The sequence below is a fragment of the Staphylococcus sp. AtHG25 genome (assembly GCF_003217445.1).
GTDB lineage: Bacteria > Bacillota > Bacilli > Staphylococcales > Staphylococcaceae > Staphylococcus > Staphylococcus haemolyticus.
In genome coordinates, this window is record NZ_QJSN01000001.1 from 288,357 (window position 1) to 335,822 (window position 47,466).

Annotated in this window: 41 protein-coding genes and 6 pseudogenes (1 of these 47 cut by a window edge); 14 read left to right on the plus strand and 33 right to left on the minus strand. The window is 32.6% G+C overall.

The window, feature by feature from the left end; genetic code table 11:
• A protein-coding gene (locus BDW31_RS12675; protein WP_340130463.1) for a LysR family transcriptional regulator substrate-binding protein crosses the window boundary here: on the plus strand, positions 1–83 show its final stretch. The gene continues 193 nt to the left of window position 1, outside the view; 83 of the gene's 276 nt are visible here — the last part of the coding sequence; the start codon falls outside the window, past its left edge; the stop codon is at positions 81–83.
• Here BDW31_RS12675 and BDW31_RS01355 read toward each other — a convergent pair.
• From BDW31_RS01355 to BDW31_RS01425, 16 genes and pseudogenes are all read right to left on the minus strand, one after another.
• A pseudogene (locus BDW31_RS01355) lies at positions 65–154 on the minus strand (NAD(P)-dependent oxidoreductase); the annotation flags it as partial. The gene BDW31_RS12675 and the pseudogene BDW31_RS01355 sit on opposite strands and share 19 nt — an antisense overlap.
• A gap of 126 nt (positions 155–280) precedes the next feature.
• Positions 281–709, minus strand: a complete 429-nt coding sequence (locus BDW31_RS01360; RefSeq protein ID WP_053036211.1) for an Rrf2 family transcriptional regulator — start codon at positions 707–709, stop codon at positions 281–283.
• Between the two features lie 173 nt (positions 710–882).
• The gene (locus tag BDW31_RS01365; protein WP_070632299.1) at positions 883–1,899 is read right to left on the minus strand and encodes a hemolysin family protein; all 1,017 of its coding nucleotides are present in this window, start codon (positions 1,897–1,899) and stop codon (positions 883–885) included.
• A 157-nt stretch (positions 1,900–2,056) separates the two neighbouring features.
• Positions 2,057–2,488, minus strand: coding sequence for a 6-pyruvoyl trahydropterin synthase family protein (locus BDW31_RS01370; protein WP_070632302.1), 432 nt, complete (start codon positions 2,486–2,488; stop codon positions 2,057–2,059).
• Positions 2,489–2,667: 179 nt separating this feature from the next.
• The gene (locus BDW31_RS12680) at positions 2,668–2,946 is read right to left on the minus strand and encodes a hypothetical protein (protein WP_240556530.1); all 279 of its coding nucleotides are present in this window, start codon (positions 2,944–2,946) and stop codon (positions 2,668–2,670) included.
• A 299-nt stretch (positions 2,947–3,245) separates the two neighbouring features.
• Positions 3,246–3,500: a patatin-like phospholipase family protein gene (locus BDW31_RS12915; RefSeq protein WP_341460942.1), complete on the minus strand. Its 255-nt coding sequence runs from the start codon at positions 3,498–3,500 to the stop codon at positions 3,246–3,248.
• 199 nt (positions 3,501–3,699) lie between these two features.
• A complete protein-coding gene (locus BDW31_RS01380) occupies positions 3,700–3,924 on the minus strand; it encodes a hypothetical protein (RefSeq protein ID WP_011274482.1) in 225 nt (74 codons plus the stop codon).
• A 154-nt stretch (positions 3,925–4,078) separates the two neighbouring features.
• On the minus strand, positions 4,079–5,251 hold the full coding sequence (locus BDW31_RS01385; RefSeq protein WP_110708989.1) for a YbfB/YjiJ family MFS transporter: 1,173 nt from the start codon (positions 5,249–5,251) through the stop codon (positions 4,079–4,081).
• 58 nt (positions 5,252–5,309) lie between these two features.
• On the minus strand, positions 5,310–5,945 hold the full coding sequence (locus BDW31_RS01390; RefSeq protein ID WP_037537426.1) for an ABC transporter ATP-binding protein: 636 nt from the start codon (positions 5,943–5,945) through the stop codon (positions 5,310–5,312).
• On the minus strand, positions 5,938–6,705 hold the full coding sequence (locus BDW31_RS01395; protein WP_011274479.1) for an ATP-binding cassette domain-containing protein: 768 nt from the start codon (positions 6,703–6,705) through the stop codon (positions 5,938–5,940). Before BDW31_RS01395 ends, BDW31_RS01390 begins: the two co-directional genes overlap by 8 nt.
• Positions 6,672–7,439 (minus strand): ABC transporter permease, encoded by a 768-nt coding sequence (locus BDW31_RS01400; RefSeq protein WP_070632308.1) that lies wholly within the window; start codon positions 7,437–7,439, stop codon positions 6,672–6,674. The genes BDW31_RS01395 and BDW31_RS01400 overlap by 34 nt, the downstream gene beginning before the upstream one ends.
• Positions 7,439–8,395: an ABC transporter permease gene (locus BDW31_RS01405; RefSeq protein ID WP_070632311.1), complete on the minus strand. Its 957-nt coding sequence runs from the start codon at positions 8,393–8,395 to the stop codon at positions 7,439–7,441. Before BDW31_RS01405 ends, BDW31_RS01400 begins: the two co-directional genes overlap by 1 nt.
• Before the next feature lie 2 nt (positions 8,396–8,397).
• Positions 8,398–9,951 (minus strand): ABC transporter substrate-binding protein, encoded by a 1,554-nt coding sequence (locus tag BDW31_RS01410; RefSeq protein ID WP_070679039.1) that lies wholly within the window; start codon positions 9,949–9,951, stop codon positions 8,398–8,400.
• Positions 9,948–10,640 (minus strand): class I SAM-dependent methyltransferase, encoded by a 693-nt coding sequence (locus tag BDW31_RS01415; protein WP_011274475.1) that lies wholly within the window; start codon positions 10,638–10,640, stop codon positions 9,948–9,950. The genes BDW31_RS01410 and BDW31_RS01415 overlap by 4 nt, the downstream gene beginning before the upstream one ends.
• A 355-nt stretch (positions 10,641–10,995) precedes the next feature.
• Positions 10,996–12,357, minus strand: coding sequence for a branched-chain amino acid transport system II carrier protein (gene brnQ / locus BDW31_RS01420; protein WP_180535344.1), 1,362 nt, complete (start codon positions 12,355–12,357; stop codon positions 10,996–10,998).
• Positions 12,358–12,581: 224 nt separating this feature from the next.
• The gene (locus BDW31_RS01425) at positions 12,582–13,781 is read right to left on the minus strand and encodes a GTP-binding protein (protein ID WP_110708991.1); all 1,200 of its coding nucleotides are present in this window, start codon (positions 13,779–13,781) and stop codon (positions 12,582–12,584) included.
• A gap of 258 nt (positions 13,782–14,039) precedes the next feature.
• On the opposite strand from BDW31_RS01425, the gene BDW31_RS01430 reads away from it, so the two are divergent.
• From BDW31_RS01430 to mntC, 3 genes are read left to right on the plus strand one after another with little or no spacing between them, the layout of a single operon-like run.
• Positions 14,040–14,783 (plus strand): metal ABC transporter ATP-binding protein, encoded by a 744-nt coding sequence (locus BDW31_RS01430; RefSeq protein WP_110708993.1) that lies wholly within the window; start codon positions 14,040–14,042, stop codon positions 14,781–14,783.
• Positions 14,776–15,612, plus strand: coding sequence for a metal ABC transporter permease (locus BDW31_RS01435; protein WP_011274471.1), 837 nt, complete (start codon positions 14,776–14,778; stop codon positions 15,610–15,612). The genes BDW31_RS01430 and BDW31_RS01435 overlap by 8 nt, the downstream gene beginning before the upstream one ends.
• The gene (gene mntC / locus BDW31_RS01440; protein WP_110708995.1) at positions 15,609–16,538 is read left to right on the plus strand and encodes a manganese ABC transporter substrate-binding lipoprotein MntC; all 930 of its coding nucleotides are present in this window, start codon (positions 15,609–15,611) and stop codon (positions 16,536–16,538) included. The genes BDW31_RS01435 and mntC overlap by 4 nt, the downstream gene beginning before the upstream one ends.
• Before the next feature lie 357 nt (positions 16,539–16,895).
• Here mntC and BDW31_RS01445 read toward each other — a convergent pair whose 3' ends face one another.
• The 7 genes and pseudogenes from BDW31_RS01445 to BDW31_RS01480 form a co-directional block, all read right to left on the minus strand.
• A complete protein-coding gene (locus BDW31_RS01445; protein WP_258365718.1) occupies positions 16,896–18,704 on the minus strand; it encodes a DUF5776 domain-containing protein in 1,809 nt (602 codons plus the stop codon).
• A gap of 102 nt (positions 18,705–18,806) precedes the next feature.
• Complete coding sequence (locus BDW31_RS01450; RefSeq protein ID WP_110708997.1) at positions 18,807–19,874, minus strand: acyltransferase family protein; 1,068 nt, start codon at positions 19,872–19,874, stop codon at positions 18,807–18,809.
• 562 nt (positions 19,875–20,436) lie between these two features.
• Entirely contained in the window at positions 20,437–20,895 is a 459-nt protein-coding gene (locus BDW31_RS01460; protein ID WP_049395035.1) for a MepB family protein, read from the minus strand.
• Between the two features lie 51 nt (positions 20,896–20,946).
• Entirely contained in the window at positions 20,947–21,651 is a 705-nt protein-coding gene (locus BDW31_RS01465; RefSeq protein WP_053024342.1) for a hypothetical protein, read from the minus strand.
• On the minus strand, positions 21,638–22,459 hold the full coding sequence (locus BDW31_RS01470; protein ID WP_053024341.1) for an ATP-binding cassette domain-containing protein: 822 nt from the start codon (positions 22,457–22,459) through the stop codon (positions 21,638–21,640). Before BDW31_RS01470 ends, BDW31_RS01465 begins: the two co-directional genes overlap by 14 nt.
• A 190-nt stretch (positions 22,460–22,649) precedes the next feature.
• Positions 22,650–24,566 (minus strand): annotated as a pseudogene (gene thrS, locus BDW31_RS01475) (threonine--tRNA ligase).
• 423 nt (positions 24,567–24,989) lie between these two features.
• Entirely contained in the window at positions 24,990–26,042 is a 1,053-nt protein-coding gene (locus tag BDW31_RS01480) for a PTS sugar transporter subunit IIC (protein ID WP_049395038.1), read from the minus strand.
• Between the two features lie 303 nt (positions 26,043–26,345).
• On the opposite strand from BDW31_RS01480, the gene BDW31_RS01485 reads away from it, so the two are divergent.
• Entirely contained in the window at positions 26,346–27,569 is a 1,224-nt protein-coding gene (locus tag BDW31_RS01485; RefSeq protein ID WP_049395039.1) for an ArgE/DapE family deacylase, read from the plus strand.
• Between the two features lie 212 nt (positions 27,570–27,781).
• On the opposite strand, the gene BDW31_RS01490 is transcribed toward BDW31_RS01485, so the two are convergent.
• A complete protein-coding gene (locus BDW31_RS01490) occupies positions 27,782–28,075 on the minus strand; it encodes a TfoX/Sxy family protein (RefSeq protein WP_049395040.1) in 294 nt (97 codons plus the stop codon).
• 130 nt (positions 28,076–28,205) lie between these two features.
• Between BDW31_RS01490 and BDW31_RS01495 the strand changes: the two are divergent.
• A pseudogene (locus tag BDW31_RS01495) lies at positions 28,206–28,850 on the plus strand (FMN-dependent NADH-azoreductase).
• Between the two features lie 92 nt (positions 28,851–28,942).
• Here BDW31_RS01495 and BDW31_RS01500 read toward each other — a convergent pair.
• Entirely contained in the window at positions 28,943–30,334 is a 1,392-nt protein-coding gene (locus BDW31_RS01500; RefSeq protein ID WP_049395046.1) for a trypsin-like peptidase domain-containing protein, read from the minus strand.
• 609 nt (positions 30,335–30,943) lie between these two features.
• Complete coding sequence (locus BDW31_RS01505) at positions 30,944–31,927, minus strand: metal ABC transporter solute-binding protein, Zn/Mn family (RefSeq protein WP_110708999.1); 984 nt, start codon at positions 31,925–31,927, stop codon at positions 30,944–30,946.
• Between the two features lie 266 nt (positions 31,928–32,193).
• Between BDW31_RS01505 and BDW31_RS01510 the strand changes: the two genes are divergently transcribed.
• Positions 32,194–33,072, plus strand: a complete 879-nt coding sequence (locus BDW31_RS01510; protein ID WP_053024340.1) for a CobW family GTP-binding protein — start codon at positions 32,194–32,196, stop codon at positions 33,070–33,072.
• Between the two features lie 74 nt (positions 33,073–33,146).
• On the opposite strand, the gene BDW31_RS01515 is transcribed toward BDW31_RS01510, so the two are convergent.
• From BDW31_RS01515 to BDW31_RS01525, 4 genes and pseudogenes are all read right to left on the minus strand, one after another.
• Positions 33,147–33,671 (minus strand): DUF3267 domain-containing protein, encoded by a 525-nt coding sequence (locus BDW31_RS01515; RefSeq protein WP_011274452.1) that lies wholly within the window; start codon positions 33,669–33,671, stop codon positions 33,147–33,149.
• A 342-nt stretch (positions 33,672–34,013) separates the two neighbouring features.
• On the minus strand, positions 34,014–34,901 hold the full coding sequence (locus BDW31_RS01520) for a mechanosensitive ion channel family protein (RefSeq protein ID WP_053024339.1): 888 nt from the start codon (positions 34,899–34,901) through the stop codon (positions 34,014–34,016).
• A gap of 190 nt (positions 34,902–35,091) precedes the next feature.
• Positions 35,092–35,259 (minus strand): hypothetical protein, encoded by a 168-nt coding sequence (locus tag BDW31_RS12415; protein ID WP_154392125.1) that lies wholly within the window; start codon positions 35,257–35,259, stop codon positions 35,092–35,094.
• Positions 35,256–35,876 (minus strand): annotated as a pseudogene (locus BDW31_RS01525) (tandem-type lipoprotein); the annotation flags it as partial. The pseudogene BDW31_RS01525 and the gene BDW31_RS12415, both read right to left, overlap by 4 nt.
• A 265-nt stretch (positions 35,877–36,141) precedes the next feature.
• Between BDW31_RS01525 and BDW31_RS01530 the strand changes: the two are divergent.
• The 6 genes and pseudogenes from BDW31_RS01530 (at position 36,142) to putP (ending at position 42,167) form a co-directional block, all read left to right on the plus strand.
• On the plus strand, positions 36,142–36,456 hold the full coding sequence (locus BDW31_RS01530; RefSeq protein ID WP_037570129.1) for an ArsR/SmtB family transcription factor: 315 nt from the start codon (positions 36,142–36,144) through the stop codon (positions 36,454–36,456).
• Positions 36,456–37,748 (plus strand): arsenite efflux transporter membrane subunit ArsB, encoded by a 1,293-nt coding sequence (arsB, locus tag BDW31_RS01535; RefSeq protein ID WP_161976069.1) that lies wholly within the window; start codon positions 36,456–36,458, stop codon positions 37,746–37,748. The genes BDW31_RS01530 and arsB overlap by 1 nt, the downstream gene beginning before the upstream one ends.
• 17 nt (positions 37,749–37,765) lie before the next feature.
• Positions 37,766–38,158: an arsenate reductase (thioredoxin) gene (arsC, locus tag BDW31_RS01540; protein WP_044466499.1), complete on the plus strand. Its 393-nt coding sequence runs from the start codon at positions 37,766–37,768 to the stop codon at positions 38,156–38,158.
• Between the two features lie 36 nt (positions 38,159–38,194).
• Positions 38,195–39,358 (plus strand): chromate efflux transporter, encoded by a 1,164-nt coding sequence (gene chrA, locus BDW31_RS01545; RefSeq protein ID WP_053024338.1) that lies wholly within the window; start codon positions 38,195–38,197, stop codon positions 39,356–39,358.
• 116 nt (positions 39,359–39,474) lie between these two features.
• A pseudogene (locus BDW31_RS01550) lies at positions 39,475–39,870 on the plus strand (transposase); the annotation flags it as partial.
• A gap of 758 nt (positions 39,871–40,628) precedes the next feature.
• Positions 40,629–42,167 carry a sodium/proline symporter PutP gene (putP, locus tag BDW31_RS01555; protein ID WP_053025663.1) on the plus strand — a complete coding sequence of 513 codons (1,539 nt, stop codon included), beginning with the start codon at positions 40,629–40,631 and terminating at the stop codon, positions 42,165–42,167.
• Positions 42,168–42,915: 748 nt separating this feature from the next.
• On the opposite strand, the gene BDW31_RS01560 is transcribed toward putP, so the two are convergent.
• From BDW31_RS01560 to BDW31_RS01570, 3 genes are read right to left on the minus strand one after another with little or no spacing between them, the layout of a single operon-like run.
• Complete coding sequence (locus BDW31_RS01560; protein WP_053031304.1) at positions 42,916–43,461, minus strand: DUF1541 domain-containing protein; 546 nt, start codon at positions 43,459–43,461, stop codon at positions 42,916–42,918.
• 19 nt (positions 43,462–43,480) lie between these two features.
• Positions 43,481–44,911 carry a multicopper oxidase family protein gene (locus BDW31_RS01565; protein ID WP_053031306.1) on the minus strand — a complete coding sequence of 477 codons (1,431 nt, stop codon included), beginning with the start codon at positions 44,909–44,911 and terminating at the stop codon, positions 43,481–43,483.
• A 17-nt stretch (positions 44,912–44,928) separates the two neighbouring features.
• Positions 44,929–46,989, minus strand: a complete 2,061-nt coding sequence (locus tag BDW31_RS01570) for a heavy metal translocating P-type ATPase (RefSeq protein ID WP_180535343.1) — start codon at positions 46,987–46,989, stop codon at positions 44,929–44,931.
• A 349-nt stretch (positions 46,990–47,338) separates the two neighbouring features.
• Between BDW31_RS01570 and BDW31_RS01575 the strand changes: the two are divergent.
• Positions 47,339–47,466, plus strand: a pseudogene (locus BDW31_RS01575) (IS6 family transposase); the annotation flags it as partial.

Sequence of the window (47,466 nt, forward strand, 5' to 3'; positions counted from 1 at the left end):
ATCAGCTTATCGAACAAGCTAAAGCACACGCTGACGATGGTCAATTTCCATTTCATTTGTTAGATAATGCAGTGACTTCATGACCATGTGCTTGTGCTTCTGTTAATACTTTATTTCCAACTTTACCTGTTGCTCCGATAATACCAATTTTCATGATTTATTCCTCCACATTTTTATATTTGTGGTGATGTCAGTCAATTAGGTCGTTGTGAGGCAGCTTCATTATCGCACTTGTACTTGTAACCATAATAGTTACATGTAAGATATAACGGATGACGACTTATCCGTTTCGTTGCAAGATGTCTGTAACAATATCATCCATTGTGACATTAGCCAAGACACCTTCCATCGCATCTTGTGCACGTAAGAGAATGATTTCAAGCACACTCTGGATATTGGCACCTACAACACAATTTACATTCGTGTCTTCATGCATTTGGAATAATTCGCCTTCGTCAACGACTTCCACCGCTTGATACAAATCAAGTAATGTAATGTCTGTTAAAGGCTTTCTCAGTTGAATGCCACCACTCCCTTGCTGTGTTTCGATTAAATTCGCTTGCTTTAATTTACCTACTAATCTTCTAATTACTACAGCATTAGTGTTCACACTACTAGCAATCCAAGAGGACGTTAATGGTTGCGACTGTTCAACTTTGACTAATGCTAGAATATGCACAGCCACAGTGAAACGACTACTAATTTTCAATCTTCTCACCTCATGTAACCATTATAGTTACAAGTTAATTTATAAGTCAATGTTTTTGAATTTAATTAATTTTGGTTTTAAAAAAGACCCAATCATCAAGATTTTCAAAATCTCAATAATAGGGTCATAATAAGACATAATAATAATATTAATTATATAAGACTAAATTCACATTAATTATATTCATCTTCAATATCGCCAACGATTTCTTCAAGAATATTTTCTAAAGTAATGATTCCCTTGAAATCAGCGTCATTATAAACTGCTGCGATATGCACTTTTCTCTTTTTCATCATTTCTAATATGTGTTTCAATGGTGTATTCATTTTAACGTTAATAATTGGATTAACGAACGTCTCTAGTTTAGATGGTTGTTCCACGTTGAACAATGATTTGGAATGTATGAAACCAACAATTTGATCATCTTTAACAGCTGGATATCTTGTAAACGCATCTATTTTAATTTGTTGAATTGCATCATCAAAACTCGTATTTAAGTTTAGCGTTTTAACATGTTTTTCATCAATCATAATATCTTTTGCGACTAAATTATCAAACTTAAATGCTTGGTTAATATGATGTAACTCACTATCATTAATTTCGCCACCTTCATGGCTATCGTGGATTAATTGTTTCAGTTCTTCCTCAGAATGGAAGACTTCACTTTCTTTAGCAGGTTTCATATTGAACATTTTTAATATCAAACGTGCTGCACCATTTAATATCCAAATAAATGGATACATTATTTTATAGAAAAAGATAATCGGTTTCGCAAAAAGCAATGTAATATATTCTGCCTTTTGGATAGCAATCGTCTTAGGTGCCATCTCACCTACAACAACGTGTAAAAATGTCGCGATAACAAATGCGCCACCAATTGTGAATGGATGTATCCAAGTTTCAGGAATACCAATACTGCTGAATAAAGGATGTAATATAAATTCAAATGTAGATTCTCCTACCATACCGATACCTAGTGCGGTAATGGTAATACCTAATTGACAGGCAGCTAAATATTCATCAAGATGATCGACAACCTTTTTTGCAGCAATCGCTTTCTTCTCACCTGCATTAGACAATTGTGCAATTCTTGTTTCTCTGACTTTAACAATAGCGAACTCTGTCGCCACGAAAAAAGCCGTTAGGACTAATAATAATATAAAAGTAATAAGACTAAGTGTGGTCCCCAAATATGTTCCTCCAAAATAAAAAATTGTAGACTTGCTACTATACTAATTATATCAATAATACATATATAATCAAAATATTTAAATTTTAATTACTTATATAAATAGTGCTTAATTCAAAAGGCAAAATTGAGGACTCTTCTTTTTTATAAGTAGTGACTTAAGGCTTCATAATGGAACGATTTAGACTTACCCCATGGCGGTCAGTCTCAAATAGCTGTAACGCATACATACAATGTTCACCTGGAAGATGTTGTTCAAATTCGTCCCAAATCCACATTGCAATATTTTCAGCAGTCGTATTCATATCAGGCAACGTTTCATTAATGAGTTGATGATTTAATTTAGGTTCAATCACTTTATTATAAATCGCATCTACTTCGTTAAAATCTAATCCAAGACCATAATCACCAATTGGTGAAAGTACGTCTACATACAAGCGATATGAATGATTATGCAAATCTCGAAATATATCTTCACCAAAATAAATTCGATTGTCACATTTAAAATCATATTGTTGTTTTAACACAGTTCGGCCCTCTCTATATTTAAATTGATTGGGTGGTTGAATATGATCGAAACGATTATGCATTGTTCATGCTCCTCTCTTTTACATTTAATACTATTGCCCAAATATCTTCTAAATATTGTTACTAATTAAGAACCTAATAAAAAACATTGGAAATCGCAACGTCCACACAAGAAATTGTTTAATTTAAGCATACTAATCGTCGTTCATTCCAAATTCGAACATCGTTTATAATATCACTTTTATTCATTCCAAAAGTTTCTAATTATCTCTACATCTTCAAGTGCCTGAGTTTCTCCAGCTTTGAAAATGTCAGGTCGAATTGATGGATCTACTGGATTACCGCCTAGTTCATTTAATTTATCAAATACTGCTTTACTAGGTGCAATTAATTTAACTTTCGCGCCACTTTCTTCGAGTTCTTTAATGGCATCTTCTAATTTATATGGCGTTGAAATAGGAAGATTCGTCGCAAGAATAAGTACTTTCTTAGCACCTATAGCTAAATCTGCATTCTCCATGGAATGACATCCACCATCAAAATGTTTGTCACCATCAATCGTCGTAGCCGGCCAAACACCTGGTAACGCGAACCACTTGAAGCCATAGCTTTATGCAAGTTCACTTGACTATCAAACGTTAGTGCGACACGCTCTGCCTTACGCGCATTAATAGCAGTAATCATTAAATTAGATGGCCATTCAGTACCTTTAATTCTATGTTCTAAGCGAGTAATATGTACGCTCTCATTATATTTATGATCTTCTAGTACGTAGAGACTATAATTCTCAATCCATTCTTTAGGTGAATTCGAATGCTCTTATATTTGAGCATATCTTTCGAAGATACCTGACATATCTTTAACTGGCGGCATTTCATTAGATTTAGGCGCAATTTGCTCATCATAAATGACATCAAAACTCTTGTCAGATGTTAATCCTGTAGCAACTTGCGCGCTACCCGATGTACCTATCATTAAATCTGCATGACGAACATCTATACCTTGATTAGATAATGTTAACAGATAGCCTAACTCCCAACCTATGGCTAGCGAACCACCACCGCCAAGTACAATTTCATGTTCTTAATTGTCTTTTTATAATTATTCAAGAACTTAATGTTCCAGCCTCTACAAATATATATTAGCAGTAGTTGACTGGTGGGCGAAGCCCCCAACAAAGTGAATTTCATAAAGAAATTCTACAAGCTAGGCAAGCTGGGGGTACAATGAAATAAATATTATTTCTGACCTACTCCCCGACCGATAATTCATATTAATCTAAATAATTTTCAGCATGCTCAAGACCGAAATGTTCATCTTTAGCTTTTTCTTTTTCATATTCTTCTTGAGAGATTTGTGTAATACTTTCAACTGCATAACTTACTTTTTTTGCAAATTGTTCAACTTCTTCTTCATTTTTAGCCAATACAAATACTGTTAAGATATTATCATCAACAATATCTTTATAATGTTGATAACGTAATTTATAAATATTCATGTGACAATCCCCCTATAAATTAAAAACCTCATGCCGTTTCATTTTTCATGAAAGGTTTAATTAGTAAAATATGCCCTATTTTTATTACTTCCAAACTTCTATATTGCTTACGATTTTAAAAATTCTTAATTAAACCATGTATTTCAAGATATTTTTATTTATATGCATTAAATCTATAGCTTATTACACTAAATATGAAACCTAGTATAAGTAATATCATTGCGAAGGTTAACGCCAACTGATAATTGTTTGAATCTCCGATGAGTAATCCCGCAATCATTGGCGCTATCATTTGTCCGACACTATAAACGACTGTTAATAACGATACAAGATTTAACTTTTGATTTGTATAATACATAAGTTCTTGGCTTTTCGACATAAATAATGTTGTTAAACCTAAGAAGGTTGCACCAAATAGCATCGACGCAATGATTAAGCCTAGCATATGATGTGAAAAGATAGGCAAGCCTACACTAATAATTTGTAATATTAATGCACTATATATCGCCTTTTTGTACCCAAACTTTTCAGCAAATAATGACCAAATTAACGTGGCCGGCATTGCACCTAGACCTACAAACATCCAACTTAATGCAGCGTAATCTGCGTATGCAGGTATAGTCTTAATAAGTGCGACTAAAAATGTACCTGTAACTATATAGCCCGCTCCCTCAAAAAAATAGGCAATAGAGAATGAAATAATAAATGCACGATTTAATGCCTTCCCTGGATTCTGATTTGATGACGTCGTGTGTATAGAGATTGAAGGGTTGTTCTTCATACTGGTTAGTATAATGATACCTGCCATTAAAGCCACAACACCTAATATAATCCATGTTGCTTTCCAAGTCTGAGCTTGCGTATAAAGAAATATAAAAATACTACTAGAAAATATTCCTATTCCTACTGCACTATATAAAATTCCCGAAATACTTTGTTTATTAGCCATTCTTAATGCTTCTAACGCTACGTTAGATGCTAAAACAAAGATCGTACCACTCGTTATGCCGGCAATTATTCGCAGAACTGACCAGATAAGAAAATGCTCTGAAAATCCCATTAAAATAACAGAAATCACATTAATCATGACATACAACTTTAAATCAAAGACTTTAGATTTTATCGTAATAAACATAGGTATGATAGCACCCATTAGATAACCTAAATAATTGAATGTCGCTAACAGACCTGCATTTTGGTTATTCATCGAGGTATCTTGTTGCATAAATGGCAAAATTGGAGTATATGCAAAGCGGCTAATTGACATTGCAATCATTAATGCCAGCATGCTTAATACCAATTGTTTATAAGCTTGTTTAGGTATCATAAAGAACCTCCCGTCCAGTATGTACCATTAAGTATATACCTTATCAGGAGGTTTGACTCTAATTATTCAATTGTTCGAGTTGTAACTGAACGCCTTTAAAGCGACTCAAGACGTACGCATCATGTGTAATAATGATTAATTGCGTTTGCTTTAATGCGATTAACATTTGAAGTATTTCTTCCTCGTTAATCACATCTAAGTTTGTCGTTGCTTCATCTAATATCAATATCTCTGGTTCTAGAATTAGTGCCTTCGCTATCCATACACGTTGAAATTGCCCACCACTTAGCGTCGAAATGCTTTGATTGAGTATGCTTTGTGGTAACTTGCATTGTCTAAGCACCGCTTCTATTCTTGATGTGTAACTCTGCTTATCAAATTTGTAATTCTTAAGTGGTTCTAATAACGTAGATAATACGGTTTTACGTTGATTTAATGTGTCACGTTGATACTGAGGCACATATTGAATGTGTTTCATCCATTCTTTTGCCGTATATGACTTACGTAATTGGCCATTAAAGTATAAGTCACCTTGATAATTCATATCTAATCCGGCGATAATCTTGGCTAACGTAGACTTACCGCAGCCACTTTCACCACTTATAAGTAAATGTTGGTCATTAATTGCACATGATATATCTTTGAAGATAAGTTTCCCATCAATGTATTTAGTTAATCTTTCAATTTTAAGCATAGGCCTGTCTCCGATGTGCGATAGCAATTAAATTTTTCGTATAGCTATGTGTGGGGTTAGCTAAAATAGATGATGCTTCACCACTTTCAATCAATTGACCTTGCTGCATAATACTAATATGAGTGGCATAATCCTTAACTAAGTTAATATCATGTGTAATAAAGACAATTGTCATTTGATAATGTTCCTGTGCCTTAATCAAATAGTGCATAAACTTTTTAACATTCTCTTGATCTAGCGCACTCGTCGGTTCATCTAAAAATAAGTAGTCCGGACGTCTAATTAATGACATTATAAAGGCTACACGTTGTGCCATACCCCCACTAAGTTCAAAGGGATATCGTTTAAGTAATTGTTCACCTTGATTTAAACCGAGTAATTGCATTTTATCTAAGACGTCTTCCTTGATATCTTGTTTAGATAGTTGTGAATGGTTAGCTTCATAAATATATTGGAAATGTTTAGCCAAGGTCACGTTTTGAAACATATTACTTTGAACATCTTGAAAAACGGCATCCGTCTTATTTAAATCAATCTTGATATCTCCTTGATAGCTTAGTTGTGATGGCTTCATTCCAAGAATAGTTCTCGTCAATAATGACTTCCCACTACCACTCTCACCTATAATGCAATGAAATGCCCCTTTAGTTATTGTCAAATTAACATCGTTTAACAATGACCGATTATGATCTAAGATGGATAATTGATTGACTTTAACTACAGTATTCATTGCGTTATTTTTTTGTTGATCATTTGACATAATAAGGCGAAACCTCCTAACAGTACACCAGGGAAGAAGAAGAGCCAAGGTGCACCATTGAAATAACTTTTCCCGTCAAAGAGAATGGTTCCTAACTCAGGCGTCGGTGGTTTAATACCCAGGCCTAAAAAGGCAAGTCCAGATATACTTAGCATCATTTTGCCAAAGTCAGCCGTGACCAAAGCAAATATATTACTTAGTAAATGCGGAATCACGTGCGTCACTGTCGTTTTAAACGTTGAGTTACCACTTAGTCTTGCATAACTGACAAAGGGATGTTTTTGAATATCTCGTGTTAAATTTCTGAAATAACGTAAATAACGGCCTATCCATCCAATTGTTAAAGCAAGTATCAAACCTAGCATTGAATTACTTACTAAGCTTAAGATGACTAATGCAATAATAAATGAAGGAATTGCCAATAGCATATCGGCAATAAACATGATGATTTGGTCTAACCATTTTCTTTCTATACCTGCAATTAACCCAAAGACCAGTCCAATACAAACACTTAATAGAATTACCACGCTAGTTAAGCTTAATGTGACTAGACTACCTACAATCAGTCTGACTAAGAAATCTCTGCCTAGTTGATCCGTGCCTAACCAATGTTGGCTATTAGGTGATTGGAGTGGATCCAAGTTTTGTGTGTCTTGCATAAAGCAATATACAATTAGCACAAACATCACACTTAATATTGCACTTATGGCGATGTAAGTTTGATATTTTTTCATCACGACACACCTCTTTTCTCATGGGCTTGGCGTTTGGTATGTCGTCGTCGAAGTCTAGGTTCATTGTTTAAAATGATAATGTCGCCTAAATAATTAATGAACATAATTAAGACGATGATAAAGACCACAATGCCTTGAATAAGTGGATAATCTCGTTGATTGATAGCATTAATTAATAATTTCCCTATACCAGACATGCTGAAGATTACTTCAAGTATGACTACTTTTCCTATTAAATGAATCACACTGTTAATTGAAATGGTCATGAGTGGTGCAAATATCTCTTTAATCTGGACAATGATACGCGCCTTTAATGAGTAATGTCTTAACTGAGCAAGTTGATACGCATCGTTATCTAATGTTTGCGCAATAAGGTGCGATGTCATCAATAAGATATGACATCCTTCTATAACAACAATGGTGAAGATGGGTAGCACGAAATGTTGCCAGGAATCGCTACCTACAAAAGGTAGCAACTGCCAACGTACTCCTAAATAATATATAAACAAAATGGCTAACCAATATTCCGGGATAGAAGTCATCACTTGAGCGAATCCACGAATACCATTCGCGTATCGAGTATGTGGGCGCGTCCCAATAAAATAACCAACCATATAACCAAATGGCAACATGATACAACTTGAAACAACAATTAATATTAATGTTGGAATGACGGCCTCCATAATCATAGTTGTTACTGGCTCATTTGTACTAAAACTGTATCCCAAGTTACCAGTAAGTGCATGTCCAACCCAATCGATATATCTTAATAGAAAATGTTGGCCCAAACCAAGTTTATGTTGTGCTGCTTCAATATTTTCCTGGGTAATCGACGTATAACCATGACGTTGTAAGTATAGTATCGCTGGATTACCTGATGTCTTCTCGACTAAAACGAATATAATAAACGAACTCACGATTAAGTAAAGTATTAATTTTATTGTTCGTTTAAGCATTGTTACTCATTAACTTTCAACGCTTTATAATCAATAGGAGCATCAGTAAGTCCAGAGAATTTGAATTGCTTCACTTTATCACTAACGACAAAGGTTTCATTTGGATAAGCAATAGGCACACCATAATATTGTTGATTAAAGTGTTTAAATATTTCATCAAATGAACGCTGTTGTTCTTTTTTAGATACAGTTGTTGGGAAATCATCTAGCTGCTGAGTCAATGTTTTATCATTAGCTAATACACCTGACTTACCATCATTATTTTTAAATACTGAACTCATGAAATTATAAGGCATTACGGCATCTGAATACGTTCTATAGAAGATGAGGTCATAATCTTTTTTCGTCCATAACGTATCATAGTATGATTGTGAATCTAACGTTTTCACATTTAACTTAATGCCAGCTTTTTTAAGTTGACGTTGCACTTTTTCCGCTTTATCTTTCCAACTTGGGAATTCTGCAGTTTGAATAACCAAATTAAACGTTAATGGTTTACCGGTTTTTTCAAAAATACCGTCACTGTTCTTGTGATAACCTGCTTCTTTAAGTAACTTCTCAGCCTCTTTTACATCATAGTCGTGTGCCTGTTGATTATCTTTGTTTACAAATTGCACGTTCTTCTGGAATAAACCATTTACAGATTTACCCGCAATATCTTTTGTATCGATGCTCTTACTAATGGCTTCACGGATTGTACGTTGTTTTAATACATCATTATCCGGATTAAATGCCATGAAATGACTTACTGTACTTGGCTTATCTTCAACAGTTAAGTTTTTATTTTTCTTGTCTTGCTTAATTTGCTGATCTGACAGCATTCCTAAAGCACCACCAGAAATATCAACAGAACCACTTTGTACTGCTGAGTTTCTTGAATCTCCATCTTCAATCGTTTGGAACGCAAGATTGTAGTTTACGGGATGGCTATGGTTGAAATATTTATTTGGCTTCATTGTCGTTTTTTCTTTGCCAGTTTTATCAACGACAAAGGCACCTGTTCCAATCGCTTTTTCAAATTTGCCATTTACTTTACCATTTTCAACGGAATGTGGACTCATAATACGTAACGGTCTCACCTGTGTTAATTCATTCAACACTTGATTTGATGGTGACTTCAATCTAATTTGGACAACATGATCACTTTTAACAACAACCTTATCCAATTTTTTTAACGTTTCTACAGTCGTATCTTTGTTCATCGCTTTCGCACGCTCAATTGAGAATTTCACTGCTTTAGCATCTAAAGCTGAGCCATCTGAGAATTTAACGTTCTTTTTTAAATGGAATTCATAGACTTTTCCTGATTCATCAACATGCCATTTTTCTGCTAAGCCAGCTTTCACACCTTTGTCTTTATCGTATTTAACTAATGCATCATATACTGCACTATAGACTGGCATTGCGGCGTCATAACCTTGTGCGTCAAGTTTATCTGCTTTCGCTTCAGTAGGTAGCGATACTGTGATATTTTTATCTTCTTTTTGGTCATTCCCACAACCTGCTAATAAGAGCGTTGCGCTTGCTGCCATTGTAATTAATACACGTTTTTTCATTTCCCAATACCTTCTTTCACGCTTGCTTTAATTAAAAATGATTCCTCATAAAGTGTTTGTAGATAATCATTTGGTGATAGATAAAAATCACTATAATGTGTTAAATCAATCACGTCAGGCACAGGTTCTTTCATTACTGCAACTTCAAACCCTGCATCAACAAAACTATCAACGATATGTTTTAAAGAATGGTTCTGAGAAGGTGTTGCGCCGTATTGATTAATCGTGTCATCCATAAATTGACGACTAGGATTATTGGTTAAATCGGCGAATGAAGCATAGTAAACGCCTCCCGGTTTCAACACTTCTTTTAAATCTTGTGCATGTTGTGGAATGTCTTCGATTAAGTACAGGACAGATGTACTTACAGCAGTATCAAATGTTCTATTTGTCTCTTGTGGTTTATCGGTTAAATAATATGTAAGTGGACGTTCACCTTTTAAAGTTTCGGCCTTTTCTAAAGATAAACGTGCTAAATCTATACCGACACCTTCTTTAAATGGCGTTGTGTCATATAATTTTCTTAAAAATCCGCCTTGATTACATCCCACATCTAAGATTGTCTTCCCTTTGATATCCGATGTATCAAGCATTTCTATAGTTCTCTCCCAAGCTTCTTGATGGTCACGCGCCATATCATCATCTGATTCTTGGCCTTTTTGCCACCAAACATCATAACTCTTAGTCATCTAGTTCTCCTCGCTCGTTTTAAATCGTAATAATTACGTTTTAAATAGTACTACACTATGTACAATTACACAATAAGAATTTTAAAAGTTATGATTGAATGCAAAAAAATAAGCTATGGGAGCGAGACAGAAACAATTTTTTTCAAAATTTATTTCGTCCCACCCCAGCCTGCTTAGCTTGTAGAATTTCTTTTTGAAATTCTCTTTGCTGGGGCCCCATCTGGCAGGTAAGGTTGACTAGAATTAAAAAGATGCTTGTTACAAGTGCATTTTAATTCAGTCAACTACTGCCAATATATATTTTTAGCCTGAGACATTGATTTATGTCCCAGGCTTACATGTTATTACTTAATATTTATTGTGTTTGAGTTTGTCTACGAGAACGAATTAAATAAACGATAAGTCCTACTACAAATCCTATGATTGCCGGAACAATCCAACCCATTCCAATTGTGAAGAACGGTAAATAACGTTCAGCGAAACTTATTAATGCTTGTGCAAATGATGTCTTTGCAAAGGATTCTGGGCTTGCATTTACACCATCAAAGAACGCTGCAAACATTGTAAAGAACGTTGTAAATTTATAAACAATGGTCGAATGATTAAATAATGGACTGACAAGCGTTAATAAAATCAGTGTAATCGCTAACGGATAGATAAACATCAATACTGGCGTTGAATACATAATAATTTTAGTTAACCCGACATTAGCGAAGATACAAGCGAGTATCGCTACACCTGTTGCTAACCAAAGGTAATTCATTTTCGGGAATAGTTCTGTAAATGTCTCTGAAAATGCAGTAATTAAACCAATAGCCGTCTTCAAACAAGCAACAATAATGATTAGAGATAAAATGATAATACCGTAATCTCCAAGATAATGCTGCGCAATTTGAGCCAGTGCGATACCACCATTTTCACTCACTTTAAAATGACCTAAACTCATCGTACCCATTAAAGCGAGCAATGTATAAATAACACCCATGCCTACGATGCTTATAAAACCTGACTTGAATGTTTCTTTAGCGATCCCATTCGGATTAGTAATACCTAATTTCTTAATTGTCGTCACAATGATAATACCGAATGCGAGTGATGCGAGTGCGTCTAGCGTATTATAACCGTCAATAAACCCTTTTAATAAGACACTATTACTATAGTTTGCGCTTACCGGGGCATGACTAATACCGCCCATTGGTTTAATAAATGCTAAGACAACTACGATACCTAGTAATACTAAAAATACTGGATTTAAGAATTTACCTATGTAATCTAAAATTTTAGATGGCTTTCTTGAGAAAAACCATGCTATAAGAAAGAATAAAATACTAAATATCGGTAATACAATTTTTCCAGTACCTGCCGAAATAAATGGTGAAAATGCAATTTCATACGATGTTGTTGCAAGCCTTGGTAAAGCAAAGAATGGTCCAATGACTAAATATAAGGCAATCGTAAATACGTACGCATAGCCTTTACTCACTCGAGATGAAATATCGAAGACGCCATTTGTTTTGGAGATACCAATCGCTACTATACCTAGAAAAGGTAGTCCAATGGCTGTAATTAGGAAACCTAAATTCTCAAGCCATACATTCTCGCCTGCTGTTTGTCCAAGATGAATAGGAAAGATTAAATTTCCTGCACCAAAGAATAAGCCAAACAACATAGAACCAATAAAAATATTTTCTTTGATTGATAGTTTTTGTTTCATCATGTGTTATATCTCTCCTATTATACGTTTACTAGCTATTATACATAAATTTAGTGTCGATTTGTTCAAAATATTCAATAAATTTAAATCATCAACAATTTGAGTTGTTCTTTTATAAAAAAGACACCTCGCAACAGAGCGTTAACTTACTTTAACGCAATGTGCAAGGTGTTAAAACCATCTTAAGTGTTACCTTTAAAATATTATTGCTTTACTATGTTGTATGTTTAAGCTTTTCGAATTTGCCAATGATATGGATCTTCTAATTGATTCCAGTCGCTATCAACTTCATCACCATTGACTAAGCACTGGTCTAATTCTTTCACAATTTTTTCTTGATCTAATTCAGTACCTATAATCACAAATTGTGTATTTCTGTCACCATATTCTATGTCCCAACTTTGCGCAACATCAGGTCGCTGATTTAAAATTTGTTCTCGTTGTTCTTTGGACATCGCAGCCACCCAATAGGTTACTGGACTAATATTACAAGATGAACCTGCTTGTGATAGTAGACATGCAACTTGATTATATTGTGCCAACCAGACGATACCTTTTGCACGAACAATATTATTAGGTATTTGTTCTAACCAATCGTTGAAACGTTTCGCGTGAAACGGTAATCGTCTCGAATACACGAAAGAACCAATCCCATACTCTTCTGTTTCAGGTGTATGTTCCGCGTGACCACCTTCAGTTAATTCCTTTATCCATCCCGCAGAGTTACTCGCTTGTTCAAAGTCAAAGCGACCTGTGTTTAATACTTCGTTAATATCAACTTCGGCATTTGTCGTTTTAATTAGATGTGCATCTGGTTGTAACTTTCTTAAGATATTTTCTAATTTTGTTAATTCTGCTTCGGTTACTAAATCTGTCTTATTTAGCACTAAAACATCACAGAATTCCACTTGATCAATAAGTAAATCAGCAATTGAGCGCTCATCTGTTTGATCTGCACCTTGATCACGATCCACAAGTAAATCCTCGGAATTAATGTCATTAATAAATCGATTAGCATCCACAACGGTTACCATCGTATCGAGTTTACAGATTGACGTTAAATCGATACCTAATGCTTCGTCAATATAAGAGAATGTTTGAGCCACAGGTACCGGTTCAGATATACCTGTAGATTCAATCACGATATAATCAATATTCCCCTTTTCTACTAAGCGCTCAACTTCTTGTAATAAATCGTCCCTTAACGTACAGCAAATACAACCATTTGACAGTTCTACTAGTTTTTCATCCGTTCTTGATAGTCCACCCCCATCTGCAACTAAGTCTTTATCAATATTGACCTCGCTCATATCATTAACAATAACCGCAATTCGACGACCTTCCCGATTATTTAAAATGTTGTTAAGTAATGTTGTTTTACCTGATCCAAGGTAACCACTCAATACCGTTACAGGTATCTTGCCCATAAAATCATACCTTTCTTTTTATAAATCGTAATAATTACGTTTTATATTTTACATTTAATTATTTAATTGTCAATCGAGCCACGGTTCATTAAATACAGCAATATCAATAATTAAAGCCCACTTTAGACCTTACTTTCGGAAACAAATTTATACTATTACCACATTTTAATTGACTATCTCGACTTGACACACACTGTTTTCGGTGTTTATTATAAAATAAATTAGGTTAACCTAAACTTTTAATTAGGAGGTAATTGATTGATAGACATTAGCAACATGAATTTGCATTTAAATCATAAACATGTGCTTAAAGATATTACTTTGAAGATTCCAATTTCAGGAGAAATTATTGGCATTATGGGGCCCAACGGTGCTGGTAAATCCTCTTTATTAAAAAGTTTAATTGGATCGTTTGACGCGAGTGGCGAGATGAATTTATATGGCAAATCCATACATAAACAATTGCAATATATTACATATATTCCTCAAAAAGCACAATTAGATTTGGACTTTCCAATCAATGTTGAAAAAGTCATCTTGTCTGGTTGTTACCAAACCATCGGCTGGTTCAAACGCGTCGATCACGCGTCAAAAATGAAGTTTCATAAATTATTAAGAGATTTGGATCTAGAATCATTACAATACAAACAAATTTCTGAGCTTAGTGGTGGGCAGCTACAACGTGTACTTGTGGCAAGAGCTTTGATGTCTGATAGTACCATCTATCTATTGGACGAACCATTTGTTGGCATCGACTTTAATAGTGAACAACTCATTATGGAAAAGCTTCAACATTTAAAAAATCAGGGCAAACTTATTCTCATTGTGCATCATGATTTGTCGAAAGCTGAACAATATTTTGATCGAATTCTTTTACTTAATCGTACAGTTAGATTTTTCGGTCCTAGCCATCAAGCGATGCAGCCACAAAATTTAAACCGGACATTTCTATTTAATGTGACTTCTACTCTAAAAGAAGGGAGTGACATATCTAATGACTGATTTCATTCAACATTTATTCGATTATCAATTCTTAAATCGAGCTTTAATTACATCTATTGTCGTAGGTATTGTGTGTGGAACTGTAGGAAGTTTGATTATCCTCCGTGGATTGTCGTTAATGGGAGATGCGATGAGTCATGCTGTTTTACCTGGTGTGGCATTGTCATTCTTATTCAATATTCCAATGTTCGTCGGTGCATTAGTCACTGGCATGATTGCAAGTTTATTAATTGGCTACATTTCAAATAATAGTAAAACGAAACCTGATGCAGCCATTGGTATTAGTTTCACTGCGTTTCTCGCAACGGGTGTCATCATTATTAGTCTGATAAATAGCACGACAGATTTACATCATATTTTATTTGGAAATTTACTAGCGATTACACGACAAACATTTTGGACAACCATCATTATTGGCGTCATTGTGATACTACTCATTGTCATACTTTATCGTCCATTAATGATTTCAACGTTTGATGCGACATTCAGTCGTGTGAGCGGATTGAATACAACAATGATTCATTATTTTATAATGCTGTTACTCGCCTTAGTAACCGTCGCGAGTATTCAAACTGTCGGCATTATCTTAGTCGTTGCATTACTTGTTACACCGGCGTCGACCGCCTTTTTAATCACAAAGAATCTATATTCAATGATGATTGTAGCAAGTTTAATAGGCATTGTAAGTTCTATCATAGGATTATACTTTAGCTTTATTTACAATCTACCGAGTGGTGCAACGATTGTTATTGCAACATTTAGTATTTATATCTTGACTCTTCTCTTTTCAAAAATAAAAACAAAGTATAGAGGTGTACAAACAACATGAAAAAATTTATTCCATTACTGATTGCATTAATCTTAGTACTAGCAGCTTGTGGTTCAAATTCAAGTGAGCAACACTCTAAAGGTCATGGCAAATTGAAGGTCGTAACAACTAATTCTATTATTTATGACATGGTCAAACAGGTTGGTGGAGACAAGGTTGACGTTCATAGCATTGTGCCTGTCGGACAAGACCCGCATGAATATGAAGTTAAACCGAAAGACATTAAACAACTTACTGACGCGGATGTTATCTTCTACAATGGTTTCAATTTAGAATCTGGTAACGGTTGGTTTGAGAAAGCTTTAGAACAAGCGGGTAAATCTACTAATGACAAGTCAGTCTTCGCGGTGTCTAAAGGAGTTAAACCAATTTATTTAAACGGAGAAACTGGTAATAAAGATAAGATTGATCCACATGCGTGGTTAAGTCTGGATAATGGTATTCAATACGTTAAGAATATTCAAGAACAACTCGTAAAAGCAAATTCATCACATAAAGCTGATTATCATAAACAAGGTGATGCTTATCTTGCTCAACTTGAAAAGTTAAATAAAGACAGTAAAGATAAATTCAATGATATTCCGAAACAAGAGCGTGCCATGATTACAAGTGAGGGTGCTTTCAAATACTTCTCAAAAGCCTTCGATATTAAACCAGGTTATATTTGGGAGATTAATACTGAAAAACAAGGTACACCATCACAAATGAAACAAGCAATCCAATTTGTTAAAGATAATCACATTAAACATTTATTAGTTGAAACAAGTGTTGATAAAAAATCTATGAATAGCTTATCTGAGGAAACAGGTAAAAGTATTTACGGAGAAGTATTTACAGATTCAATTGGAGAAAAAGGATCGAAAGGAGATTCATATTATAAAATGATGAAGCATAATATTAAAACAATCCATGGCAGCATGGAATAGAATGTAGTCATTCATGTAGTAAGTCCATGGAAATCATCCTCCTATTAAAATTGCCAGTAAATGAGTTTTAACAACTTCATTTACTGGCTTCTTTAGTTTCAATAGTTCTAAAGTAGTTCTCTAAAGGCGATCTTAGATAGATAATCCACTCACTTAAGTTGCTTCGCGTTCCTGGGGTGCCGTCTCTATAGCAATTCTTAAATGGATTTTCATTCCACTTTAGTTGAGATGCTTTCCTAGGGGGCTGGGTCGAGCCGAGGTCTCGACACTCATCCTGTTCCCTCAGGCGTCACTCAACTAAGTTTCTAATCCATTTTAGAATTACTTACCTAAGTGCTATTGCACTTAGGTTCATTATTATTTGATTACTTTAATAAAATCTTTGTTTGCTGTTAGGAATAAACCTTCTTGTGTTACTAAGCGTGGTGTTGAGTTAGTCGTATAAATGATGTCTCTGATAGGTAATACATCACCTTTTTTAAGTTTACGTACTGTATTGTCTTTAAAATCACGTGAATCATAGAGTTTACACGCTTTTATAACTTTAACTTTCTTAGGCACCTCAGTAATATACTTGTTTAATCCTGATGTGTTGATTAAGGTAATAAAATCTTTATTCGCTGTGATTATACTACCATCATCTAATACCAGACGAGGTGTGCCTTTTGTTGTATATTGAATATTTGACGCTTCAACTCTAGTACCCGCTTCTAGACTACCAACTTCTTCTTTAAATGATACATCTTTATATATTTTAATTTTTTTCAGTGTCATCATTGGATTCATTATTCTCGTGAAATATTCACTTTTACGGTTTGTTACTTGCTGTGTTTTATTTTCATTCTTTTTATGCACAAATTCAACTTTGAAATTTTGGCGTTTCATTTTAAATACATCATTGAAACTTGGATATGAAGCATACACCAATGAGCGTCCTGACTCACCATAATTCACATTAAAATTAATATTGATATCTTTATTTAACTTTTCAAATTCCTCATGTGGAACATAAATTTTATCGTCGCTATATTTATACGTCACTTCATATTCATTCGCCGCATTGTTGATTTCAATGAGACTCACTGATTGAATGCTTATATCGTCTGGTTTCATGACACGAATGACTTCGTATTTGTTTTCTTCCATCATTTGCGTACCTTCGTAAACTGGATAGCAATCAACAACAGTAGGTTTAATCATGTCATATTGATGAACGAAATCTCTAAAGACAATGCCATCTTGAATAATATAGCGCCATTGGTCATTAACGACATCCTTGGTAAAATTAACAAATACTGATTCATCTGCATGATGATATAACGTGTAGATTTGCTTGAATACTGGATTCGTAATCAATGTATTGATATCAATGCCTTGCTCTTTTATTTTTTGTTCAACTTTTTCAATTACTGCATAAAATTTCTCTTTATCTGCAGATTTAATAAATGTCTTCGTACGAAGGAATCTCGAAATAAAGTCTACTTCAATTATTCTAGCTAAAGCCATATGCTTTAATTCTGAAGACATATCCATATGACAGGTTCTATCCAGGACCTCTAAATTTAAGTTAGCTTTATCTAACATTGATGTTTGCTGTACTAACGATTTATTTTCATCGTAACGATTTACGTGATACATAGGTATTGTGGACATTGTGATATCGTCCACTTTTCCAAATAGTTGAAAGAAAAACAACTTATCCTCGCCATATTTCATATGTTCAAATTCAATATGATTATCCATAACTAGACTTCGTTTAAATACCTTTCCTGGTGGTCCTACTGCTCTAAAAATCTTACTAATGTCTTGTGGTTTTAAATGTGATGCTTCTTTATAAGAAGTAAACTTAGCATGATACTTCACGTTTTTAAACTTATGTTTATAACTTTGTCCATAACCAAGGTCGGCATCATCTGCATTCACTTTCTCAATCACTTGAGGGAACCCTTCCTTATCTAACCAATCATCCGCATCAAGTAACGTAATATATTTCCCTTGTGCCTCTCTCATTCCAATGTTTCTTGGTTCAGAAGGGCTACCTGTATTTTCAGGTAATTGAATTAATTTTATAAAGTCATAGTCCTTTTCATAATGCTTGATAATGTTAACCGACTCATCAGTTGAACAATCATCTACAAATATCGCTTCAATATTATTCTTGTCCATCTTTAAATCAATTAAAGACTCTATGCACTTTTCTAAAAACTGCCCCCTTATTGTAAACAGATACAATAATTGAAACTAATTTAGTCATACTTCTCCCACCTTTTAATCCACTAAATTTTGTTTATAACTTTGATAATACGTTTCATACTTCATTTTCCCTATACCGCCAACAATATACTTACCAAATTTACTTAAATTCATTACATAAGCGATACATATTGAGAATGTCACTGTTAACGTAAACGTAAATAGGATGTTTAACAACGGATGCTCGTGAAGCGCTCCTAATCTATGCACAAAGAAGTAATGAATTAAATAAATTGAAAATGAATAATTACTAATGAAAATAATAAATCTTGGAACGTATTTGAAATAAGATGCAATTAAAAAGAATAATAAAATAACCAGTGTCACATAAATAGGTGTATCAAAACGTTTAGAGTCGACTAAAGTTAAAATTCCAAATAAATAATTGCAAACCACAAAAATGGTAACAATTACCATGCCGCTCAAAATGTGGATTGTATATTTTTGAATATGATTCATTAGTTTCTCATAATGATAACCCATATAGAAACCTAATAGGAAGTAACTCAACCATCCAATAAATATCATCCAACCTTCTCTTTGCCACAACCAATTCAAATAAATTGATTCTGGTGCGGGTACGAAGTTTCTCATAGCCCAGAATAAAGTTGTAATAATTAATGAGTAGATAACTAATTTGATTGGATTAAGTTTGACCAAATGTTTAGCAAATACTATATGTAGTAAATAGAACTGAAAAATAATTACAATAAAATAAGTTAATGTTCCACCATGGAACATCATAAATACAACAGAATCCATATAATCTTCAAAATTCTTAGGATGTCCATACACATACGCAAGTCCTAAATTAATAATGATATATGGAATGCCTAACGTTAGTAGCTTTTGCTTAAAGAATTCATCTTTAACTTTCGTTTTATATTGTTTAGCTAACAAGAATTCTGAAATGAAAACAAACATCGGTGTCGCGTATAGCAATAACAATTGAAAAATTCTTAACAAGTAGCCTTCATTAGGCATGTCGAATTTGTAAAAAGTCGTTGTTATTGTATGTATCATTACAACACTTAAACACGCGATTGTCCTCATCCAGAAAATAATCGATGTATAAACTCTCATTTGTATCTCCCTTTTACATACTAAACTAAGATTGCTTTATGTTTGAATTTTTAAAAAAATCGCAACCAACTCTCATTGTACAATAGTCATTTATACAACTTCAAAAGAATACAAATGAATTATTTTGATATTTACAAATAAGTCGTTAAAAAACATGCTAACTCAATAGCATGCTCTAGATAAATTATTATTTATTTTTTTAGCTTTGTAACTATGATAATTATGCCTATAATCACTAAAATCATTTGGAAAAAGTTACCAATTAACAAGACGACAATGTAAAACGGGATGATAAAAAGCAGTGCTCCAAAGAATATAGAGAAAAATAGTATAACAAAAGACGTGTTCTCAGAAACATTGATATTCAAATTGTTCTCCAACAACAACCTGATTAAATCATTTAAAAACCACACACATTTCCATATACAATACATAAACACTGCCAGCAAAAATATAGAATAAGGTACTACTACTAACATTTGAATAAATGAAATGATACCGTCCATCGATTATCTCTAATTACATATAATATTTTTATTACTGTATAGCGTAGATTAAGTATTTATTCATGCACTATCTCATTAAAATATGCACACTGCCATACTTGTGTCTTAGCTGCAGTGTTATTTAACCCCGTCTCCCAAGGTGGATACACTCTCAATGCCATTTTTCCTTTAGAATCATCACTTTTTAAAATACCTTTCTTGATCAATATGTCCTTTGGAAATATAAACTGGCCTCTCCGATTATCATCAACAATATTCACTATTAATTGATTCTCTAAATCATCCTCAGTAAACGGCACATTCGTATTATTTTCATCTTTCTTCCACATAACGAAAAAGTAACCCTTTTTATTAGGTGTCCTTTGAGCAAATCTACTTTTGAATAAGCCATTTCGAGTTTTTATTTCTACCGCTTCATATTGTTGATTCCATTCTTCTAATACATAAGAAACATTAGAATTTGAAAATAACAATTCCAACAAATGATAAGATTGCATCGTTTCAATGGATTTCATAAATATCCCCTTTTATGATATTAATTTCACTTACAGGCAATATTATTTGCATTAAATATACTCTGATTTATTAAAATTAATATATAGAACTGTAGTTAAAATTACTAAGTAGACAACCATCCATATATTAATTATAAGAAGATCCTTATTTAAGATAAGCATTATATCTTCATTTAACATCATCATAAAATCGCTTATTGGTGGGAAGATCCAATGAACATAGCTTGAAATAGAAAAAGCTTCAATTATAACAACTCTTAATATTGAAAACAGAAAAATCAACATCATTATTAACCAAACAAATTTATAAGATAGTTTTGGAATTGTTTTTAATAAGGTTGTAATAAGAACGCCCACGATTATTGTAATTATATGACTATAAATACCAATTACAATTTCTATTACATTAGGTATATGCTCAAATCTAAAAGTAATTATAGGATAAATAATTGCGACTATACCCAACGGTAAAATAAGTAATATTGAAAATATTAATTTATTAGTCAAATATGTACTTTTAGATTTTAGTTGAGTAAATAATAATTGTTTTTCTTGAAGAGATTCTGCGTCAATAATTGTTACAGTTATCCAACCAGTTACAAATAAAAGAATCATTGATGTGCTAGCAAAACTAGACATGATTGGTTGACCAGAATAAAAATACATAATAATTAGTAACGTAAAGAATGTCACAAAAGGTGCTATTAGCTTATAAGTTCTAATATAGTTTTTAAATTGATACTTAATTAACGCCATTTTTTGTATGCCTTCTTACTTCTTCAATAAAATATCCGTTATGGATTAATAATGCTATCACTTGATTACTTTGAGATGAATTTACAATAATGCTTCCATCTTTGCTCATTTGAAAGTCATGTTCTTTTATAATAATAGATAAATCTTTTTCTGACACTTGTCGAATTTTAATCAACATCTTCATATCCGCATTAGTTGAACTATTATCTATTAGATGATTTTGTTCAATATTATATCGATGGGTAACAAACGTATAATCTACTATTTGTTCATGTGAAGTTAGTACTATTGTTGCAAATTGTTTGAATTGAATTAATAGCGACTTTAACTCTGCGATGGCATTTTTATCAAGACCAGAAAATGGTTCGTCCATAATATAAATATCTGCTTTTTTAATTAAACACTGGATTAAATTCACCTTTTGTTGAGTACCTTTAGAACATTCATGAATTCTTTTTGGCAAAAATGATTCTAAGTTAAACAGATGCGTCAATTGACTTATTTTAATGTCAGATTGCTTTTTAATACTTATACTATCAATAAAATCCAGATATTCTTTAACGGTTAAATTAATAGTCATTGGCAAATGATCTGGTGCGTAACTTATGTTACCTTTAACACTCAACAATCCACTAGAAGGTTTCATTATATTGGCTAACATTTTTAAAGTAACACTTTTCCCTGAACCATTCTTACCTTCAATTAAAATAATAGAGTTATTTGGAAAGTTCATACTCATATTTTTAATAATTGCTTGATGATTAATTTCTTTTGAAATGTTCTTACCCTCTATCGAAAATGCTTGCATTTCAATACTCCTAAATATAAAAGACGTTATGTTTATTGTATCTTTCTTACTTATAAAAACAAAATTTTACTATTCAAATACATTATATAATTATTCTACAATTTCATATTTATATTTAATATTTAGGACTTTAAAAAGCCTATCAAAGTATTCATACTCTGATAGGCTAGGTTGATTCAAGGTTACATCATTAAACTAATAACGCTTTACTTTCAATTTCATGTTTTAACTTTTCAATAAATGCTTGAATATCCATTGTTTCATTTTCATCATGTGCATATTTTCTAACTGAAACAGTGTGATGTTGTTGTTCATCGTCACCTAATACTAATGTGTATGGAATTTTATTCAACGGGCTTTCTCTAATTTTTTTGCCAAGCTTTTCTTCTCTATCATCTATAGCAACACGGATATTCTCATCTCTTAGTGCTTCTTCAACTGTACGAACGTATCCATTATTATTATCTGATACGCCAATTAAATTCACTTGTACAGGTGCCATCCATAGTGGGAATGCGCCTTTGAAGTGTTCGATTAAAATACCGAAGAAGCGGTCTAGTGAACCGAACATTGCTCTATGCAATACAACTGGTCGTTCTTTTTCATTCTGTTCGTTAATGTAAGTTAATTCGAATTTCTCTGGCATTTGGAAATCTAATTGCACTATAGCACATTGATGGCTTCGATTTAATGCGTCTTTAATATGCACATCAATCTTAGGACCATAGAAAGCTCCGTCCCCTTCGTTAATAGAATAATCTAATCAAAGGTCATCCAATACATGTGCCAATGATTGTTCCGCTTCATTCCATAAGTCTAATTCTCCTAAGTAATCATCAGGACGTGTTGATAATTCAATACTATATTCAAAGCCAAATACTGAATAAATATAATCAATTAATTTCAGAATTTCTTGCACTTCTGATTTGATTTGAGACTTCATAATAAAGATATGCGCGTCATCTTGGCAGAACGTTCTCACGCGTAGTAAACCATTCAACGCACCACTAAATTCATGACGGTGCACTTGACCAAATTCAGCAATTCGAAGCGGTAAATCTTTATAAGATCTAAGTTCATTTTTGAAAATCAACATATGTCCCGGGCAATTCATTGGTTTTAACGCGTAATCATTCTCATCCACTTTAGTGAAATACATGTTCTCATGATAATGGTCCCAATGTCCTGATTCTTCCCAAATTCGTTTGTTCATCATCAACGGTGTTCTCACTTCATCATAATCGTGTTTCAATTGAACCTCTCTCAAGAAACTTTCCATTTGATTTCGAATGAACTGACCATTGAATAGGTAGAATGGCATACCCGGTGCTTCTTCAGAGAACATGAATAATTTCAGCTGTTTACCTAAGCGTCTATGATTTCGCTCTTCCGCTTCTCGTAAAAATTCAAAATAGTCATCAAATTGATCTTTAGAACTAAACGCTACGCCATAAATACGTTGCAACATCTTGTTATCACTATTTCCTCGCCAATAGGCACCTGATACTTTAGTTAATTTAAAATGATTTACAAATTTAGTACTTGGTACATGTGGACCGACACATAAATCAATAAACTCACCTTGTTGATAAAGTGATAGTTGATCATCGCGATGTTCTTCAATAAGTTCCAACTTGTAAGGATTTTCTTTAAAAATGTTTTTAGCCTCAGCATAGCTTAAATCTTGTCGCACAAATTTTAAATTCTCGTTGTGTATTTTCTTCATTTCTTTTTCGATTTTATTTAAATCTGCTTCACTAATGGATTCATCTAAATCGATATCATAGTAAAAACCATGCTCAATTACAGGACCGATTGTTGATTTTACGTCGGGATATAATCGAGTAAGTGCTTGTGCTAAGACATGGGCGGCAGAATGACGCATTACATTTAAACCTTCTTAATCACTAAGTGTATAAAATGTGAGTTCACAATCTTCTTGGAGAGGATGGGTCAAGTCAACTAAACGGTCATTTACACGACAAACGACTGCTTCCTTATATAAAGATTGGCTAATAGATTTCGCTACATCACTAGCGAGTACACCTGCTTGATAGGCTTTATTACTTCCATCTGGAAATTGGATATTGATTTGCTGATTAGACATGATACATCTTTCCTTAAACATTCATATAAATAAAAAACCCGTCCCTACAAGAGGGACGAGTTTGTAACACCCGTGGTTCCACCCAACATTCCATCTCAACTAAGAGATGACACTTTAGTCATGCATTAACGCGCATGAAACGTTACATGTTTCCATGTAATCTATGAAAAGGTAGTAAACTATATTCTTAGATTAGGAGTATCTCAGCGTTTATTCCCTCCCTGTGAATCGTCAACATAGCTCTTGTCCTTCAATCGTGTATTAATTTTTATAATCATATACCTATCTTAATTGTTAGTCAAATGTGCATCAGAATATTAAATTAACTACATTAATTACCTTTTTGACAATTTATAACTTTTAAAAAAACAAAAATATCTAGTCAAAGCTACATTCACACACTTCAACTAGACATTTATAATTTTAAACCTGATATTTAAAGATATTTGGATCATAGATTTTTAATACTTTTACAAATAAATAATGGAAAAATAGTGCAGAAATTAATGGAACAATGATGTACGCAATAGCGATAATCAATAAGCCACTCGTTGTACCCATATCTAATAAATTTAACGATTTAATCGGTCCAACAAGACCAATGAGCCCGAAACCTGCTGAATCTGGCGTACCTTTAATATTGAGCAAGCCGCCAACAAATCCTGATACACCTGCCGTACATACAATTGGAAGCATCATCATTGGATGACGTATCAACGTCGGCATCATTAATTTTACTGCTCCGAGTAATACAGTAATCGGAACGCCTGGTTTATTTACACGCCAGCTACCGACTGTAAGCATAATCGCACTCGCTGCTACACCAACTGCTGCCGAACCAGCTGCCAAACCTGAAATGCCGATTGCCAAACCTATCCCAATTGATGATATAGGTGAAACAATTAATATAGAAAATATCATTGCAATCAATATGGTCATGATAATAGGTTGCGTATTGGTTAACCCATTGATAACATCGCCCAAGCCTAACGTAATTAATTTAGTGTATGGCAAGATTAATAATCCAAGTAATCCCGCCACAGCACCACCAACGATTGGTAACACAATCATATTTAAACTACCTAATTTATGACTAATCAATAAGATGATACCGACTGCAATCGATGCAGTAATCATCGTATTAATTAAATCTCCTATACCAACAATGACCCACTTATTATCTGTGAAAGTAGATGCGCCAGATCCTACAAAGGCAGCTGCACCTGTAACGGCGGTTTGTAATTGCGTTAATTTAAATTGTCCTGCAATTAATACACCTGTCAAAATTGGAATTGAATATTGAATCCCTTGCGTTACAAAGGCTACTTTCGTAAATATATCGTTATACTGACTCAAATATTTACTTAACTCTCCTAATATTGCGTTTGGAATCATACCTACTACAATTGCTAAAGCTACACCGTTTAATACATTAAATATAAATGTTCTGGGTGTTATCATTTCTCTCTCGCCCATAATTCTTATACCTCAAATAGCTTTCTCTTTTTTATAAATTTTAATCTTGATTTTAAAGTATTGTATCAATAATTCAATCACATTAATTTAAACCTTTAAAAAATAAATATGTAACATTCATTATTTGTTCACAACTTCGATATTATATTACATTAACAATTACTAATGTAACCTATTTTTGAATACTATATCATTTTGCATGCAATTTCATAAAATAAATTAGGATGAATATTCATTATAATGTTTATAAATTACACTTTAGGTATAGATAATACTAATATCATATTTAAGGTTGGGATACATATGCGTACTTTTCAAGAGGAAGATAAAATTAAGTTACTAGCAGATATTATTGAAATTCAGTCAGAAAATGAAAACGAAATCGAAGTCTGTCATTATATACAAAACTTATTAGCACAATACGATATACCTTCTAAAATATTAAAAGTGAGCGAGACAAGAGCGAACTTAGTAGCTGAAATCGGGAGCGGTTCGCCAATATTAGCGATGAGTGGTCATATGGACGTAGTTGATGCCGGGCGTCACGATAAATGGACCTATCCGCCATTTAAACTCACAGAACATGATGGCAAATTATATGGACGTGGAACGACAGATATGAAGGGTGCCTTGATGGGAATGGTTATCGCACTTATTGAATTAAAAATGTCTGGAGATTTACCTAAAGGAACAATACGCTTACTTGCGACAACTGGAGAAGAAAAAGAACAAGAAGGTGCCAAACGATTTGTTAAAGATGGTTTTTTAGATGACATTGATGGCTTAATCATCGGAGAACCTACAGACAACGGGGTATTCTATGCACATAAAGGTTCAATGGCGTGTAAAGTGACTGCCACTGGGGTTGCTGCCCATAGTTCAATGCCATTTTTAGGGAAGAATGCAGTAGACACGTTAGTCCAGTTTATAAATCAATTAAATTCAAAATATGATAATATCAAACAGCATGACCTTCAACATGAGTTAGATGTTTCACCAATGGTAAATAAATTTATGAAGGGCACTTTAAGCGAAGAAGAAGAAAACTTCGCATCAGGATTTACATTGATGGGTTCTATTATTAAAGGTGGCAAACAATTCAACTCTGTACCTGAGGAAGCCTCTATTGAATATAATGTAAGACCTGTCCCTGAGTATAATAATGACTTTGTTAAGTCACTATTCCAACAGACAGTTGATGAGGTTAATCCTGAAGCATTGTCGTTTGAAGTCGTAAGTGATCATCGTCCTGTCACAAGTGATAAAGATAGCACTTTAATTCAAGTAATTACTGAAGTTGCACCTCATTACGTGAATGAAGAAGACGTCTTTGTCGCAGCATTCATTGGTACTACTGATGCTTCAAGTCTGTTAGGTGATAATCCTAATAATGTAGATCTTGCTATTGTTGGTCCTGGTATTACGATTATGGCCCATCAAGTGGATGAATATATAGAAAAAGACATGTATCTTAAATACATCGATATCTACAAAGACGTTGCAGTTAAGTACTTGGCTGAAAAGTAATTTATACAAAGAAAACGAGACGTAGCACGGACATTCATACCTTAGTTGGTTAAAGATGTCTAATGCTACGTCTGTTTAGTTAGTATCTTTATTTGTGGTCCAGGGGTAAGACTAACCTGTTAGTGACCGTAGTCTTCCTTCTCTATAACGTTCACGTTGTTTAATACCGACTGAAACGACAACTATGATAGTTTTTCGCTATTAGCAAATGATCAACGTAAATCATTCTTTATGTCTGAAAATAAAGTCTCGATGTCTTCAATATCACTGATATTAGGTATGAATATCATCTCTTTCGCATTCGGATACGGCGATACTAATTCATATCCTTCTAGCTTTTCAAGGGAAGAATTTGAGGCTTTAACTAACAATCTATTATCATACAAACCACCTATCATTTTGCCATCATAATATACGAGATACTCCCCCATCATACTTCTCGTTTTAATTTTGCTTGAATTAATTTTACTTAAGAATATTTCGTGAAAACTTTTGTCTGTTGCCATTCGACATCTCCCCTTTATTCTATGGATACCCCGTTATCAAATATATTCAGCCATTTTATATTGAAGTCATAGTTATTTTGATATTAAAAATATATAATAACGCTACTACACTTAAAGGAGTTGCTATATCATGAAGACGCTAATTATTAATGCCCACCCAGATTTTAATAATGAATCAACGTATACTGCCAAAGTAAAAAATTTATTTCTAGATAAATATAAAACTACATTTCCAAACGGGGAAATTGAAGAAATGAATTTATATGATATTGATGTACCTCGTATCGAAGGTGATCAATTATTAAATGTCTGAAATAAGCAAAGTTTAGGCGAGTCCTTATCAGATAATAAAACAAAAATCGCTTATATGTCGGCATTCTTATTAAATCAATTTAAAGCTAACCATCTCATTGTCATTCTAATACCACTTCACAATTTCAATATCACATCGAGATTAAAAGACTACATCGACAACATTATGATTGCTAGAGAAACATTTAAATATACTGAGGATGGTTTTGTTGGCTTAATGACAGATGATTATAAAGCACTATTATTACAAGCGAGTAGTGGTGTCTATACAAATGACGACCGTTATACGCCACTTGAATTCTCATATTACTATTTAAAAGAAATGTTTAAAGAAATCATGGGATTTGATGAGTTTTACAACGCTCGTGCCCAAGGTACGTCAGTCTTACCTGAAGACGAAATCTTAGATGCAGCAAACAAGGATTTAAACAACGTATTCGATGCGTTTTACACACAAAAATAGTTTCAATTACACAAAAAGTGAGCAAGACAATGACATTATCATAGTTATGTCATCCCGCTCACTTTTTTAAATTTATTAAATTAAATAAATCACTACACAATATTATCAATAATTTCTTTACGTAATTTACCTCTGATTTCAGCCATCGTATTTAAATTATATTTTTTATAATCACCTGAGTTTAATCGGAAAGCATGGACACCAATCACTTCATTTTTACTATTTAAGACTGCCCCACCAGAAGAACCTGGTTCTGCCATCATTTGATAATAACCAATCGGGTTCACATTACGTGCAGGCATCGTATATTTCCCTTTTGAATGATACATTGTGCCGGCAGGATCATTTTTATATTTACCAGTCGGCTTACCATAGTGGTACATGTGAATAGGTGTGTTTGCCTTCATAGCTTTAATCGAACTTTCTGATGCAATCTTTCTTATCTTCATATACTTTGAAATATCTTCATACGTATACACTAGAGAAACATCACCATATTGCAGCATTTGAACACCAAAGACTTCAAGGGTACGCACAATTTTAGATCCCTCTTGTAATATGTTGATACGCATATTTTGTGGTTGTGACGGTGTTAAAGGCTTATGCGCGTTTTGATCATTAACAACATGATTCGCAGTTAGAATCGTATGCTTTCCAATTGCTGTACCAGTACCATATGTTAATTGTTTTGCTTTTGGATTCCAATTATAAACTGTTGCGATATTGGCATCTTTCCCCTTAGCATGTTCAATGGTTACACCTTTGTTTCCTGATTTCTTCATAATTTTTAAAGCGTCATCAATACCTGATTCTTTCGTCGTTTGACCGAAATCACGTACATTATCTCCACCAGGCACATTAGATGGCCAACGCTTAGGTGCTTTATTGTAATAGTTCTTTTTCGTCGTTGATGATGCTTTTGTAGACGCTTTAACTGTTGTTTGCGCACTTGGTTTCGCAGTTTTAGTCTTAGTTATAACTGCCATTTTCGTAGTTGGTTTACGTGTTGATGTTTTTGGCGGTGTTGATTTGCTTTTTACTTTAGTAGTTTGTGCTAATAACTGTGGCTTCGCAGATTGTGCGCGCGTTACTTTTGATACTTTTTGTGGTTTTTTATTTGTTGAGACAACTTTTTTGTTAACCTTAGTTGGTTGCTTCTGTCTTTGCTTTTGTTTTGAAAAGTTTTGCGATGAAGGTTGTACTTTAGATTGTACTTTAGTACTTTTTGGTGTCACATGTGTTGAAGTAACATGTGCTCGTTTAGAAGGTGCCATTGTCTTTTGTAACGAAGCTTGATTGCGATTTGTTACCTTAGACGGCGTTTGTACCTTAGGCTGCGTTGCTATAACTTTATCTTTAGATACATTTATTGAGTTATTTTGTTGTCTAATGACCTGTTGTTGAGATGTTTGTTGTACACCTAAATGATCACTTTTAGTAGAAGCATGCGCTTCATTAAATTGAAAAAGATAAGATAAACACATCGTTATTAGAAAGACTACTAATATAAGTGAATATCTCTTTAATGTTACCCCTTTGTTCACTATACTCATCCTACTTTCATCATGTTTCAAATTAATAAATTTTAGCTTTGATTTATTATATACCTTAATTAATGTACCCCGCAATATTCATTTTTATAGTTTTTTAATTTTTAATAAATATTAAAATTATATAATATAAAAATGCCATCACTTTGATTTATAACAATTTATTCACACGTTCATAAATATACAAAAGACAGCTAGTAGAATTTAATCTGCTAGCTGCCTATTTTAATAAATATTTATGATTATTTAGACTTACTATTTTTTTGTTTTCTCTTTTGCAGATAAACGCCAAATACAATTGCCATTCCGACTATTATAAAGAATAGCGTATAAAACATAACATGAACCAACGTACCTAAAGACATTTCTATTGAACTCCTCTAATGCTACATTTCATTATCACCGTAACATTAATCCCTGCATAATTCTGTCTTCCTTCTATAGTGAGGTAAGACTTACCTCTTCTTCTAATAAATAAAGACCTCATGACTATCATCACGAGGCCTTGATATGAAGCATTAGTATTTTTTATCTTATATCGTATTATTCATTCTTAAGGGCTTTTTCAATCGCTTTAACGTTCTCTTTCATAAATGATTGGTACGTATTTTTGTCGTCATCTTGTTGTTTTGTATGTGAGCCCATATTGTAGAATTTAATTGTTTTTGCGTCAGTCTCTCTTCTAACTGTGTCGGCAACTTTGTTAGATACATTTTCTTCAGCTAAGATATATTTCATTTTATCTTCTTTAATTTGTTTAACAATATTTGTTAAATCTTTTTGGCTAGGTTCTTCAGCATTCATATTTTCAATACCTTCTTGTTTGAAGTTATATCTATCAGCTAAATAACCAATAGAGTCATGTGAAATATAAACTGTTTTACCTTCATTACCTTTAACTGCTTCTTTCATATCTTTATCGATGCCTTTTAAGTCTTTAACTAATTTATTATAGTTATCTTCATAGTAATCTTTATGTTTACTATCTTTCTTAACTAATTCATCTTTAATTTCTTTAGCAAATTTTTGACTAATCACAGGATCTAACCAGATATGAGGATCATACTTGCCATGATGATGGTGCTCATGCTCTTCGCCGTGTTCATGTTCTTCACCATGTTCATGCTCATGTTCGTCTTCTTCACCTTTTAATAAGTCACTATTTTTATCTAATGTTGATTCTAAAGATAATGTTTTATCTTTATCATTAATTGCTTTTGCAATTTTCTTAGCTACGGGATCTAAATTATCACCTGTGTATACGAATAAATCTGATTTGCCAATATCAACCATTTGTTTCTGACTTGGGTCATATGTATGTGGGTCTACTCCGTTTGGATAAACTGATTCAACATCAACATATTTACCACCGATTTGTTGCGCAAATGATTTAAGTGGGTAAACTGTCGTCTTAACTTCTAACTTACCTTTATGATCAGATGATTTATCACTATCACCTTTGCCACATGCTGCAAGTGATAATGTTAAAACAGCTACAAATAATAAAATAATACTTCTCTTAAACATGTACACATCTCCTAAATCAAAATAATTACGTTTTATTATTTACATTAATTCGTCTAATTGTCAATGATAATTTTTAAAATTATTAATGTTAGACATCGGTAATGCATTTAATCTCTCTTAATTTATTCATTTTTTGAAAATGTGTATCGATTTAGGTATACTTTTTAAATAGTAATAGTTACGATTTGTTTGTTGATTTATTTCCCTACTTCAATAACACTGTAAAATCGTAACGTTGGTATCTCATTCAAAGTTAGGAGTTTATTATGGAAATCATTATTGTTGGAGGTTTCTTAGGCAGCGGTAAGACAACGACATTGAACCACCTGATTACAGACGCCTTGGATCATAACTTAAAAACCGCATTAATTATAAATGAATTCGGAAAAATGAGTGTCGATAGTCAACTCATTCATCCAACTATTCCTATCAGTGAGATTGTAGAAGGCTGCATTTGCTGTGCTATGAAATCAAACGTTTCACAACAATTGCATGAAATATATTTAGAACATCAACCAGATCTTGTGTTTATAGAATGTAGTGGTATCGCTGAACCATTGGCCGTTGTTGACGCCTGTATAACACCTGTACTAGCTCCAATTACCACTATTAGAAGTATGCTTGGCATCATTGATGCAAAGTTGTACGAGAAGATAGAAACATACCCTAGAGATATTCAAGCGTTATTCTATGAACAGTTAAGTCATTGTTCTACGCTATTTGTAAATAAAATTGATATTGCTGATTTTAATCAAGTCGCTCGCTTATTAAGACATCTAGAGGTCATTAATGGAGACGCAAACATACAAGTAGGACAATGGGGAGAATTAGCGTTAAACACATTGTTAAACGTGAAACATTTAGATGCTAAACAAAGAGGTACACTCCATCACGCCATCAATCATCAGTTGATAGATACGCCTCGCTCACAAACAAAAGCAGATTTCATTGAAAGGTTAACCCAACTCCCACAACAAGTATACCGTGTGAAAGGATTTGTGCGTTTTACAGATAGTAAATTGATACATTTAGTTCAATACGCTGAAGGAGAAATCGAATTAACACCGATTCAATTCAAATCAGATGTTCCTTTGTATTTGGTAGCTATTGGAAAGCACTTAGATGATATCGAGTTAGACTTATAACACTAAAAAAAATCCAACACGATATCGTGTTGGATTGTCATATAAGCTTTTACTAAACAAAAGTAAAGTAAGCGCTAGTGAATGATAATGCCTTTATCCGTCGTTTCAATTGTGGCATTCTTCGGTGCTTTAATCATTTTCCAAACCCAGTAGAAATCGCCAGCGCAACATCCTGCATGAAATGTGGCAAAGAAGAAAAAGAGCCCCCGTGGAAACCACCCTAAAAATAACGTCACTATAAATAGCATTGTGATAATGACAAACGGTGCAATACTACTAATTAAAAACGTAAACGGTGTAAACGTCCCACCTGGTATCGCACAATAAATCATACCGCTAGCTGCCCCAAAGTAGACTTTATTCTTAGGTGAAAATAGTTTGAAAAATATCCCGTGAATACACTCATGAACAACAAACATAAGTACAATAAGAATAATCACGAATAATGCGTTAACTAACAAAGAATCAAAAAATTTAGGTGTATCCGAAAACTTCATAATAAAATAAAAAATGATACCGAAAACGACAAAGCTAATATATGAATATATAGCTAGTTTATTCGCTAATTTTTTATCTTCTAACAAGTTAATTTCTTCCAAACATAACGCCCCTTTTGAAAGTTTTGTTACTACAATCGTAATATGATTTCGTGAAGTTCACAATGCATCGTTGTTTCATTTTTGATTTATTTTACTTTTATTTTTATATTTATTAGCTGTGTAAAGTTGAATTTTGCTATTCGCCAATTGTTTAGGTATTTTCATATAATTTTAACTTTGCAACAGAACCAAATTTCATACATGATGACTTTATAACAACTTTACTCAACAATGTTTTTCAAATCACTATCACTCATGACTTATCATAATAAAAATAAAGCATCCTTCACTTTGCGATGAGGGATGCTTTATGAATTTTCACATAAAAAATGAATCTGCAGACTATTCTTTTTTATTCAATTCTTTATCAAGTTTTACAAGTGTTGGTTTAGGAATATGAATGCCTTCTTCACTAAAGTATTGTATGACCTCTTTACGAAGCAAACGTTGTCCTGGAAAATGCATTCCGGGCTTAACATGTGTTAAAAGTTTAATCACCATTTCATTGCCATCAACACTATCTAAACCAAGTAATTCTGGTGCGGATACAAATATGTCATATTTATTCTTTAATGTAGGTAAAAATCTTAATAATTTCTCTTCTATTACTTTATAATTCTCATTTGGAGAAATCGGTATCATCACAATAGGTGAAACATCTGTAGCAGAATAATTGACTATTTCACTAATCATACCATTAGGTAATGTATAAATTTCTCCAGTATCTGATTGTATACGTGTTGATCTTAAACCAATCGTTTTAACTGTACCTTCAGCAATTGTTACCCCAGATGCATTAATTTGAACATAATCACTCACATCAAACTGTCCTTCAAATATAATAAAGAAACCAGTAATAATGTCTTTTACAATTGTTTGTGCTCCGAAACCAACGGCAACACCAACAACTCCAGCTCCTGCTAAAATTGCTGATACACTAATACCGAAACGTGAAAGTATTGACGTAAGGACAATAAACCATACGACATAACTTATTAAATTTTGAATCAATGTGGATAGTGTTTCACTTCTCTTAATTTTATGACGGTTCTTTTTCTTTTCATTAACGTTGAAAAATTTAGTAACTAACTTTCTTGATATCGCAATTACAATCATACCCATCAAGATATAAGCAAGTATAATTAAAAGATTAACCAAAAGATTTTGATAGAACTCTATTTTCATCATTGGCTCAAATAGTTTATATAATGTGTCCTTAAACTGACTCATAATAACAACATGACCTCCTATTGTTAAAACAATCATTATTTTCAATCTACAAATCTTTATAGATAATGAGCAGTAAGTCATTTCTAAATATAACACTTATAAATAAACAAAGCACCCTTCACTTTGTGATGAAGGATGCTTTATGAATTTCCATATAAAAAATTATCTTAAGACTACTGATTATTTTCAGTCACTTCCAGGTGTAATCATAAAACCATCCATCGAATAACCTTTGCCATTTTTTCAAACTTTTATTATTCGCATTTTCTATTTCATAACTGATTTTGGATATTGAGCTGGTTTCTTCAGAATTACCTTTTATATTATCAGGTTTTATTTGATAATCTGTTTGACTCATGATTCATCATCCTCGCTAGGAGTGAATTGTACTGCATCTGTAAAAAATATATCCTCTTCTTTATTTTCTACAAAAGTAAATTCTAAATTTTTAGAACCTACGGATGATCCTTTTAAGTCGCCATCTCCTTTTAACATTAACTTAGGGGCTTGATTGGTTGGAATATCATATCTTTTTCTTAATTGTTTCACGTTATAGTCATTATTATTCAATTGATATTTCGCAGAATAACTAGGAATATTAGGATTGTATGAAATATCCCCGTTTTTATAATCATTAATATCTTTAAAGTTGGCATATTGTACAAAAAATTTGAAGTTTTCTATTTCTTTTTTTAGTTTGTCATTAGGTATCGGCTTCGTTGGAATAATTTGATTGTGTTCCATTTTTACAGGATATCTCTTTTCATCATCTTTTAGTCTACCTTTACTGTCATCTGTTGTTTTCCTCACATAATAATAACCTTTAGTTGTTCTAGTATTGCGATTAATATATAGAAACATACCTCTAGATTCCATGTACTTACCTTTTGTTTCAATTGTCATGATAGATCCAACTATCCATGTCCCTTTATCCTTTTTATCAAACTCTTCATCACGATAACCCTCTTTATCATAAATTGGTGTACATTATATAAATCAACTTCTTAAACATCTACATATTACCCAACAATGAACATATAATACATTTAAGATGGAATTCAAATTTTATTTAACTTTCATAAATAATAAATAAAACCCGCCTCACTTACGATACGTTTCTGCTTATCGGTACGTGATGCGTTTTTTTCTCATTCCCCAATCCCATAGATCCACAAGAACACACAACATAGACAATTACCTATATAGATGTTAATCTATTTAACGTCTAGGAGGTTTATTTATGTCTTATAAAGAACTATCAACAATATTAAAAATTTTATCAGATCCAAGTAGGTTAGAAATATTAGATTTACTTTCTTGTGGTGAGCTATGCGCTTGTGACTTATTAGAACACTTTCAATTCTCACAACCTACACTAAGCCATCATATGAAGTCATTAGTAGATAACGAATTAGTTATAGTACAAAAAGACGGCAACAAACACATGTATCAACTTAATCATTCTATTTTAGACGACGTCAATAAAAATTTAACTATCATTAATACTTCTGATCAACACTGTATATGTAAAAATGTGAAATCAGGTGAATGTTAATGATGACAACTTTAGCAATTGTAATTTTTCTTTTAACTTTACTCTTTGTGATATGGCAACCGAAAGGTTTAGATATTGGTATTACAGCTTTAATTGGAGCTGTTATTGCTATTATAACAGGGGTCGTAAGTTTTTCTGATGTATTAGAAGTAACAGGTATTGTTTGGAATGCAACTTTAACATTTGTAGCTGTTATTCTTATTTCATTAATATTAGATGAAATTGGTTTTTTTGAATGGTCTGCGATACATATGGTCAAGGCCTCAAAAGGTAATGGCTTAAAAATGTTTATTTTTATCATGCTACTTGGGGCAATTGTAGCAGCATTTTTCGCAAATGATGGTGCAGCTTTAATCTTAACGCCCATTGTATTAGCGATGGTAAGGAATCTAGGATTTAATAAAAAAATGATTTTCCCCTTTATTATCGCCAGTGGTTTTATTGCAGATACTACATCACTGCCTTTAATTGTAAGTAATTTAGTTAATATTGTTTCTGCAGATTACTTTGATATTGGGTTTGTTGAGTATTTTAGTCGAATGATTATTCCTAATATATTCTCTCTGATTGCTAGTATTCTCGTCTTATGGTTATATTTCAGAAAATCTATACCTAAAAGGTTCGATACAGAAAATCTTTCAGATCCTAAAAGTGCAATTAAAGATCCTAAATTATTTAAGATTTCATGGATAGTATTATCCGTACTACTCATAGGATATCTTGTTAGTGAGTTTATTCAAATACCTGTGTCAATCATTGCTGGTATTATTGCTATTATCTTTGTACTGTTAGCTCGTAAATCAAAAGCAGTTCATACAAAGCAAGTGATTAAAGGTGCGCCATGGAATATCGTTCTATTTTCTATTGGTATGTACCTAGTTGTATTTGGTTTAAAAAACGTAGGAATCACAACAATTTTAGCTGATGTATTATCCAATATTTCAAGCCATGGACTATTCAGCAGTATTATGGGCATGGGCTTTATTTCAGCTTTTTTATCATCAATTATGAATAACATGCCTACTGTTTTAATAGACGCAATAGCGATTAGTCAATCTAGTGCTACAGGTATATTAAAAGAAGGTATGATTTATGCGAATGTCATAGGTTCTGATTTAGGACCTAAAATTACGCCAATTGGTTCTTTAGCAACATTATTGTGGCTACATGTCTTAACACAAAAAGGTGTGAAGATTTCATGGGGAACATACTTTAAAACTGGAATTATCATTACTATTCCAGTCCTATTTGTAACACTTTTAGGTTTATACCTTACACTAATTATATTTTAAGAAAAGAGGCTTTAATTATGGATAAGAAAACAATTTATTTTATATGCACAGGAAACTCTTGTCGTAGCCAAATGGCTGAAGGTTGGGGAAAGAAAATATTGGGTGAAGATTGGAATGTCTATTCTGCCGGTATTGAAACACATGGTGTTAATCCTAAAGCAATAGAAGCTATGAAAGAAGTAGATATTGATATATCAAACCATACGTCAGACTTGATTGATAATGATATTTTAAAACAATCAGATTTGGTCGTAACGTTATGTAGTGATGCAGACGATAATTGTCCTATTTTACCACCAAACGTTAAAAAAGAGCATTGGGGTTTTGATGATCCAGCAGGTAAAGAGTGGTCAGAATTTCAACGCGTTAGAGATGAAATTGGCAAAAAAATTAAAGAATTTGATAGTTAAGTAAAAAATTAATCAACGAAATACAAGGAGCTTTTTATGTATAAATATATAAATATATTTTTAGTTGCATTAAAACTTGGATTACTATCATTTGGAGGACCAACTGCCCACTTAGGTTATTTTTATGATGAATATGTTAAGAAAAGAAAATGGCTTGATGAAAAAGAATACTCAGATTTAGTAGCGCTATGCCAGTTTTTACCTGGACCTGCAAGCAGCCAAGTTGGTATTGGTATAGGTACTATTAGAGGAGGAATTATGGGAGGAATTATTTCTTTTATTGGTTTTACACTTCCTTCTGTGATTATACTTATGGTTTTTTCAGCATTATTTATTAACAATGACTCTAGTTTAACTTGGATCCAAGGTTTAAAACTAGTAGCTGTTGCCATTGTTGCCCAAGCCATAATAGGTATGGGTAAAAAATTAACAAATACTAAAAGTACCATTACATTGGCATTATTTGTTCTTATATTATCTCTAACAATCGATAATCTTTACATTCAAGTAATCGCATTATCTATTACTGGTATATATGGTCTTATCTTTTTAAAAGAAACCTCTACAGATATAAATAATTTAAGAGTGAAGACATTTAAATTACCTAAAATGTTAGGGTTTATTTCAATTTCATTATTTTTTTTACTATTAATTGTATTACCTATAGTTAGTTCTATGACGAATAATTTATGGCTCAGAATGTTCGATAGTTTTTATAGATCTGGTTCTTTAGTGTTTGGAGGTGGTCATGTTGTATTACCTTTATTAGAAAATGAATTTGTACCACAAGGTTTGATATCACCTGATAGTTTCATAACGGGTTATGCTGCTGCTCAAGCTGTACCTGGACCATTATTTACGTTCTCTTCATATATTGGCATGTCTATAGAAGGTATTGGAGGAGGAGTTTTGGCTACTATCGCTATATTCCTACCAGCATTTCTATTATTATTTGGAGTGTTACCATTTTGGGATGATATTAAATCTAACACTTATGCTGAAGGTTTTTTAAAAGGTATAAGCGCGGGTGTAGTCGGTATTCTTATCGCTGCATTTTATAATCCGATTTGGGCTTCAACTATTAAATCAGAATTAGATTTTGTTCTAGCTAGCTCATTATTCGTATTCCTGGTTTATTATAAATTACCTTCCTGGTCTATTGTGCTAATAGGCATTATAATAGGTATAATGTTTTACTAATCTTTCTCGTTCATAATCAAAGAATATATTTTATAAGTATAGTTATTAAAGTAACCATTATAAATTAAAATAATTGATTTCGTGTAATTATAGTACTTTATATCAATGTAAAAGATAGTAAAAAAGGCTCTATAATAAATTACTTATTGGGTGTAGATGTAGAATTATTTAATACATATCACTACGTTCATGAGCTAAGAAGATTATTAAAAGAAAATCAAATAGAGAAATTTAATCATAAACTCTTTTCTATTCATCTTTCAGATGTGTGTCCTAAATTACGCCCAGTCATTAGAACTTTCAGACGCTTAGCAGCTTTCATTGAAAATACTATGACATATTCTAACCTGACCAATGGTCCGTTAGAAGGAATTAATAATAAAATCAAACTCATTAAAAGGGTATCTTTTGGTTATAGAAATTATGATAATTTGCGTAATCGAATTATTATAACTTCGCGACTATTTGCCTCAACAACAAAAAAAGAGATTAAACAGCCTAAGGTTGCTTAATCTCAATATTTGGACTCATCAGTCCGATTTGACGTAGAGCCTAATAATCTAGACGAAGTGCTCCTCAGCACTTCGTCTTTGTTTTTGCCTCAAACACTCTACTTTCAAATTTAATATCTATGTATTGTCCTTTCGTCATTCAATAACACCCATCTAACGAACCTTTTCAACATACTAACAAGTCACAACTCAATGTGAATCTTATATTGTATGACGAAAGAACATCCCAAAATAAATATGAACGAGATAGCAATGGGATTGGATAACTTCAAGTGACAGAAGGATTACGCAAGCGTAATCCCGAAATCCCATTATTATTTATAAATAATATAAACAGAAAAGTAAATCGTACTGACATTTACAAATCCAAATCATATATGAATATATAGCTATATTTCCTGAGAAATGAGCGGGATAACAGGATTTCCTTGTTACACCAACATTTATCACGGGTTTTTGATTGGAATTTTATCATATTGTCAACGGGATCCGTAATAAATGACAAATCAAATATATCGATTTATATGTTACTCAAATATAATAAGTTTATTTTTATTATTATGATATACAAAATTAATGAATATTATATACTAGCAATTAATATTAAAACTATTTTTACCGCTATAAATACACAGAAATTATAGTTAAAAAGGTTTAATAAATATAAAAAAGATAAAATTACCCTTTAAATGTTTTTTATTTTTTGTATAATTATTGTATGTAACTAAAATAATTACATAATAAAGGGGTTATTAATTATGTTTATTCTTGCTACATCATTGTCAAGTCAAGTAAATCCTGATTGGCGAACTTATGTTATGCTTGCAGCTTATTTCTTTATTTTACTTATTATTGGGTACTATGGTTATAAACAAGCAACTGGGGATTTGAGTGAATATATGCTTGGAGGGAGAAATATAGGGCCTTACGTCACAGCATTATCAGCCGGCGCTTCTGATATGAGTGGTTGGATGATTATGGGATTACCTGGAGAAGTTTATACTACAGGTTTATCAGCAGCATGGTTAGCTATTGGATTAACTATCGGAGCTTATGTTAACTACATACTTGTAGCACCAAGACTTCGTGTATACACTGAAAAAGCGAATGATTCAATCACATTACCTAACTATTTTACACATCGTCTTAATGATAATTCTAATATTATTAAAATTATCTCTGGCGGTATTATTGTCGTATTCTTTACACTATATACTCACTCAGGTATGGTTTCAGGTGGTAAATTATTTAATACTGCTTTTGGTCTAGATTATCATACTGGTCTTATTCTAGTTTCGGTGATTGTTATTGCTTATACATTCTTTGGAGGCTATTTAGCTGTATCATTAACAGACTTCTTTCAAGGTGTAGTTATGCTAATTGCTATGATTATGGTGCCAATTGTCGCAATGATGCAATTAGGTGGCGTTGATGTATTTTCTCAAGCAGCAGATTTAAAACCAACTAATCTAGATTTATTTAAAGGTACTACTATTGTAGGCATTATTTCTTTCTTTGCTTGGGGGTTAGGTTACTTTGGTCAACCTCATATTATAGTGCGATTCATGTCAATCAAATCCGTTAGTCAATTAAAAACTGCCAGAAGATTTGGTATTAGTTGGATGGCTATTAGTTTAATTGGTGCTGTATGCGTAGGATTGATAGGTATTGCTTTTGTTCAAGATAGAGGAGTTAAATTAAATGATCCAGAAACACTTTTTATTTTAATGGGCCAAATTTTATTCCATCCATTGGTTGGTGGTTTCCTTCTTGCAGCAATTTTAGCAGCTATTATGAGCACAATCTCCTCACAACTACTTGTTACTTCTAGTTCACTTACTGAGGATTTCTATAAATTAATTAGAGGCGAAGAAGCTGCAAAAAAACATAAAAAAGAGTTTTTATTAGTAGGTCGATTATCTGTTCTTATTATATCAATTATATCTATTATAATCGCATGGACTCCGAATGATACTATACTTAATCTTGTTGGTAATGCATGGGCTGGATTTGGTGCTGCATTTGGTCCACTGGTATTACTATCTCTCTATTGGAAGGGATTAAGTCGTACAGGAGCTATTTCTGGTATGATATCAGGATCAGTTGTCGTCATTATTTGGATTGTTTTTGTGAAACCATTGGGAGAATATAATGACTTCTTTAATTTATATGAAATTATTCCTGGATTTTTAACAAGTTTGATTGTGACTTATATCGTAAGTCTTATAACCAAAAAACCGAGCAGAGATGTTGAAAATGAATTAGAAGAAGTTAAAAAACTTGTAAAAGAAAAATAACACTTTAACACTTAAAGAGGTAGAACAAGAAATCTTAGTTCTATCTCTTATTTTTTTATTTACAAATTTCATTTTATTGAAGTATATAGTCTTTATCAATTTCAATAACACTTATCTAATAAAACAGTCATTGTCTTAATTATTTCACAACTACATGATGCTTATATTGAAATTGCTAAAGAACATCCCACAATGGTTTTTTAACGGGAAATGAATGGGATTTGCAGATTCGATGAAGCAGAAAGATTGTGCAAGCACAATCCCAAAATCCCGTTATTTTTTATAAATAAATAATATATAGAGAGAAGCAGAGACACCACCTTATCATCAATACTTATAAATAATGAGTTGATTGTTCGTCAAAATGAGTGGGATTCCGGGATTTCCTTGTTATACCAACGTTTATCATGGGTTTTTGATTGGAATTTTATCATATTGTCAACTTATCGAGTAACTCATCGCTTTATTATTCATTCAGTATGATACGTTCAAAATCCCTTTACAAAGGGGCTAAAAACCCGCCTCACTTACGATACGCTTCTGCGTATCAGTTTATGATGCGGTTTTTAATTATATAATTTCAATTAATAAGGTAATGAACAATTTTTTGATAAATGTTATTCTTCTAAAATTCTTTTTAATTTACACACTAAAAAAATATTCTCCTTAACAATAATAAGTTATTTAAATTATTGATTAAGAAGAATATTTTTTATATTTATTTATTTCTCAATTTAGAACTAGATTTTTAGCGTGCTTCCAGTTCATTTCCTGTCATCCATTTATGATTTTTTACCATTTTATCGTTTTCAGTCGATTTATAATCAACTACATAAACAGTTGTCTTGTTTACATCATCTATTTTTGCTTCTGCACCTTTCATTCCAGGCATATGGTCAGCTTCTAATTTCACTGTATCACCTTTCTTAAATCCATTTTCTGGAGCATCGGCAACCTCTTCATTAACAACCCATTTATGATTACTTACCTTTTCATCCCCGTTGGTAGGTGTATAGCTTACGACATAAGCATATGTTTCATAAGCGCCTTTAACAGTAGCTTTTGCGTTTTTCATACCTGGCATGTGTCCTGCTGTGATAGTAACTTTGTCACCTTTTTTAAATTTACTATCATCTGTACTTGTCATATCGTCTGGAACTTTACTTTCACTTTTGTGTTCCATATGTTCTTCTTGTTTTTGATCTTTAGTATTTTTATCTTCTTCCTTTCCATCTGAACAAGCTGACAATACTAATCCTGATGCTAATATAATAAACCCTAATTTTTTATACATATTTAAAATTCCTTATTTATTATTTTGTTACTTTTACTTGTCCCATCATACCGCTATCTTCATGTTCAAGGATATGACAATGAAACATGAATATTCCGGTGTTTTTAAAAACAACTTCGATTTTGGCTTTTTGACCAGGTTCCAAAGATATAACGTCTTTTTTACCTTTCATATCTTTTGGAGGTGCCTTCCCATCTACTGAAACAACTTTAAATTGAGTACCGTGAATATGGAATGGGTGCTTCATTCCCCCCATTTTGTCTTTAACGTTTTCAATTTCCCAAATTTCCTTTTTATCTTTCTTTTGCGTTAAATCTATTCTATTAGGATCAAATTTTTTGCCATTAATAGTGACCTTATCATCCATACCTTCTAGTTTTATTCTCTTATCTATTTTGGTAGTTATTTCCTTATTATCACTTTTTTCTTTGTTATTTATTGGTAAAATCACAGTATTATCATTATCGACAAGGTTGACTTTACCATTTTTTAATTTAGATAAATCGACAATTATCTCCTTTCTTTCAGAGGGAGCTAAATTTATCTCTTTTAACTGCTGAGGTTTGTCTAAAAATCCCCCATCTGAAGCAATGTATTCAAAACTTTTATTATTACTTAATTTAAGATTTAAATCTCGAGCGTTAGAACCATTTAAAAGTCTTAAACGAACTTTTCCTTCTTTTGTTGTTAATTTAGGATTTACTTTCCCATTAACAATTACTGTATCACCTTGAGTACCATCTATATCTTTTGTTTCTGAATAATCTAATTTTTTTGATATAAACGTTTTATCCTGAATGATTATAGGTAAATCATTTTTTCCATACTCATTAGGATAATTATGATTTTTACCGTCCTCTATATATAATAGACCAGATAGTCCATTGTAAACTTGTTTAGCAGTATTTGGAGAAGGATGAGGATGATACCATAATGTAGCAGCTTCTTGTTTGACTTCAAATTTAATTATTTTTTCTTCACCTGGTTTTATAACTTGAGAAGGACCGCCATCTACTTTTCCATCAATTTCAAGACCGTGCCAATGAAATGTCGTATTTTCGTCTAAATTATTAACTAACTTAATTTTTACTTTTTCACCTTTTTTAAGTTTCAGAGTTGGTCCGAGCAGATTTCCATTATATCCTAAAGTTTCAGAAAAATTATCTTTATAAAATTCTGTCTTTCCCTCCTGTGCATTTAATGTATAATTCTCATATCCATTTTTATCTTTTTCAGATTTTAAAATTTCCGGAAAAATTATTTCATTTATTCCTTTTGAGGAATTTAATTTTTTTCTTTCATCGTGTCCTTCCATATCCATTTCATCATTTTGTTTTTGTTTATCTTCTTCCATATTCATATTGTGCATACTTTCTGCCAATACATTATGAGGTCTTATAAGTAATATTGAAAACAAAATAATAAAAATCGTAAATATATTTTTACTCATAGATTTGTATTCCCCTTTTATTTTAATTTTAATGTAAAAGCATTAATTGCTACGATGACTGTACTTAAAGACATCAGTATTGCACCTATAGCTGGTGATAATATTAAACCAATAAAAGCTAATAGACCGGCGGCAAGAGGGACTGCTACAATGTTATATCCAGCACCCCACCATAAGTTTTGCACCATTTTTCTCATAGTATTATTTGAAAGGGTCAAGAAATGAATAATATCTGATGGATTACTTTTAACAAGTATGATATCACCTGAATCCACTGCAACATCTGTGCCTGCACCAATTGCTATACCAATATCGGCTCTTATAAGACTCGGCGCATCGTTGATACCGTCTCCAACCATCATGACTTTTTTACCGTCACTTTGATAATCTTTTATAATGCTTTCCTTATCTTCTGGCATGAGTTGTGCGTGGACATCACTAATACCTAATTCTTTTGCGACAGCGTGTGCCACTTCGTTATTGTCACCTGTAAGCATGACTGGTGTAATATTTCTTGACAGTAAATCAGCTACCATTTGTTTTGAGCTTTCTTTAATTTGATCTCCTTGAGCAATCATACCAATGACTTGTTGATCCTCAATTAAATAGCTGATTGAATTACCTTGTTGAGCTAATTTAGTAAACAAGTCATTGTCATAATTAAGTTTATGTTTATCAAGATAAGAGACATTTGTTATTTTATATGTTTTATCATCAATTAGACCTTCTAATCCGACACCTGGAATATTATTAACGTTTTGTGGATTAGTAAATGAAACATTTTTACTTTTCGCAAAATCAACAATACTTATAGCTAATGGGTGATTAGATTGACTTTCTAATGAGGCAAAAAGGCTTAATATAGTATCATTGCTTAATCCTTCTTTAAAACTTTCATAATGATTCACAGAAAAGTTACCCTCAGTTAAAGTACCAGTTTTATCCATCATTACATAATCGATATGTTGAGCTATTTCTACAGACTCTCTATTTTTAATAATTAAACCATTATGTGCACCAATTGAAGTAGAACGTGCAGTGACTAAAGGTATTGCCAATCCTAAAGCATGTGGACAAGCAATGACTAACACAGTTACAAGACGTTCGAGTGCAAAATCAACATCATTTTGAATGAGCATCCAGACAATAAAAGAAATCACGCCAACAATTACAGCAAAGTAGAATAAATAACCCGCTACTTTATCAGATAACAATTCAGCACTAGATTTATCATTTTGTGCTTGATTAACAAGTCCCATAACTTGAGAAAGATATCCATCTTCTCCCACAGCTGTAACCTTGACTTGTATTGTTCCAGACCCGTTAATAGAACCCCCGATGACGTTGTCATTTTGATTTTTTTGTACTTTTTTAGATTCTCCAGTGACTAGGGATTCATCTATAGATGTTTGTCCTTGAACGATAACACCATCTGTTGGAATGCTTTCTCCGGCTTTTACTTCGACGATATCATCAGTCATGATGTCTGATATTTTAACTTCTTCGCGTTGGCCATTATCCATAACTTTAATAGCACTATTAGGTAACAGTTCTGCCATTTTCTTTAAAGCATCTCCAGCATTTCCGACAGCATTCATTTCTATCCAATGTCCTAATAGCATAATTAAAATTAAGGTTGCTAATTCCCAGAAAAAGTCCATTGTATGACCAGTTGCACTACTAAAGTTATTAATATAAAAAGCATACAAGCTATAAATATAAGCTACTGAAATACCTAGGGCAACTAAGGTCATCATACCTGGTTTTTTTGTAGCAATTTCATCTTTACCACCAGACAAGAACGGTTTACCACCATAAAAGAATAAAATTGTACTTAATATTAACACTACCCATTCAGAACCTGGAAATGTGAATTGAAAAGGTAAGTTAACACCCATCAGTGGCGATAAAAGAATGATAGGTATTGCAAAAATTAATGAAACAAAAAACTTAACTTTAAAATTTCCATGATGATGTGCATGGCCACTATGATGATGTGAGGCATGGTTATCATGATGCATTTGATTGGAATGATTCATGTGATTTTGATGATTATGCTCTTCACCATTATTATTCAAATTAACCCCTCCTGATGAAAATGTTATAGTAAAGTTACTTATACTATAACACATACCCCCCCGCGGTATAAATAGATTTGATTTATCTCCATTTATGGATTTATTTATATCATTCCGAAAATGATGTCTACACGTCCTACAATAGACCTTGTCATCGATGTTTAAAACAAGATTTTAATTAAACGATTTCATCTGAACTATCGCATGACAATACATTCTGACCAATGTTAGCATTAGCAAATTTTCCTTAACTGAAACGAAAGAACGACAAATTCCATACTATTACATTGGAAGGTTCTGTTGCAAAGTTGAATTTATAGTATAATTTTAACAAAAAGGAGTCTTCTGTATGAACTATTTCAGATATAAACAATTTAACAAGGATGTTATCACTGTAGCCGTTGGCTACTATCTAAGATATGCATTGAGTTATCGTGATATATCTGAAATATTAAGGGAACGTGGTGTAAACGTTCA

Bases quoted from the DNA above. Each gene is read 5' to 3' on its own strand.
- brnQ (WP_180535344.1), bottom strand. From the start codon at position 12,357: ATGATGAAACAAAAACTATCAATCAAAGAAAATATTTTTATTGGTTCT.
- BDW31_RS01450 (WP_110708997.1), bottom strand. From the start codon at position 19,874: ATGAGAGTTTATACATCGATTATTTTCTGGATGAGGACAATCGCGTGT.
- BDW31_RS01445 (WP_258365718.1), bottom strand. From the start codon at position 18,704: ATGGACAAGAATAATATTGAAGCGATATTTGTAGATGATTGTTCAACT.
- BDW31_RS01380 (WP_011274482.1), bottom strand. From the start codon at position 3,924: ATGAATATTTATAAATTACGTTATCAACATTATAAAGATATTGTTGAT.
- BDW31_RS01425 (WP_110708991.1), bottom strand. From the start codon at position 13,781: ATGGGCAAGATACCTGTAACGGTATTGAGTGGTTACCTTGGATCAGGT.
- BDW31_RS01465 (WP_053024342.1), bottom strand. From the start codon at position 21,651: ATGGCGTTAATTAAGTATCAATTTAAAAACTATATTAGAACTTATAAG.
- BDW31_RS01530 (WP_037570129.1), top strand. From the start codon at position 36,142: ATGTCTTATAAAGAACTATCAACAATATTAAAAATTTTATCAGATCCA.
- BDW31_RS01405 (WP_070632311.1), bottom strand. From the start codon at position 8,395: ATGCTTAAACGAACAATAAAATTAATACTTTACTTAATCGTGAGTTCG.
- arsB (WP_161976069.1), top strand. From the start codon at position 36,456: ATGATGACAACTTTAGCAATTGTAATTTTTCTTTTAACTTTACTCTTT.
- BDW31_RS01415 (WP_011274475.1), bottom strand. From the start codon at position 10,640: ATGACTAAGAGTTATGATGTTTGGTGGCAAAAAGGCCAAGAATCAGAT.
- BDW31_RS01435 (WP_011274471.1), top strand. From the start codon at position 14,776: ATGACTGATTTCATTCAACATTTATTCGATTATCAATTCTTAAATCGA.
- BDW31_RS01480 (WP_049395038.1), bottom strand. From the start codon at position 26,042: ATGGGCGAGAGAGAAATGATAACACCCAGAACATTTATATTTAATGTA.
- BDW31_RS01565 (WP_053031306.1), bottom strand. From the start codon at position 44,911: ATGAGTAAAAATATATTTACGATTTTTATTATTTTGTTTTCAATATTA.
- BDW31_RS01390 (WP_037537426.1), bottom strand. From the start codon at position 5,945: ATGCTTAAAATTGAAAGATTAACTAAATACATTGATGGGAAACTTATC.
- BDW31_RS01485 (WP_049395039.1), top strand. From the start codon at position 26,346: ATGCGTACTTTTCAAGAGGAAGATAAAATTAAGTTACTAGCAGATATT.
- chrA (WP_053024338.1), top strand. From the start codon at position 38,195: ATGTATAAATATATAAATATATTTTTAGTTGCATTAAAACTTGGATTA.
- BDW31_RS01520 (WP_053024339.1), bottom strand. From the start codon at position 34,901: ATGAGTCAGTTTAAGGACACATTATATAAACTATTTGAGCCAATGATG.
- BDW31_RS01505 (WP_110708999.1), bottom strand. From the start codon at position 31,927: ATGTTTAAGAGAAGTATTATTTTATTATTTGTAGCTGTTTTAACATTA.
- BDW31_RS01510 (WP_053024340.1), top strand. From the start codon at position 32,194: ATGGAAATCATTATTGTTGGAGGTTTCTTAGGCAGCGGTAAGACAACG.
- putP (WP_053025663.1), top strand. From the start codon at position 40,629: ATGTTTATTCTTGCTACATCATTGTCAAGTCAAGTAAATCCTGATTGG.
- BDW31_RS01370 (WP_070632302.1), bottom strand. From the start codon at position 2,488: ATGCATAATCGTTTCGATCATATTCAACCACCCAATCAATTTAAATAT.
- BDW31_RS01460 (WP_049395035.1), bottom strand. From the start codon at position 20,895: ATGAAATCCATTGAAACGATGCAATCTTATCATTTGTTGGAATTGTTA.
- BDW31_RS12680 (WP_240556530.1), bottom strand. From the start codon at position 2,946: ATGGAGAATGCAGATTTAGCTATAGGTGCTAAGAAAGTACTTATTCTT.
- BDW31_RS01400 (WP_070632308.1), bottom strand. From the start codon at position 7,439: ATGAAAAAATATCAAACTTACATCGCCATAAGTGCAATATTAAGTGTG.
- BDW31_RS01500 (WP_049395046.1), bottom strand. From the start codon at position 30,334: ATGTGTTTATCTTATCTTTTTCAATTTAATGAAGCGCATGCTTCTACT.
- BDW31_RS01560 (WP_053031304.1), bottom strand. From the start codon at position 43,461: ATGTATAAAAAATTAGGGTTTATTATATTAGCATCAGGATTAGTATTG.
- BDW31_RS01395 (WP_011274479.1), bottom strand. From the start codon at position 6,705: ATGTCAAATGATCAACAAAAAAATAACGCAATGAATACTGTAGTTAAA.
- BDW31_RS12415 (WP_154392125.1), bottom strand. From the start codon at position 35,259: ATGAGTCAAACAGATTATCAAATAAAACCTGATAATATAAAAGGTAAT.
- mntC (WP_110708995.1), top strand. From the start codon at position 15,609: ATGAAAAAATTTATTCCATTACTGATTGCATTAATCTTAGTACTAGCA.
- BDW31_RS01470 (WP_053024341.1), bottom strand. From the start codon at position 22,459: ATGCAAGCATTTTCGATAGAGGGTAAGAACATTTCAAAAGAAATTAAT.
- BDW31_RS01410 (WP_070679039.1), bottom strand. From the start codon at position 9,951: ATGAAAAAACGTGTATTAATTACAATGGCAGCAAGCGCAACGCTCTTA.
- BDW31_RS01385 (WP_110708989.1), bottom strand. From the start codon at position 5,251: ATGATACCTAAACAAGCTTATAAACAATTGGTATTAAGCATGCTGGCA.
- BDW31_RS01490 (WP_049395040.1), bottom strand. From the start codon at position 28,075: ATGGCAACAGACAAAAGTTTTCACGAAATATTCTTAAGTAAAATTAAT.
- arsC (WP_044466499.1), top strand. From the start codon at position 37,766: ATGGATAAGAAAACAATTTATTTTATATGCACAGGAAACTCTTGTCGT.